General features: G+C 50.4%; 34 protein-coding genes, 3 pseudogenes and 1 other annotated feature. Of the genes and pseudogenes, 32 read left to right on the top strand and 5 right to left on the bottom strand.

Annotated features, from left to right (window positions below):
* Positions 1 to 268: pseudogene (locus DWZ56_RS06585) on the bottom strand (DUF4143 domain-containing protein); the annotation flags it as partial.
* A 2-nt stretch (positions 269 to 270) separates the two neighbouring features.
* Between DWZ56_RS06585 and DWZ56_RS06580 the strand changes: the two are divergent.
* The 5 genes and pseudogenes from DWZ56_RS06580 to DWZ56_RS06560 all read left to right on the top strand — a co-directional run.
* Positions 271 to 519 (top strand): annotated as a pseudogene (locus tag DWZ56_RS06580) (type II toxin-antitoxin system RelE/ParE family toxin); the annotation flags it as partial.
* Positions 506 to 793 (top strand): helix-turn-helix domain-containing protein, encoded by a 288-nt coding sequence (locus DWZ56_RS06575; protein WP_118555579.1) that lies wholly within the window; start codon positions 506 to 508, stop codon positions 791 to 793. The pseudogene DWZ56_RS06580 and the gene DWZ56_RS06575, both read left to right, overlap by 14 nt.
* A 1,084-nt stretch (positions 794 to 1,877) precedes the next feature.
* Positions 1,878 to 1,982: pseudogene (locus DWZ56_RS23435) on the top strand (helix-turn-helix domain-containing protein); the annotation flags it as partial.
* A gap of 399 nt (positions 1,983 to 2,381) precedes the next feature.
* On the top strand, positions 2,382 to 3,683 hold the full coding sequence (locus DWZ56_RS06565; protein ID WP_118555578.1) for an ATP-binding protein: 1,302 nt from the start codon (positions 2,382 to 2,384) through the stop codon (positions 3,681 to 3,683).
* A gap of 160 nt (positions 3,684 to 3,843) precedes the next feature.
* The gene (locus DWZ56_RS06560) at positions 3,844 to 4,308 is read left to right on the top strand and encodes a low molecular weight protein-tyrosine-phosphatase (protein WP_118555577.1); all 465 of its coding nucleotides are present in this window, start codon (positions 3,844 to 3,846) and stop codon (positions 4,306 to 4,308) included.
* A gap of 1 nt (position 4,309) precedes the next feature.
* Here the strand turns inward: DWZ56_RS06560 and DWZ56_RS06555 are convergent, their stop codons facing one another.
* A complete protein-coding gene (locus tag DWZ56_RS06555) occupies positions 4,310 to 5,086 on the bottom strand; it encodes a nucleoside phosphorylase (protein ID WP_118555576.1) in 777 nt (258 codons plus the stop codon).
* An 18-nt stretch (positions 5,087 to 5,104) separates the two neighbouring features.
* Positions 5,105 to 5,701 carry a TetR/AcrR family transcriptional regulator gene (locus DWZ56_RS06550; protein WP_118555575.1) on the bottom strand — a complete coding sequence of 199 codons (597 nt, stop codon included), beginning with the start codon at positions 5,699 to 5,701 and terminating at the stop codon, positions 5,105 to 5,107.
* Between the two features lie 285 nt (positions 5,702 to 5,986).
* Between DWZ56_RS06550 and DWZ56_RS06545 the strand changes: the two genes are divergently transcribed.
* From DWZ56_RS06545 to DWZ56_RS06525, 5 genes are all read left to right on the top strand, one after another.
* Positions 5,987 to 6,697, top strand: coding sequence for an HAD family hydrolase (locus tag DWZ56_RS06545; RefSeq protein WP_158584479.1), 711 nt, complete (start codon positions 5,987 to 5,989; stop codon positions 6,695 to 6,697).
* A 634-nt stretch (positions 6,698 to 7,331) separates the two neighbouring features.
* A complete protein-coding gene (locus DWZ56_RS06540; RefSeq protein WP_118555573.1) occupies positions 7,332 to 9,665 on the top strand; it encodes a hypothetical protein in 2,334 nt (777 codons plus the stop codon).
* Positions 9,666 to 9,895: 230 nt separating this feature from the next.
* A complete protein-coding gene (locus DWZ56_RS06535; protein WP_118555572.1) occupies positions 9,896 to 11,629 on the top strand; it encodes an extracellular solute-binding protein in 1,734 nt (577 codons plus the stop codon).
* Between the two features lie 58 nt (positions 11,630 to 11,687).
* Complete coding sequence (locus DWZ56_RS06530) at positions 11,688 to 12,584, top strand: ABC transporter permease (protein ID WP_330424837.1); 897 nt, start codon at positions 11,688 to 11,690, stop codon at positions 12,582 to 12,584.
* 15 nt (positions 12,585 to 12,599) lie between these two features.
* Positions 12,600 to 13,478: a carbohydrate ABC transporter permease gene (locus tag DWZ56_RS06525; RefSeq protein WP_118555571.1), complete on the top strand. Its 879-nt coding sequence runs from the start codon at positions 12,600 to 12,602 to the stop codon at positions 13,476 to 13,478.
* Here DWZ56_RS06525 and DWZ56_RS06520 read toward each other — a convergent pair.
* Positions 13,453 to 15,681, bottom strand: coding sequence for an alpha-L-rhamnosidase (locus DWZ56_RS06520; RefSeq protein ID WP_158584478.1), 2,229 nt, complete (start codon positions 15,679 to 15,681; stop codon positions 13,453 to 13,455). The genes DWZ56_RS06525 and DWZ56_RS06520 overlap by 26 nt on opposite strands.
* A 355-nt stretch (positions 15,682 to 16,036) precedes the next feature.
* Here DWZ56_RS06520 and DWZ56_RS06515 point away from each other — a divergent pair, with 355 nt between their 5' ends.
* The 15 genes from DWZ56_RS06515 to DWZ56_RS06445 all read left to right on the top strand — a co-directional run bounded on the left by DWZ56_RS06515 (position 16,037) and on the right by DWZ56_RS06445 (position 38,913).
* Positions 16,037 to 17,047, top strand: a complete 1,011-nt coding sequence (locus DWZ56_RS06515; protein WP_158584477.1) for a Gfo/Idh/MocA family protein — start codon at positions 16,037 to 16,039, stop codon at positions 17,045 to 17,047.
* 145 nt (positions 17,048 to 17,192) lie between these two features.
* Complete coding sequence (locus DWZ56_RS06510) at positions 17,193 to 18,251, top strand: Gfo/Idh/MocA family protein (protein WP_118555568.1); 1,059 nt, start codon at positions 17,193 to 17,195, stop codon at positions 18,249 to 18,251.
* Positions 18,252 to 18,321: 70 nt separating this feature from the next.
* Positions 18,322 to 19,155, top strand: coding sequence for a Gfo/Idh/MocA family oxidoreductase (locus tag DWZ56_RS06505; protein ID WP_118555567.1), 834 nt, complete (start codon positions 18,322 to 18,324; stop codon positions 19,153 to 19,155).
* A gap of 13 nt (positions 19,156 to 19,168) precedes the next feature.
* A complete protein-coding gene (locus tag DWZ56_RS06500; RefSeq protein WP_118555566.1) occupies positions 19,169 to 20,041 on the top strand; it encodes a sugar phosphate isomerase/epimerase family protein in 873 nt (290 codons plus the stop codon).
* A 283-nt stretch (positions 20,042 to 20,324) separates the two neighbouring features.
* A complete protein-coding gene (locus tag DWZ56_RS06495; protein ID WP_158584476.1) occupies positions 20,325 to 21,242 on the top strand; it encodes an AraC family transcriptional regulator in 918 nt (305 codons plus the stop codon).
* Positions 21,214 to 22,944, top strand: coding sequence for a sensor histidine kinase (locus tag DWZ56_RS06490; RefSeq protein ID WP_158584475.1), 1,731 nt, complete (start codon positions 21,214 to 21,216; stop codon positions 22,942 to 22,944). Before DWZ56_RS06495 ends, DWZ56_RS06490 begins: the two co-directional genes overlap by 29 nt.
* 30 nt (positions 22,945 to 22,974) lie before the next feature.
* Complete coding sequence (locus tag DWZ56_RS06485; protein WP_118555563.1) at positions 22,975 to 24,654, top strand: response regulator; 1,680 nt, start codon at positions 22,975 to 22,977, stop codon at positions 24,652 to 24,654.
* A 412-nt stretch (positions 24,655 to 25,066) separates the two neighbouring features.
* Positions 25,067 to 28,186 carry an isoleucine--tRNA ligase gene (gene ileS / locus DWZ56_RS06480; RefSeq protein WP_118555562.1) on the top strand — a complete coding sequence of 1,040 codons (3,120 nt, stop codon included), beginning with the start codon at positions 25,067 to 25,069 and terminating at the stop codon, positions 28,184 to 28,186.
* A 23-nt stretch (positions 28,187 to 28,209) separates the two neighbouring features.
* Positions 28,210 to 30,672, top strand: a complete 2,463-nt coding sequence (locus DWZ56_RS06475; RefSeq protein ID WP_118555561.1) for a glycogen/starch/alpha-glucan phosphorylase — start codon at positions 28,210 to 28,212, stop codon at positions 30,670 to 30,672.
* A 92-nt stretch (positions 30,673 to 30,764) separates the two neighbouring features.
* Complete coding sequence (locus DWZ56_RS06470; protein ID WP_118555560.1) at positions 30,765 to 31,943, top strand: ROK family protein; 1,179 nt, start codon at positions 30,765 to 30,767, stop codon at positions 31,941 to 31,943.
* 244 nt (positions 31,944 to 32,187) lie between these two features.
* A complete protein-coding gene (locus tag DWZ56_RS06465; protein WP_158584474.1) occupies positions 32,188 to 34,983 on the top strand; it encodes a glycoside hydrolase family 38 C-terminal domain-containing protein in 2,796 nt (931 codons plus the stop codon).
* Between the two features lie 72 nt (positions 34,984 to 35,055).
* Entirely contained in the window at positions 35,056 to 35,967 is a 912-nt protein-coding gene (locus DWZ56_RS06460) for a SpoIID/LytB domain-containing protein (protein ID WP_118555558.1), read from the top strand.
* Positions 35,968 to 36,112: 145 nt separating this feature from the next.
* Positions 36,113 to 36,877, top strand: coding sequence for a M23 family metallopeptidase (locus DWZ56_RS06455; RefSeq protein WP_118555557.1), 765 nt, complete (start codon positions 36,113 to 36,115; stop codon positions 36,875 to 36,877).
* Between the two features lie 146 nt (positions 36,878 to 37,023).
* Complete coding sequence (locus DWZ56_RS06450; RefSeq protein WP_118555556.1) at positions 37,024 to 38,160, top strand: glycosyltransferase WbsX family protein; 1,137 nt, start codon at positions 37,024 to 37,026, stop codon at positions 38,158 to 38,160.
* 84 nt (positions 38,161 to 38,244) lie between these two features.
* Positions 38,245 to 38,913 (top strand): Crp/Fnr family transcriptional regulator, encoded by a 669-nt coding sequence (locus DWZ56_RS06445; protein WP_118555555.1) that lies wholly within the window; start codon positions 38,245 to 38,247, stop codon positions 38,911 to 38,913.
* Here DWZ56_RS06445 and DWZ56_RS06440 read toward each other — a convergent pair.
* Positions 38,894 to 39,352, bottom strand: a complete 459-nt coding sequence (locus DWZ56_RS06440) for a CYTH domain-containing protein (RefSeq protein ID WP_118555554.1) — start codon at positions 39,350 to 39,352, stop codon at positions 38,894 to 38,896. The two genes, DWZ56_RS06445 and DWZ56_RS06440, sit on opposite strands and share 20 nt — an antisense overlap.
* Positions 39,353 to 39,782: 430 nt before the next feature.
* Between DWZ56_RS06440 and DWZ56_RS06435 the strand changes: the two genes are divergently transcribed.
* The 7 genes from DWZ56_RS06435 (at position 39,783) to DWZ56_RS06410 (ending at position 46,446) form a co-directional block, all read left to right on the top strand.
* Entirely contained in the window at positions 39,783 to 40,331 is a 549-nt protein-coding gene (locus DWZ56_RS06435) for a DJ-1 family glyoxalase III (protein WP_118555553.1), read from the top strand.
* 80 nt (positions 40,332 to 40,411) lie between these two features.
* Positions 40,412 to 40,546, top strand: coding sequence for a hypothetical protein (locus DWZ56_RS23305; protein ID WP_279220278.1), 135 nt, complete (start codon positions 40,412 to 40,414; stop codon positions 40,544 to 40,546).
* 65 nt (positions 40,547 to 40,611) lie between these two features.
* Positions 40,612 to 40,821: a binding site (T-box leader), on the top strand.
* Positions 40,822 to 40,934: 113 nt separating this feature from the next.
* Positions 40,935 to 42,374 carry a proline--tRNA ligase gene (gene proS, locus DWZ56_RS06430; protein ID WP_118555552.1) on the top strand — a complete coding sequence of 480 codons (1,440 nt, stop codon included), beginning with the start codon at positions 40,935 to 40,937 and terminating at the stop codon, positions 42,372 to 42,374.
* A gap of 208 nt (positions 42,375 to 42,582) precedes the next feature.
* The gene (locus DWZ56_RS06425) at positions 42,583 to 42,828 is read left to right on the top strand and encodes an NUDIX hydrolase (RefSeq protein ID WP_118555551.1); all 246 of its coding nucleotides are present in this window, start codon (positions 42,583 to 42,585) and stop codon (positions 42,826 to 42,828) included.
* A complete protein-coding gene (locus DWZ56_RS06420) occupies positions 42,818 to 44,143 on the top strand; it encodes a CCA tRNA nucleotidyltransferase (RefSeq protein WP_118555550.1) in 1,326 nt (441 codons plus the stop codon). The genes DWZ56_RS06425 and DWZ56_RS06420 overlap by 11 nt, the downstream gene beginning before the upstream one ends.
* Before the next feature lie 80 nt (positions 44,144 to 44,223).
* Positions 44,224 to 45,231 carry a CotS family spore coat protein gene (locus DWZ56_RS06415; protein WP_243095106.1) on the top strand — a complete coding sequence of 336 codons (1,008 nt, stop codon included), beginning with the start codon at positions 44,224 to 44,226 and terminating at the stop codon, positions 45,229 to 45,231.
* A 369-nt stretch (positions 45,232 to 45,600) separates the two neighbouring features.
* Positions 45,601 to 46,446 (top strand): Rpn family recombination-promoting nuclease/putative transposase, encoded by an 846-nt coding sequence (locus tag DWZ56_RS06410; RefSeq protein WP_118555549.1) that lies wholly within the window; start codon positions 45,601 to 45,603, stop codon positions 46,444 to 46,446.
* The last annotated feature ends 44 nt before the right edge of the window (positions 46,447 to 46,490 follow it).

Below are 46,490 nucleotides of genomic sequence, written 5' to 3'. Positions count from 1 at the left end.
GCCACTGCAGCGCATCCTCGTATTCACGGGCTCTGGCCCCTTCTTTGACAACCCTGTAAATGAACTTCTTGTTTTCTCTTGCCAGCTGTGAAGGAATAGATTTCCAGATCATAGAGATCTTCAGGAACTCGCTGATATTGGGGTGCTTTGCGAAGTCACGCTCATAAGCACCGATAATGCCAGACAAAGCTTCCTGCATAGCAGAAACGTCACGGGCTTCTGTCCACATCAGAACGGATTCTGGCATACCGCCGGTGACGTAGTACATCACTTCAGGAGAAGGGAAATCTGCTAAGGGAGCCATACAGCAAACATTTAGATGATGGAATATTTGAACTGCGTGGAAAAGTTGGAAGTGTTATCTCAAGGGTGTTATATTTCTTCTACTATGATGGAAAAATAATATTGACGAATGGTATTGTGAAAAAGACGCAGAAAACTCCCAAAGCGGAGATAGATCGGGCGAAGGCATATCGTGATGATTATTTGGAAAGGTGTGATAAGAATGAGAAAGTTTGACGATTTTTTAGAAGAACAGATGCAGGATCAAGAATTTAAAAAAGAATTTGATGATATACAACCGGAATTTGATGTGATAAGAGCAATTGTTGATGCAAGGACTTCCCAGAATCTTACCCAGAAGCAGCTTGCAGAGAAAACAGGAATAAACCAGGCAGATATTATTAAACTGGAAAATGGAACAAGAAATCCATCAATAAATCTTTTGAAAAGGCTGGCTGATGGTATGGGGATGATGCTGAAAATTGAATTTGTTCCGAAACAAAAAGTATAGGAATAAACAAATCATTTAGGTATCAATGTCATTTAGATAAGCATATCGTCTAATGAAAAGATCGCTTATAGTCCGGAGAGCTGCTGTCTTTTGAGGACGGCTATGCCTATTTCCATGCCCATATTCAGGAAGAGCGTCGAATATATATACCAATGTGGGGCAAGGCACGTCCTTTTTGCGGATGTTTTGGCCTCAGTGGCATAATATTGTACAATTTTTTGTATTTGCTCATTTATAGTTTAAGTTCAAACACTAAAGGTACGGCAAGTAGAAGACGCAGGGTTCAAGCAATATTGAATTACTTAGAATCAAATGGTGTAATTTTGAAGTTTGAAATGAAATAGCGTTTTATCCCTCAAATTACCAATTTTACAAAGGAAAACATAATAATATGTGGGAATATATGAGAAAATGATAAAAATACTTTTTATCTGCCACGGCAACATCTTGAAAAGTCCTGAAAAAGCCGGTAAAATCAATAGTTTCATGGCAGAGAAAGGCGTTTACTACACCACTACTACACCATTTTTGAAAGAGCCTTGAATGACAAATGAATTTAATAATTTTGTAGAGATCTAAAATATACTGGATTATACTGCGAATTGGGTAGACATCATCTACCCAATTTGACTAAGAAGATGTATACTTGTTGGCTTTCGCGCTTTGAAAACGTATAATAATAAGCATAAAAGTCAATAGAAAGTAGAGGATTATGAAATTTTTAATTTAAAGATTCGATTTAAAAGAGGAGTTTATTCCCACGAAACAGCATTGTTTCTATGGGATTTAACAGATCGAACACCGAACAAATATCACATGACTTTTCCAATGAATTACAATTTGACAAACCCAAAGAAAGAGAATATTAGCTGTGTGCAGTGTAAGAAAGAGATATATGATTTGGGAATAGAAGAAGTGACTACACCGGGTGGAAATGCTGTAAGAGCGTATAGTGTAGAACGAACGCTCTGTGATATTTTAAAGCCTCATAGCCATGTGGACATTCAGGTGGTAACAGAAGTAAAACTCATATCATATATGGTACTATCAGCCATAAGCAGCGTGGAGCAGGATTATTTGGATAATAAGCAAACTGGAAAATGGAACAAGAAATCCATCCATAAATTTGTTGAAAAGATTGGCAGATGGTATGGGGATGATTTTGAAAATCGAATTTATTCCGAAGTAAAAAATTTAACTTGTAAAATGCAGTTATGCCGAAAAAGTGTCATAAACAAACACAATGCCATGAAAATGCCGATAAGTGCTGAAAACATAGGAAAATCAAGGAGAATCAAGCAATGATAAAAGTATTATTCATCTGTCACGGCAGGATTTTGACTTTATAGATAAATCCGCATAAAATGGGCATTTCCTGTGTTACTTCTTCAATTTTACCAACGATTTACCAATATTTCTGGAGAGTCAGATTTGCAGAACTATAGTAAAAATAAAATTTCCGATAAATATTTTTGCCACAAAAGGCAAAAATATAAAGAGAACAGTTTGCTAATCAACAGAAATGATGTATAATATAATTTATAAAAATGACATTTGAGGTAAAAATATTTATCGGAGAGGTGACAAAATGGAAATAAAAAGAGATACCTATCTTAATAGGCTGATTAATCGAAAGCACAATGGATTTGTCAAGGTGATTACCGGCATAAGAAGATGTGGAAAGTCCTATTTGTTGAATACATTGTTTTATAATCATTTAATTGAGAACGGTATTTTGGAAGACCACATTATTACATTTGCATTTGATTCCGCAGAGGATTTGATAAAAATAGGAGAAAATCCACTCTTGCTTGATAACACAAAAGAGGAAAGAAAAGCTGATCCTAAAAAATTTCTGGAATATCTGAATCTGAAAATTATAGATAAAGAAATGTATTATTTGTTATTAGATGAAGTTCAGAACCTTGGTGCATTTGAGTCCGTACTGAATGGATTTCTTCGTAAAAGGAATCTGGATGTATATGTGACTGGAAGCAATTCCAGATTTCTGTCAAAGGATATTTTAACAGAATTTGAGGGGCGTGGTGATGAGATTCATGTCTTGCCATTGTCGTTTTCTGAATTTTTTAGTGTATATGATGGAAGCAAAGAGGAGGCTTTTGATGATTATTCAGTTTACGGGGGGCTCCCAGCAGTAGCTCTTATGGTGACAGAAGAGCAGAAAGTAACTTATCTCACAACTCAAATGAACAACTTGTATTTGAGAGATATTATTAACCGATATCATTTACATGAGGATTGTGCAATTGGAGAACTGCTGGATGTGATTTCTTCGGGAATTTCAACATTAACCAATCCAAGAAAGATCTCAGCTACATTTGCTTCTGCAAAGCAAACAAGCATAAGTGAAGTGACAGTTGATAAATATATTGAACACATGGAAGATGCTTTTATGCTTAGCAGAGCAAAGAGATATGATGTAAAAGGACGAAAATATATAGGGACTCCCTACAAAATATACTTTGAAGATATTGGGCTTCGCAATGCGAGATTGAATTTCAGGCAAATTGAGGGCACTCACACTATGGAGAATATCATTTACAATGAATTACGTTTCAGAGGTTATAAAGTGGATGTAGGAGTTGTAGAATCACGAGAAAGAGATGAGACTGGAAAAGAAATAAGAAAGCAATTAGAAATTGACTTTATTGCCACTATCGGCAGCAAAAAATATTACCTCCAATCAGCTTATGCAATTCCAGATGATGAGAAATACAAACAGGAAACCAAATCCTTTGACAAAGCAAATGATTCTTTCAAGAAAATTATTCTGGTAGAAAAAAGCATGAAGCCAAGACGTGATGACAATGGTTATGTCATGATGGGGGTGAAAGAGTTTTTGCTGGATGCTGAAAGTATGGAAGCGTAATCATACCAATGATTTTACCAATTTTGCAGAGGAAAACATAAGAATATGTGGGAAGATATGAGAAAATATCCCCTAGAAAGGCATAAAGGAAAATGCCGCAATCCCCTGTAAAATAGAGCATTTGAGAAGAAATACAGGACTTAACAGGAGTTATGAAAAAATGATAAAAATACTATTTGTGTGCCACGGCAACATCTGCCGCTCCCCCATGGCAGAATTTATTCTAAAAGACATAGCAGATAAATCCGGGCTCACCGCCCGCTTCCACATCGCCTCCGCCGCCACCAGCTTTGAGGAGATCGGCAATCCTGTCTATCCTCCTGCCCGAAGAAAGCTGAAGGAGCACGGCATCGATTCCGGCGGCAAGCGCGCTGTCCGTGTAACCAAAGCGGATTATGATAAATATGATTATCTGATCTGCATGGACAGAAATAATGTGAGGAACCTGATGAGGATTATTGGCAGCGACCCGGACCGGAAAGTATCCATGATGCTGGATTATACCGACCGGCCAGGGGATGTGGCGGATCCGTGGTATACGGGAAATTTTGATATCACATACCGTGATATTCTGGAGGGCTGCCAGGGATTTATGGAGTTCCTGCACAGGCAGGGAGAGATATAGCTCATGCCCGATCATACAACTCCATCCCGCACTCCAGCGCCAACGCCATATATTTCTCCGCCCCTTCCAGCCCATAATCGGTTAAATCGCGCGGCTGCCAACGTTCGTTATCCAGGCAGTCCGCGCCATAAAAGAACTGGACAAATTTCACTCCCCGGTATGCGGCGGCCGCCAGCAGTGCGGAATATTCCATATCAACCGCGATACAGCCGGTTTTTTTGCGTTCAGTGATGGCATCCATTGTTTCACGGTATATGGCGTCACTGGTCCATATCTTGCCCCGCGTATAGGGGCAGCCGCATCTGTCCAGGCTTTTTTTCAAAACTGCGGTCATTTCAGGGTCTGGCATGATTTCGTCTGCCGGTGCGGCATAATGATAGCTGGTTCCCTCTTCCCGGACAGCTGCTGTGGGGACGATCAGATTCCGGCCGGCCCGGCCATCATCCAGGACTCCGCAGCTCCCGAAAAAAACGAATTTTTTTGCCCCCATCGCGATCATCTCTTCGAGTCCGCAGACACATGCCGGCGCACCGACTAATGACATGTAGAAGGCAAAATCTCTGCCGGAATAGCGGATCTTATATACCGGGTTCACGCCGTTTGCAGTATATAGGTGTGCAATTACCTGAACATGCTCAAGAGAAGCAAATTTGTCGATAATCCCTTTAGAGAAAGTGGAGATACAGACTTCAGGAAAACCCTCCACCGGCCGTGTGAGGTCGGATGGATTAATCAGTGCTTTACCGGTTGATCGGTCATTATAGAATACAGTGTTCATTTTATTCTCTCAACTCCTTTACGGTAACAGTGAAGACGGCACACACAGCATCCCTCTGATCTGTTCCAGAATCCTTCGGGGCACTGCCGGATCTAGCTTCATCAGCCTGCTGTACATCCTTACTCCCTGATAAGAAAATACGATCAGATCATACACCGCTTCCGGGTCCACGCGTTTAAATTCCCCTGTCCTTATCCCGTATTCAATCAGCTCGGTCCACATACTTTTTGACAGAAGATACTGCCGCAGTACGGAATTCTCACCCTGAGACATCCCGGGACGGCTGAAGAATTCATATATGGCGATGCTTAGGGAGCGGTCAGAATCGGTCATTTCTGATTCATACCGCTGAAATACTTCATTCAGAATTTGAACGGCAGGGATATGATGGCTGATTTTTCCGGCAAATTCGTTTTGCTGATTCTGCATGAGCGCATGGATGATTTCCAGAAATATCTGTTCCGTACTGTCATAATGCCGGTATAAACCGCCCCTGCTTAAGCCGGTGCGCTCACAGATATCCTTCATGGTAACATCTTTAAAGCCTTTTTCTGCAAAGAGCTTATATGCTTCTGTGCATATGAGCTCTTTAGTCCTATTTCCTTTGTTTCCCATTGAATGTAATCTCCTGTTTTGCGACATAAGTGTCTCTTTTAATTATAAGACACAAGTGTCGCAATGTCAAGCGAATGATAGCAACGAGCTATAGTATGCTACTATTCACGGTTGCCGATAAAGCAGCACATAGCGGGTGGAGTATGCGACAACTAATAGTAACTAAAGAATCGCAAGCTGCTCTACATTGACATTCCGTCATATCAAAAGCTATAATATGGAATGGCGGAGCGGCATAAGCCATTTCCTGCCGCCAAACAAGATGAAAGTCAGAGGAGTATTGCAATGATAAAGACAATTCTATTCGACCTGGACGGCACACTGCTGCCGATGGACCAGGATGTATTTGTGAAATCTTATTTTGGAAGGCTTGCGAAAAAAGCCGCGCCTTACGGTTATGAGACCGGCCGGTTGGTGAGCGTGATCTGGAAAGGCACAGAAGCCATGGTGAAGAATGATGGAAGTGCTCTGAACGAAGAGGTATTCTGGGAAGTATTTGCGGAGAATTATGGCAGTGAGGCGCTGAAGGACAAAGCTGTATTTGATGAATTTTATGAAAAAGAATTTCAGGAGGTTGCGTCTGACTGCGGCTGCAATCCGAAAGCAAAACAAACGGTCAGCCTGATCAAAGAGAAGGGATACCGCACGGTGCTGGCAACCAATCCGATCTTTCCGGCTGTAGCGACAGAAAGCCGCATGCGCTGGGCGGGATTTCAGCCTGAGGATTTTGAATACTATACCACTTATGAAAATTCATGCCACAGCAAGCCGAATCCGGCCTATTACAGAGATATTCTGGATCGGATAGGCTGTGAACCTTCGGAGTGTCTGATGGTCGGCAATGACGTGACCGAGGATATGGTGGCGGAATCTTTGGGTATGAAGGTGTTTCTGCTCACAGACTGCCTGATCAATTCGGGCGATGCGGATATTTCCACATATCCTAACGGAAGCTTTGATGACCTGATGGATTATATAAAAACGTTGGAAGCTTGATGACACTCATAAGTGCCTGGTATTTACAGGCGTTAAGAGTATCAAAGTTTTCCTGATATTATGCAAAGGTGAAGTGAAGATAGCTTAACTTCTGTAAGCTTGGTCCATTTCACCTTTTTTGTACACATATCATACTAGCGATGCTGCGACAAGATAAAAATTGCTGTGATTACTATACCGCCGATACGGGAACATCCGCGTGGCCGTAACCTGGCGCCTCAAGCTATCTTATACCGGACTATCCAATATTAAGCCGTCCGTATCGGTTTTTCCCCATCGTGTTTCCTCCTTAAGCTGCCCGACATAAAACCTTCTCGATCAAGCTTTCCTCCACCGTGCTCCCAGTACCGAGCGCTCTTGCCTCAAGCCACCCCACATCATATTGCCCCTCCTTTCCATACCAAATTTCTCCCATCAGACCGCCTCCCCTCCCCAATAAAGCAGCAAAATCGGATAACTATGTCAACATACGTTAATAGCGCGCCTTCTCCCATGCTGTTAAACTGATAACAGGAACCGGAACAACGGATCCGTATCCTGTATCCGGTTCAACAGTTTACCTGCCCTGATCAGACGCAGACAGCTGTCTGGATAAGAATACCGGCACGCTATAAAAGAGAGGAGAGACAAATCTATGGATCAACCCCAAAACACAATCAGCCGCTTAAAAACAATTCTGAAACATCCGGGCACAACCCACAGGCCGCTTCCGATCCTCCACTACCGTTTCCCCAGACAGCCGGAAGAGATGGATCGGGCAATCCGGCTCGCGCGGGAAAACGGCCTGGGAGGTTTTGTGGTGAGCATGGGAGCATCGGAAGCTGTCCTGGCAAAATGGCCGCAAGAACAGCGCGCCGCTGCGGCACTGAGGATCTATCTGGAGGAGGAAACGGAGGAGTCGGAGTATGAGTGGAGATGCCTTCGCAGCTTTGTGGAGAAATGTCTGAACGCGGGGCTGGAGATCTGGATTTATGATGAATACACCTTCCCCAGCGGAGGGGCCGGGGGCAAGGTGCTGGAGGCAAATCCGGATTACCAGACAAAAGCCCTTTTTTGTCATACCGCGGTTACCGAAGCCGCGTCCGGTCACCTGCCGCTTCCGGCGTTTTTGGACCAATCATCCCTATCGCACCCGCCGGTTTTAAGCCAATCGTCTCTGCCACACCCGGCAGTTTTGGACCAGGCGTCCCATGGCCCCGTGCGGTTTCTGGAAACCGCAGCATACCGGTACATCGACGAGTCAACGGTCGATCAAAACAGCCGGATTCCTCTGACAGTCACAGGCAATGAAATCCGCTGGAGCGGTTTGCCGGCCGGCCGCTGGAGAATCTGCGTGATCTATACGGGCCGGGCGGGATTCATCACACAGGACGGAATCCCTTATGTTGACGTGATGCGCTCCGAAGTCACCGATGCCTTTCTGGAGGTCACCCATAAACGGTATTTAAAGCATCTGGGCGAAGCGAATTTTCAGAAAATAACCGCATTCTTTTCCGATGAACCGGGTTTTCCCGTTCATGGGTGTTCCAACCGTTTTACGGAGGAGGATGCGGCCGCAGCATGGACCGATGAGATGTATGAAAGGCTGGAACTCGCCGCTAAAGAGGTGGAGCAAAGGAACGGCGCGGCATTTCCGTGGGTGGATATATTTTATAATACCGGCTGTTCCTGCGGCAGATACCGCCGAATTTACTGGAACCTGGCTTCGGAACTATTTACCAAAAACTATATTGAAAGAATCGCGGAATTTCTGGAGGAATACGGGATATGCCTGACCGGACATCTGTACGGTGAAGAAACTTTGTCCATGCAGGTGGGACTCAACGGAGATATGTTCCAGGCGATGGACGGAATGCAGATGCCGGGAGTGGACCGTCTCTATTCGTACAGCCCCCGTGATATCATCCCGGAAAAAACAGCCGCCGGTGCCGCGCATCTTAAAGGAAAGCCATATGTCATGAGCGAAAGCAGCTTCCATTTTGAAGCCAATGACTGGGGCATGCCGGAACAAATGACGGTGGAAAATATGATCAACAGCGCTTACTATCAGGCAGTGCTGGGCATTAACCGCATTGCGTCCTACCATCCCTATGAGCACCGCCCGGCTCCGGAGTGGAAGAGGTATGGGGACTGCATCTCAAGGGCATTTACCTTCTGCTCCTTGGGAAGGCATGTTACGGATGTGCTGTTGCTGGTCCCGATACAGAAAGCATATGAGCGCTATAGGGCCCTGGATCATAAATACTGGAATGTGGGGCCCGGTACCGCAGCACCTCTGCAGAGCCCATCCATGTGCCGGCTGGAAACTGCATATGGGCTTGCCGTGCAGAAGCTAATGGATCTACACTACGATTTCGACCTGATCAGCGGGCCCGGCCTGGCCTCCTGCGGGATCGAAGAAGGTCGGATCATTTCCGGATACGAAAGCTTTGGCGTGTTGCTGATGTTTGCTGAACGGGGAGAAGACCTGGAAACGCTTACGGAATTCCCGCTCCGGGACTGGCTGGAGAGCGGTGGGAAACTGATACTTTTAGACCCGGACGGTGAAGGCACGGATCAAATTAAATATGATTCCAGGCTGGTTTTCAGATACCAGGATCAGGTGAAGTGCGGTACGGCAAAACAGCTGGAGGGGCTGCTGGCACACTCGGCTCAAAAGGTGCTGGAGGTCGGCGGTGAAAGTGAGGGTATCTATATCCAGAAGCGGGTGACGGCGGATGCCCGCCTCTGGTTTATAGAAAACCGGGAGAACCGGGTCAAAGAGACCGTGATCTTTCTGGAGGATGCCGCGGTGCTCTGGGATCCGGACACAGGGGCGTGGGTTCACTTGCCAGAAGGTCCGAAACATGTGACAGTTCCGGCTCTGGGAGCCTGTATGCTGGCGGCCGAACGGCCTGTTCACCAGGTGAATAAAACAGAAATCAGCCAGAAGCAAAATAAGATAAAAAAGTCAATATCTTTGAATTGAGAGATAATATGAATCTTATTAAAATAATATTGTAGACAACACACAGAGCGGTTCAGCCCGGGGAAGCGCCTGGTCTGCGATGTGTACGAGAAATAAGAGCGGTAAAACGGAAGTACACCGAAGTGTGCGCAGGTCATCAACCTGCGGTTGGTGACAAGAAAAGGGGAAGCACACTGAAGTGTGCGCAGGTCATCAACCTATGGTTGGTGACAAGAAAAAGGAGGATTTCTATGAAAAAAAGCAAACTGTTGACAATGGTTTCACTTCTGCTGGTCCTCGCAATGACCGTAACGGCATGCGCGTCCGGTAACGGAACGGCCGGAACTGTTTCCGGCGGCAATGAGACGACAGGCAATGAGACGACAGGCAAGGAGACGACAGCGGCGCAGGAGCCGGATACCACAGCGCCTGTGGCTGCCGGCGAAGCGGCGGACCCGCTTGGAAAGTATGAGGAAGAGATTACGGTGACCATGGTGCGGGATATCGATCCCTCCATGAAATTTGACACTTCCAGAGAGGGATATAAATCCCTGGAAGATAATGTGTGGACGAAAGCATATAAAGAACAGCTGGGAATCAATATCGAGTATCTGTGGACAGCGCCGGTGGACGAATATCTGTCCAAATGGAATGTGGCCATCGCGGGCGGCGATATCCCGGATATGGCGATCGTGCCCGGACCGGTTTACCAGCAGCTGTTGGAGGCGGGCTATGTGGAGGATATGACGGACTATTTTAACGAATATGCTTCCGACGCCTATAAAGAAGCCAACAGCCTGGACGGAGGCATCGCGGAAGGTTTTATTACCGTGGACGGCCGGATGATGGGTCTCCCCCATGTAGGAGCGCAGCCGGATAATGTTAACCTCTTATTTCTCCGCAAGGACTGGCTGGATAAGCTGAATCTTCCGGTCCCCACCACGGTGGATGAGCTGGTGGACACAGCAAGAGCATTTAAAGAGGCGAAGCTGGGCGGAGAGAATACGGTGGGCCTGGTTGCCAACAAGCAGGTGATCGCTGGGCAGTGCGACCTTGGCGGATTCTTAAACGGATATGGCGTATTCCCGGACATCTGGGTGGAGGGCAGCGACGGGCAGCTGATCTATGGCCGCATACAGCCGGAGATGAAGGACGCGCTGCAGAAACTCCAGGATATGTACAAAGAAGGTCTGATCCCGCAGGATTTTGCGGTGAAGGATTCCAGCCAGATCGGACAGCTGGTTGCGGGCGGCCAGGCGGGCATCATGTACGGCACTTATTGGGCTCCTCTGGGAGTGATGACGGACAATATCAAAAACGATGAAAGCGCGGAATGGATCTGTGTGGACGGCGTGACCAATGACGGAAGCCCCTATGTCACCCAGGGCTCCGCGGCGCCGGCGTACTATGTCTTCGTAAAGAAGGGCATCGAGCATCCGGAAGCGGCGGTTAAGATGCTGAACCTTAATTTCGATCTGCTGGAAAAAGAACCCACAGTATACGGAACCACTGAGGACGGCATGGAAGCGATCTGGTACCGCTTCGGGCATTTCATCTACAAGCCGTGGAAGAACATGGAGGCATACCAGAAGATCACCAAAGCTCTGGAAACCGGCGATCTGTCTGAAATAAAGGGCACCGCCACCGAGACGGATTATAACAATATCAAATCTGCGATAGACGGAGCGGAAGGCGGCAGGCAGTTTGTACCGGCGGAACTGGTATTCGGCCCTGACAGCACCTTCTCCCACATAGAGAAGCTCTGGAACGAAGACCGCATTTATGTGGATAAGTTCCTTTCTACCGCGTCAGAATACGCCCAGCAGAACATGACCGATCTGAATGAAGTTCTTTGGGCGGAATACCTGAAGATCATCATGGGTGATGACATCAATAATTTTGACAAAGCTGTGGAAGTCTGGAAATCAAACGGAGGAGACCGGATCACACAGGAAGTAAATGACTGGTATGCAACTGCTAAATAAGGCATAAGGGGGCTGCCGCGCAAAACGGCAGCCCCTAAGTTTTAGGAGGATTGGATTCTTGAAAAGAAAAAAAGGAAAATATCTGTCGTTTCATCTCATGCTTCTGATTCCTACTGCGCTGCTGGTTGTGTACTGTTATGTCCCGATGGCCGGCATCATCATAGCTTTCCAGAACTATAAGCCGGCGCTGGGATTTACCGGTTCGAAATTTACCGGCCTTGAAAATTTCCGGGTGCTGTTTACGAACCCGGGATTCATGCAGGCTTTAAAAAATACTGTGGTCATCGCGTTCTGGAAGATCATCACGGGACTGATCGTTCCGGTAACCTTTTCCCTTCTGCTCAATGAGATACGCCGGTCATCCATCAAGCGGACGGCTCAGACGATCATCTATATGCCTTATTTTATTTCCTGGGTGCTGATGGCCGGCATTATCGTGGATATCCTCTCCCCGGAAAACGGGATTGTCAACCGGCTTTTGGGTTTGTTCGGTGTGGAGCCGGTATTTTTCCTGGGGGACAACAACTGGTTTAAACCGGTGCTGGTGGTCACCAATGTCTGGAAGGAATTCGGATGGGGCACGATCATCTATATGGCGGCGCTGACCGGCATTGACTTAAACCTCTATGAGGCGGCGGCCATAGACGGGGCCGGCAGATGGAAACAGACGCTGCACGTTACGCTGCCCGGCATCGCGCCCACCATCGTGCTGCTGACCACGTTAAGCCTTGGCAATGTGCTGAATGCGGGATTTGACCAGGTTTATAACCTGATGAGTCCGATCACTCTGGAAAGTGGGGACATCATAGATACCCTGATCTACCGGCTGGGTATTAAAAATGCGCAGTTCGGCATCGCCACGGCAGCGGGGCTGTTTAAGTCAATGATATCCGCATTTTTTATTGTGACATCCTATAAGCTGGCTTACAAATTTACCGGTTACCGGGTATTTTAAGGGGGAGATAGCGGTATGTATTATAAGGAATCGATGTCCAGAAGGGTCTTTCTGGTATTTAACTACTGCTTTGTGGTGCTTGTCAGCGCGGTATGCATATACCCCATATTAAATACGCTGGCGGTGTCCTTCAGCTCAAGGGAAGCGGTAGCGGCGGGCAGGGTCAATATCTGGCCGGTGGAGTTCCAGCTGGATGCTTATAAGTTTGTGATTGAAGAACCGAAATTTTATACCTCTTTCGGCATAGCGGTGATCCGGGTGATCCTGGGCTTGGGAGTCAATATGTTAATGACCGTGCTGGCGGCCTATCCGCTGTCCAAGCCCAGGAGCCGTTTCCCGAAGAGGGATGTCTATATGTGGATCTATGTGTTTACGATGCTCTTTTCCGGCGGCATGATCCCCGTTTATCTGATCGTCAAAGCGACGCACCTCTTGGATACTATATGGGCGCTGGTGATGCCCGGAGCCGTCCCAGTCTATAATATCATTCTGCTGCAGAATTATTTCAAATCACTGCCGGATGAAATCTATGATTCGGCGCGGGTGGACGGCGCGGGTGAGTGGAGGATTCTGTATCGGATTTTCCTGCCGCTTTCCAAGCCTGTGCTGGCCACGCTGGTGGTGTTTGTGACCGTAGCGCACTGGAACTCCTGGTTTGACGGCATGCTCTATATGAACCGGCCGGAGCATTATCCGCTGCAGACTTATCTGCAGACCATCGTGGTGAAGCTGGACTTAAACACGATCAACGATATCAGTCAGGTTAAAAACATCAGCTCGCAAAACAGCAAGGCGGCCCAGATCATCATCGCCATGCTGCCGATTCTGTGTGTATATCCTTTCCTGCAAAAATACTTTACAAAAGGGATCATAATGGGGAGCGTGAAAGGATGAGAAAATTTCCTGCCCCGCATTCTGCGCCGCTGTATCCGGGCGGCAGCTTAAGGCTTAACCTGTAGCCCTCCGGCGCAAAGCAGCAAAAGCGGACCGCATCCCCCTCACGGGCCCACCGGCAGGCAAATTTCCCTTCCGGCGTATCGGTCCATGCCTCGGCCCAGCTTAGCGGCTGCGGGAAATCCGGTGTAAAGGTGACGGCTTTCTTCTTGAAATCCGGAAGTCCCAGTCCGGCCACCCGCCGCATATAAAACCGGCAGACATCGCTGAACATGTGATGGTTGAGGGAAGCGGTCATATCCCACCGTTCCGGGAGCGCCGTGCACCCCATGTCCGCCCAGTGACGGTAGCTGGGAAATCCGTCATAGAGCAGCATGTCACAGGCCAGCTGGCCATAACCGTATCGGGAGAGCGTTTCCGGTACGGTTTTGCTTCCTACGATTCCGTAATCCAGCCGGCCTCCGTTCTCAATCACCATCTCCGCCAGCCTTTTTGCAGCCATGGCGGCGTCCTCCCCTTTGAGCAGTTCAAAATATACCGCGGTACCCTGGGCGGTCTGGCAGTGTCCCTGCACCATCCCCGTACGCGGATCATAGAGCCGTTCGTAAAAGGCATTGCGGATGCGCTCTGCCAGAGCGAGATAATCCGAGCGCTCATCCCAAAGCCCCAGAAGTCCGGCCGTACAGGCCGCTATGTTTACCATATAGTAGTAGTAAGCGGTATCTGTGACTGCAGTGGGACAGGCGATTCCTTTCGTATCCGCAAAGGGAGCGCACCAGTCGCCCAGACCGAAGGATACGATGGAATCCTCCGCCATGGTTTCCAGGAAGGACAGGTATTTTTTCATCGCACCGTAGTTTTCCTTAAGGGGCGCGGGATCATTCTGGCAGCGGTAGATTTCATAGGGCAGTTCAAACAGTGCGCTGTCCCAGACCGGGCCGCTTCCCCAGTTATAGCCGAACCAATGGCTGGGAACGATGCCGGGCAGCTGGCCAGAAGGGCGCTGCGCGTTCCGAAGATCCCGCAGCCATCGCGTGAAAAGCCCGCTGACGTCAAACTGCAGGCACATCTGTTCCGCGGAGAGGGAGGCGTCGCCGGTCCAGCCGTTTTTTTCTCTCTGCGGGCAGTCCGTGGGCACATTGACCAGATTGGAGAGGGTGGCTGTCTCTGCCATGGAAAAGATGCGGTTTACGGTTTTGTCGGAACAGGAAAAACCGCCGATTCGATCCGTTTTGCTGTGCACCGCGTACGCCGTGAGCGAGAGAGAGGATAACTCCCCCTGTTCAACGCATGCCTCCACATAGCGGAAGCCGTGATAGGTGAAGTGCGGCCGCGCGTCAGTGATACTGTGATGCTCATCCAGTATATATTCATCCGTCTGAAAGCGTCTCTTTTGGGTATACAGGTCAATATTGGAGGTATCCAGGCTGCCGTCATCCTTCAGCTGCTCTCCGTAGCGGAGAACCAGGCGCGCCGGACAGGGAGCGGCGGCGTTCACATGCACCCAGCCGGCCCGGTTAATGCCGAAATCGTACAGCCAACGGTGATCGGAGAGCTGAATGACCGCAGCGGGCGGCAGAGGATCGGATTCCTCCACGGACGGTCCTGTAAACGGCTTTAACAGTCCGCCGGGACATTTAGTCAGTGCGGCCGTTACGGCAGGTGCATCTTCGGCGGCAGGGACCGTAAAATCCGCAGTTTCTCCGCCGAAGAGCATGTTGTAAAGGATGCGGCTCTGTCCGGTTTCAAAGTCACGTCCGCTTCTTAAGACGATGCTTTTGCCGGATTCGGTTTCGATGCTGCATCGCATTATCAATTTTGGCCGATCCCGCCAGGGCGCGGTGTCGAAATACCAGGCCATGCCGTCAAAGCAGTTATACAGCCCGTTTCCCAGCAGAACGATGAGCACATTTTCACCTGGCACCAGCAGGCCGGTGATATCGTAAGAACGATAGTACGCGCTCTTGTCATAGAGCGTCTGGGGTGGGGTGAGCAGACTGCCGTCCGCTTTTGTGCGGTTTACATAGAGTTCATGATAGCCCAGTCCGCACAGATGTACCACGGCCTTCTTTGCGGGCGAGTCCAGCGCAAAACGTTTGCGGAAAAAAGGCGCGGCCTCCTCCGGGATATCCGGATTACAGATGAAATGACAGCCGGCAAAGCAGACGTCTTCTGAGGATGGGTAGTATGTGTCAGCACTCATAAATGTACGGTTCCTTTCGTTGACTTCATTTGATAAATCTATTCTATCAGGCCGTGCGCAGGTGTAAAGCATCCCGGCACAAAAGGTAAAAAACGGACACATAGGTAGTCAAGACCGTCGCTTGTGTGCAGGCAGGTTATTCGGTATATTAAGTCTGACAGGACATAAACATCTGCGGCGGCAGCAGGCATGATAAAGCTGCGGTCCGATGTACGGACCCAGGCATGAGGAAGCATCAGCCTGAAGCCGGTGACATGAGAAGAGAAAGCCGGGACATCAGACCGCGGCCGGTGATAGGCAGAGTAAGCCGAGACATAAGCCTGCGGCCGACGGCATGAAAAGAGGAGAAACTGACATGACAAAGCAGTACGGGGTGGTGCTTATAGGCTGCGGCTATATAGGGGAAGAGCACCTGGCCGATATTTACTATCGGGAAAATGTGAGAATGGTGGCAGCAGTGGATACGGATATCCGCAGGGCAGAGCATTTGGCGCGCAAATACGGGGTTCCCGCATATGGCACGGATTACCGAAAATATATCGGCCTGCCGGAGACGGATATCGTCATCATCGCCACATATGTGGACAGCCACCTCGGTCTTATGAGGGACGCGGTGGCCGCGGGCTGCCATGTGCTTTGTGAAAAGCCGGTGGCTGCGGATCTTGCGGCAGGGGAAGCGTTTTTCCGGGAAGCGGCGGCAGCGTCCACAGCTGTGATGATCGGTCATATTCTGCGCTGCAACCGCTCTTACCAAAAGATACAGGAGCTGGTCCGGGGAGGTGCTATAGGCGGTCTTAAGCTCATACGCATTATACAAAACCATCATGCGCTGGAATGGGGCAGATATAAACGTCTGATGCAGGACTGCCCGCCGATTTTGGATTGCGGCGTGCATTATATGGATATCATGCGGTGGATATCGGGAGAGGAAATCGTGAGCGTGAGCGGCAGAGGCTGCCGGCTTGACCCGGATGCTCCCTGCATCAACTACGGCGATGTCCAGGTACAGCTGACAGGCGGATGTCTCGGAAACTATGAATCGGGGTGGAGCAGGAACCTAAAAGCCTGCAGCCGCAGGGAGTTTATAGGGGAACGCGGCTATATACGCCTGACGTTAAAGGAAGACCGTGTGTCGGACCGGGAAGAGGGGGATCTGCTGGAGATTTACCATTCTGACACCGGAAGTTATGAGACGCTCAATGTAAAATCCAGATACAAAGATATGTACGCGCAGTTTATGCAGCTGATCGAGCGGATCGAAGGCAGGCCCGGCAACGGCTTTACGCTGGAGGATGCCTGGCTGGCTTTTATGGCCGCAAGAGAGGCGTGCGAGGTAATTCAAACAGCCGAGAGCGTGTCCCGATGAGGGCCATCCCCGTCCTTTCATGTGCGGGAATTTTACAATCTATCTGGATTATATGAGATATACCGGTCCGGCGGGGCGCTGCCGCCGCAGGCGGAAAATCCCGTGAACGGGATTCTTTTAAAACAGCGCAGAAAAGAGGATGATTATGAGTAAAGTAGTAATTGGTGTGATTGGCTGCGGAAATATTGCGAACAACGCGCATATACCGGCCTACATGAAAAATGAAGATGCAGAAATTAAATATTTCTGCGATATCCTTCCGGAGAGGGCGCAGGCGGCTGTGGAAAAATACGGATGCGGCACAGCGGTCACAGATTATCGGGATGTGCTTGCGGATGAATCCGTGGAGGCAGTATCCGTCTGTACGCCCAACAATATGCATGCCATCATCGCTATGGACGCGCTGCGCGCCGGCAAGCATGTGCTCTGCGAGAAGCCGGCGGCGAGGACCTATGATGAAGCCCTTAAAATGCAGGAAGTGCAGCATGAAACCGGCAAAATTCTCAATATCGGCGTGGTCAACCGGTTCAACGACCAGGTCAACCGCATTCGCAGCTACATTAAAGAAGGAAGGCTTGGGGAAGTCTACCACATTTATTTAAGCTTCCGTTCCCACCGAAGCATCCCCGGGCTGGGAGGCGCATTCACGACCAGGGAGATCGCCGGCGGGGGAGCGCTGATCGACTGGGGCGTTCATTTCCTGGATCTGGTTATGTACTGTATGGACGATCCAAGGCCGGTAACCGTATCGGGAGAAACCTTCTGCCGGCTGGGAAAGGATATAGAAGGCTATACCTATAAGGATATGTGGGCGGGCCCTCCGGATCCCGCGGGCGTATATGATGTGGAAGATTCCGTTGCTGCGCTGATCCGCACCGACGGTCCGGTGCTCACGCTCCACGGAGCCTGGGCGCAGAATATCGGTGAAAATGAGATGCTTGTGGATTTTATGGGGGATAAAGGCGGCATAAGGCTGCAGTACGGCGGTGATTTTACGCTGTATACGGCAGAGCACGGAGCGCTGGTTTCCTATGTGCCGGAGGGAAAGAGCAGGCCCATGTTTGAAAATGAGATCAATGCCTTTGTGCGCTGCGTCCGCACCGGAGAGAAACTCCCTTCCCATATCGACACCGCCGTGATCACGTCGCGCATCATGCAGGCAATCTATGACTCCGCACAGATACACAGGGAAATCGTGCTGTAAAAAGAAAAAGCTTATTGAAAACGTGCGCAGGTCATCAGCCTAAGAGCTGGTGGCAGAATAGGAGAATGCTATGAAGATCGGGTTTATCGATTATTATCTGGACGAATGGCACGCCAACAACTATCCGGCCATGCTTAGGGAGCACAGCGGCGGCCGGATCGAAGTGAGCTTTGCCTATGGAATGATCCCCAGCCCCATAAGCAAAAAGACATCCGAAGAGTGGTGCCGCGAGTACGGTATAGAACACTGCGCTTCCATTGAGGAGCTGATTGAAAAGAGCGATGCTCTGGTGGTGCTTTCCCCCGATAACTGTGAGATGCATGAAGAGCTGTCAAAGCTGGCGCTTCAGTCCGGCAAAAAGACATACATAGACAAAACCTTCGCGCCCTCCAAGGCGGCGGCAGAGGCCATCTTCGCTCTGGCGGAGAGATACGGCACTCCGTGCTACTCCACCTCCGCCCTGCGCTTTGCAGAGGAGTACGGACCCATTAAGGGAAAAGAAGTGCTTGCGGCCGCTTTCTGGGGTCCCAATAATTTTGAAACCTACAGCATCCATCAGCTGGAGCCGATGATGATGCTGATGGGAGGGAAGGTGAAACGGGTGCTTGCCCTGGCAGAGCGCATATGGGCGAATCTGCTGCTGGAATGGGAAGACGGCCGTTTCGCTTCTCTGGTCTGCACCGGCGGAGCATCTCCCTTTGCGGCAAACTTAAAGCTTGCCGGCGGCTGTGAGACCGTGGAAGTGAATTCCGACTTTTTCGGCGCCTTTACCGATACGCTGGTTCATTTCTTTGAAACAGGGGAGATACCGGTATCCCATGAGGAGACCATATCCATCATGGCGGCCAGAGAGGCCGGACTTAAGGCCATTGAGCACCCGGGTGTATGGATTCAGACGGAATAGCAGGAGGAGAGATATGGGCGGATTGCAGATCGGCATTATGGCCGACAGCTTAAGGCTCCCTTTCAGAGAGAGCATTGAGAAGTGCGCCGAGCTGGGAGCGGACGGAGTGCAGCTCTATGCGGTATCCGGAGAAATGAGTCCGGACAGCATGACGGAGGAATCGCTGTATGAGAAAAAAAGCATACTGAAAGGTTATGGGCTGCGTGTTTCTGCTCTATGCGGGGATTTCGGCGGCCACGGATTTACCGTACAAAGTGATAATGAAAAACGCATCAGGGCTTCCATGCGCGTGCTGGAGCTGGCCCTGAACCTGGACTGCAGGGTTGTGACCACCCATATCGGCGTGATACCGGAGGATACTTCCAGCGAGACCTATCGGGTGCTCCAGGAAGCATGCGGACAGCTGGGGGATTATGCGGAGCGGGCCGGAGGATATTTCGCGATTGAGACTGGCCCGGAGCCCGCGGCGCGCTTAAAGCGTTTCCTGGACGGACTGGGCGGCAAGGGCATGGCGGTCAATCTTGACCCTGCCAATCTTGTCATGGTCACAGGTGATGACCCTGTAGAAGCTGTCCGGGTGTTGGGGGACTATATAGTCCATACCCATGCCAAGGACGGAAAGATGCTTCAGAAGACAGATCCGGTTGAGATCTACAACTATTTTGCGGAAGGCGGGATCGGGGATATGAGGCTGGAGGACTATTTCCTCGAGACGCCTCTCGGAGAAGGCGAAGTGGACTTTGACGGTTATCTGAAAGCGCTGCGCGAAACGGGTTACAGCGGCTATCTCACCATAGAACGCGAGGTCGGCCGCGATCCCATTGCGGATATTTCACAGGCGGTATCCTACCTTAAGAGTCATGTTATTACTCACGGCTGCCGATAAAGCAGCGCATGGCGGGGCAGAATATGGTCCTCATTGGGATCCCTTGAAGCCCGCCGGTTCTTTCGCTGCGTAGTTTGCAGCGTTAGAACCGCTGCGCGCTTCACGGAGCGAGAGCGTGTCCCTATGAGGACCATATTCTGCCCCGCTATGCGCGGGAGGTTTACGGTAACGGTGAACAGTAACAGAGTCACTGTTTACAGCTGCCATGAACCTCTTCTTCCATTTACATGTTTGTCCGCCAGAAGTATAATGAAGGCAGAGATGCATGAAGGGGGGAAAAGAGATGCAGGACTACGCCGCTCAATGGGGCAAACGGTACCATTTCGATAATATTTACAACCCTATGCTGAAGCTTTCGACGGTGGACCTGTTTCAGGCAGGTGAGATTATAGCCGGGGACGGCTATGAGATCAGCGCACATGAACAGATCTGTGCGGAGATCAGCTACGTAGTTTCAGGATGCTGTGATTTCTATACGGATGACCAGGTGTTCCGGGCAAAGCAGGGGGATATACACGTGATATCGGCAGGAAGGCGCCATAAGATCGTGGCGGGAGAAAACGACAACCTGCGCATGGCCTATATCGGATTCTGCCTGCGCCCCCAAGCCTGGGGGAAGGACCTGGAGAGTTTTTACCGGAATCCGCCTGCCCAGCTGCAAAATGACCGGCATTACAGCCGCACGCTGTTTGAACAGCTTTTAGGCGAGATCTATGCTGCGCAGCCTTATGCCACGGAAGCGATGGATGCATGTATCACGCAGATTCTCATCCAGGTATGGCGGATTTTTGAGCATGGAGGGGAGACGGAAAACAGAAGGATTGTGGAAGAAGCCCGCATCGACCGGATGATCGGCCATACGGTCTTTAAAGCCCTGCGATATATTGACAACCATATCAGCACCATAGGACATATTTCGGAGGTCGCAGAAGCCCTGCGCTACAATCCTTCCTATCTGTCCAGGGTATTCCGGGAGAAAACGGGTAAAACCTTAAGCCGCTACATTCAGGACAAAAAGATAGAGTCGGGAAAGGCGTTTATAAGGGAGGGCATGAGCGTAGGTGAGACGGCGGCGCGTCTGGGCTATGCGTCGTCCCAAAGCTTTTGCAAGATGTTTACGAAGAGCGAGGGATGCTCGCCCACGGCTTATCTGGAAAGAGAAGGAGGCGCGGATGCACAGGCGGAAAAAGACGATATTTAAACAGTTTATCATCGCTTTTATACTCATAGTGTCGCCGATTCTTCTGTGCGGGCTTCTGCTGATCGTATGGCAGAAAAACGTCATAAAGGATGAAATTGAAAAGAACGCGGCGGATAATGTATACTACAGCATCAACCGTCTGGAGGCACAGGTGTCCATGGTGAACCGTCTGCAGTTTAATCTCATGAACGACAAGGATCTGAACAGGCTGGTCCGATATTACGATAAGGTACCTGTTTATGAATATTACACAATGGTTACAGACGTGATGAACCGAATCAAGCTGGTCAAGGAAGGCAATGAGTGCATTGAGGATGTCGGTATCTATTTTGGGGATATCGGCATCCTGATTTCTCAGAACAGTGGATATCTCCGTCTTGATACTGAGGAGTATGAGAGGCTGGCCGGCCACCTCGATGACGGCATCAGCCCGCTCAATACCGGAGGGGAGGAAATCTGCACGCTGCTTAAGTACCCGGTGGTATCCCGGGGGACGCTGCCGGAATACATCATTAAGATCACCCTGTCTAAAGAAAAGCTTTTTCATGAGTACCTGGCAAGGGATATGGAGGGAAGGAATCAGATTTTTTTATATGACCACGGCACAAAGCAGCTGATCTATCTGCCGGGGGAGGGGATGGAGGAGGCTGCTGAAGCCATACGCCCCTGTCTGGAATCAGAGGAGCGCATGCAGGAGATCCAATATGGAGGTCAGAAATACCTGGCGGTATCCCAGCGTTCAGACTACTTAAACCAATCCGTTTTTCAGTGCATCCGCATGACCGAAATCTTCCGTGTACAAAGTCTGTTCTATAAACTTCTGGGGGGCTATCTGGTTTTTACAGTGATCCTGATTTTCCTCTATCCCTACTCTGTCAAACGCATCGTTAACCGCCCTGTCTACCGTCTGATCGAAGCCTTCAAGGAGCTGGAAAAGGGCGATCTTAAGGAACAGATCACCTATAAGGCCGCCGATGAATTCAACTACCTGTACGATGAGTTCAACCGCATGGTGAAGCGCCTGGAGAAGCTGATTGACGAAAACTACAGGTCCAAGCTCTATGCTCAGAAGGCGGAGCTCAAGCAGATGCAGGCTCAGATCAATCCCCATTTTCTCTACAACACCTATTTCATGCTCCACAGGATGATTCTGGATGAGGATCTGGAAAATGCGTCCTGGCTGTCGGAGCACGTGGGAACCTATATGGAATATATCACCCACAACTCGGAAGATGAGGTGGCGCTGGAAAAGGAAGCGGAACACGCCAGAAGCTATCTGGAGATACAGAGGATGCGGTTTGGCAGCCGGATGCGCGTAAGGATGCAGGAAGTTCCCCCTGCCTTAGCTGGTTTGCAGGTGCCAAGGCTGATATTGCAGCCTGTGATTGAAAATTATCTGAAATACGGATATGAGGTGTCAGAGGAAGGCGGTGAGTTTACCGTCCTGTTTGAAGAAACTCCCCAGGGTCTTGTCATCACCGTCAGAGGGGGCTGTGCGCCCATCGGCGAGAAGGAGTTTCGGGAGCTTACGGAAAAGCTGGATTCAGCAGGGGACAAGGGTGAGGTCACGGGGCTGATCAACATCCACAGAAGGCTCAAAATCCGTTTTGGCGAGAAATCCGGCATACGGATCAGGACGGATGATGCAGGCCGGCTTGTGACACAGCTGGTCATAAGCTGCGGGGAAAAAGAGCGGGAGTGAGACGAGGAGGCAAATAAGGGGGAACAAAGGATGTACAGAATTTTGATTGTGGACAATGAGCCTTACGTGGTGGACTGGATTGCGGCGCTTTTAGAGGCGCAGATTGACCGTGAGATCGATGTCTGCAGGGCATATACGGCTGCCGAAGCGCTGGAATGGCTAACGAGGTCCAGGACGGATATCGTCATCAGCGATATCTGCATGCCCAGGATGAGCGGACTGGAACTGGCCGGGCAGGTAAAGGTGCGCTGGCCCTATGCGAGGGTGATCCTGATCACGGCATATGCCCAGTTTGATTATGCGGTGACCGCGATCCAGAACAATGTGGCCGGGTATATCCTCAAGACACAGGGCGATGATGTGATTGTCAGTGAAGTGGAACGGGTCATGGCCATGATTGATGCGGAACTGAATCAGAGGTCCTTTGGCGGCCCCGCGGCGGATATACAGTCAGCTCTTCCGGAGCTGCGCAGCCAGTTTATGAGGATGTTGCTGGAGCAGGAACCGGAAGATACGGATAAAGTAAACGCTCAGCTGGAATCCCTGAAGATATCCATGGATGCGGATACCCCGGTGCGGATTCTCCTGGGAGCCGTGTGGGAGTGGGAGTCCCTGGAGGATCTGGTGGTCCGCAGGCAGCTTGCGGCGAAGATGATCGGACAGATGAACGCCTGTCTGGGCGACTGCGGCAGCCTTTATCCCGTCGATCTGGGAGGCAGCCGCATGGCGTGCCTGATCGGCAGCTTACCGGGCCCTGCAAACGTACCGGCATCGGACGGCGGGCAGGCAATAAAGGGCGCACAGGAGTCCGCGCTGCTCCAGGGCCGTCTGGAAACACTGCAGGACGCCTGTGCGGCGGGAGGCGTATGCCATATCTCATTCATCCTGTATCCCCAGCCGGTGTTTTTAAGAGACCTGCATGAAGCCTACCGTTCGCTGGAGGCGCAGATGAATCGGATGACGCTGGAGAAGGATGTTTTTGTCATACTGGGAAAAGCGGAAAAGGTAAAACGGACAGTGGATCCGGAGGTCATATCCAGGCGGCTGCGCCTGTTTCTGGAAGAAGACCGCTTTGATAAGTTCTTAGAAGCCCTCTCCTATTATCAGGCCCTGGCCAGAGACCGCAGGATCGATACCGGCGACTGCTATAATATCTATTATTCCATAGCGCTGCTTATGAACTCCTATCTGGAAAACAGGCAGCTGCCCAGAACGGATCAGATCCGTCAGATGTCTGCGGTTCTGTTTGATCCGCCTTATGCAGGGCAGTGGACTGAGAAATTTGAAATGCTGATCGGATTTTCCGAAGCGGTATTTTCTACAGAGTCCGAGCTGAAAGCCGGAATCTCCAGAAATACTGTGGAAGCGGTGAAGCGGTATGTGAGAGAGCATATATCGGAGGATATCTCCCTAACCCGGCTAAGCGAAGTGACCGGATATAACACCTGCTATCTGTCCCGCATCTTCAGAGCCCAGACCGGTGAAACGCTGACAGAATATATTGGAAAAAAGAAGATGGACAGGATCCGGGACCTGATGCGGGATCCGGATTTAAATATCGGGGAAATCGCGGAAAAGACAGGCTTTTTGTCCAGAACCTATTTCAACCGCTTCGTGCGCAAGTATACCGGCATGTCCCCGAAAAATTATCAGCTCAGTCTGGTTTCCATAAATTCCTTGACAGAAAGACATTCCCCATCTATAATATAGAAGAAAATATCCTTTAACAGCGATGATGGAGACAGTAAGTCTTTCCGCGAAAGTCACAGCGAACCGGCGCAGGTGCGAGGCCGGTACCGGTAGGGAATCACTGAAGATCACTCCAGAGCTTTCATCCCGAATAACGGCGGAGTCGGCCTGCTGCGGACCCTGTGTTATAAGGATGGACGGTATTCCCCCGTTACAGGGAAGACGTATGTTAGTATGTTGAACTGGTGGTATAGCGAACTTGCCTTCGTCCGTGTTCCGGGCGGAGGTTTTTTGTTCTTCAATAGAAAATGCTCCACTTAGGATCGCACTGCGGCAGGCATAATTGAAGTGACCAGCCGCAGGCGGAGAATCCCGCGAGCGGGATCCTATTTCAATTTATTCTATGTAAAATATGAACGGAGGTAAATTCCCCATGTATGACAAAGTCTCAACAGATCTCAAATTTGTAGACAGAGAGAAGCAGGTAGAAAAATTCTGGGAAGAAAACCACATCTTCGAAAAAAGTATTGATTCAAGAAGAGAAGGTGAAACCTACACCTTTTATGACGGCCCGCCCACGGCTAACGGAAAGCCCCATATCGGCCATGTGCTGACCCGTGTGATCAAGGATATGATTCCCAGATACCGCACGATGAAGGGCTATATGGTGCCCAGAAAGGCCGGATGGGATACCCACGGACTCCCGGTGGAGCTGGAAGTGGAAAAGATGCTGGGCTTAGACGGCAAGGAACAGATCGAGGCTTACGGCCTGGAGCCGTTTATCAATCATTGTAAAGAAAGCGTATGGAAATATAAGGGCATGTGGGAGGATTTCTCCGCTACCGTCGGATTCTGGGCAGATATGGAACATCCCTATGTGACCTATCACAACGACTACATCGAGTCCGAATGGTGGGCGCTGAAGCAGATCTGGGAGAAAGGCCTGCTGTATAAAGGATACAAGATCGTGCCTTACTGCCCCAGATGTGGTACCCCTCTGTCCAGCCATGAGGTGGCGCAGGGCTACAAGGATGTCAAGGAGCGTTCCGCTATCGCGAGATTTAAAGTAAAGGGTGAGGATGCCTATATCCTGGCCTGGACCACCACGCCCTGGACACTGCCTTCCAACGTGGCGCTCTGCGTGAACCCCAACGAAACCTATGTGAAGGTAAAAACAGAGGAGTATGTGTACTATCTGGCGGAGGCTCTGGCAGATACGGTGCTTGGTTCCGGCAGCTATGAGGTCCTGGAGAAATATGTGGGAACCGACCTGGAATACAAGGAATACGAGCCTTTATTTCCCTTCGTGACCCTCAATAAAAAGGCATACTATGTAACCTGCGACACCTATGTAACGCTGACCGACGGTACCGGCGTGGTTCATATCGCACCGGCCTTCGGTGAGGACGACTCCAAGGTGGGCCGCAAATATGACCTGCCCTTCCTGCAGCTGGTGGACGGCAAAGGCGAGATGACGGCGGAAACTCCCTGGGCGGGGACCTTCTGCAAGAAAGCCGACCCGATGATCTTAAAAGATCTGGAGGAAAGAGGCCTTCTGTTCTCCGCGCCTTCCTTTGAGCACAGCTATCCGCACTGCTGGAGATGTGATACTCCGCTGATCTATTATGCGCGCGAGTCCTGGTTCATCAAGATGACGGCGGTGAAGGACGATCTGATCCGCAACAACAATACTGTGAACTGGATCCCCGAGAGCATCGGCAAGGGCCGCTTCGGCGACTGGCTGGAAAATGTGCAGGACTGGGGCATCAGCCGCAACCGTTACTGGGGCACGCCTCTCAATATCTGGGAGTGCGAATGCGGGCATCAGCACGCCATCGGCAGCATCGAGGAATTGAAATCCATGTCGCCCAACTGCCCTGACGGCATCGAGCTGCACCGCCCTTATATTGATGAAGTGACAGTTACCTGTCCTGTCTGCGGCAAGCAGATGAAGCGGGTGCCTGAGGTGATCGACTGCTGGTTCGATTCAGGAGCCATGCCGTTTGCACAGCATCACTATCCTTTTGAGAATAAAGAACTGTTTGATCAGCAGTTCCCGGCCAAGTTTATCTCCGAGGCCGTGGATCAGACCAGAGGCTGGTTCTATTCCCTGCTGGCGATTTCCACGCTGCTGTTTAACAAGGCGCCCTACGAAAATGTGATCGTGCTGGGCCACGTGCAGGACAAGGACGGACAGAAGATGTCCAAATCCAAGGGGAACGCTGTGGATCCGTTTGAAGCGCTGGATGCCTACGGCGCAGATGCGATCCGCTGGTATTTCTATATCAATTCCGCGCCCTGGCTGCCCAACCGTTTCCATGGGGATGCCGTGGTGGAGGGACAGAGAAAGTTCCTGGGCACCCTGTGGAATACCTACGCATTTTTTGTGCTCTATGCGAATATTGACAACTTTGACGCTACCAAATATACTCTGGAATACGATAAGCTCACTGTCATGGACAAATGGCTGCTGTCCAAGCTGAATACCGTCGTAAAGACCGTGGACAGCTGCCTGGGAGACTACAAGATCCCGGAAGCGGCAAGAGCCCTTCAGGAATTTGTGGATGATATGAGCAACTGGTACGTAAGGCGCAGCCGTGAGCGTTTCTGGGCCAAAGGGATGCCGCAGGATAAGATCAACGCATATATGACGCTGTATACGGCACTGGTTACGGTGTCCAAAGCAGCGGCGCCCATGATCCCGTTCATGACGGAAAACATCTACCAGAACCTGGTAAGAAAGATCAATAAAAACGCCCCGGAAAGCGTGCATCTGTGTGACTTCCCGGCGGTCTGCGAAAGCATGATCGACAGCGAGCTGGAAAAGAATATGGACGCCGTACTTGAAATCGTCGTGATGGGCCGCGCCTGCAGGAATACCGCAAACATCAAAAACAGACAGCCCATCGGCAAAATGTTTGTGAAGGCAGGCTCCGTTCTGCCGGAATTCTATGTGGAGATCATCGAAGATGAACTGAATGTGAAGGAAGTGGTCTTTACCGATGATGTGAGGGCGTTTACCACCTATACATTCAAGCCGCAGATGCGCACGGTGGGACCGAAATACGGCAAGCTTCTGGGTAAGATCAAAGAGGCGCTCACATCCCTGGACGGCAACGCCGCCATGGATACGCTGAATGAAAAGGGTGTTCTGGAATTTGAGATCGACGGGCAGAAAGTGGAGCTGACAAAAGACGATCTGCTAATCGACATGGCCAAGACTCCCGGCTATGTGTCCGAGAATGAAAAAGACCTGACTGTTGTGCTGGATACCAACCTGACCGAAGAACTCATCGAGGAGGGCTTTGTCAGAGAGCTGATCAGCAAGATTCAGACCATGAGAAAAGAGGCAGGATTTGAGGTCACCGATCATATTAATGTATATCAGGATGCCAACGATAAGCTGGCGGATCTGATCAAAAAGCATGCCGACGAAATCAAACACGATGTCCTGGCCGACTATATCATCATCGGTGAAACTGACGGGATCGCCAGGGAATGGAATATCAACGGTGAAACCACGATGCTTGGCGTTGAACGGGTGCATAAATAAACCTGAATGGAGGAGTCTGTCACTTGGAAAGAAAAGATTTCAATAAAGAGACATTTAAAAAGAATATCATTGATAACGTGAAAAACCGTTACCGTGTCACCATTGATGAGGCTACGCCGCAGCAGATTTTTCAAGCTGTGGCCTATGCCATCAAGGATATCATCATAGACGAATGGATCGCCACCCACAAGCTGTATAAGGAAAAGGATGTAAAGGTGGTGTATTACCTGTCCATGGAATTCCTCATGGGCCGCGCACTGGGCAATAACATCATCAACCTCTGCGCCTGGGATGAGGTGAAGGCGGCGCTGGCAGAACTGAATGTGGATCTGAACCTTTTGGAGGATCAGGAGAGGGACTATGCCTTAGGAAACGGCGGCCTTGGAAGGCTGGCGGCCTGCTTTCTGGATTCCCTCGCTACTCTCGGATATCCGGCTTACGGCTGCGGCATCCGCTATAAATACGGCATGTTCAAGCAGCAGATTGAGAACGGCTACCAGATCGAGGTGCCGGACGACTGGTTAAAGAACGGAAATCCCTTCGAGGTCCGCCGGGACGAATACGCACAGGAAGTGAAGTTCGGAGGATATGTCCGTGTGGAACGGGGCAGCGACGGCCGGGATCACTTCTTCCAGGAAGGTTATCAGTGCGTGCGCGCGGTGCCCTACGATCTGCCGGTCATCGGATACGGCAACAACGTGGTGAATACGCTGCGCATCTGGGATGCGGAACCCATCAATACGTTCAATCTGGAGTCCTTTGACAAGGGCGATTATCAGAAGGCGGTGGAGCAGGAAAATCTGGCAAAAACCATTGTGGAGGTGCTCTATCCCAACGACAACCACTATGCCGGCAAGGAGCTGCGTCTGAAACAGCAGTATTTCTTCATATCCGCCAGCGTGCAGCGCGCGGTGCAGAAATATATGAGCATCCCCGGCCATGACATTCATAAGCTGCATGAAAAAGTCTGCTTCCAGCTTAACGATACTCATCCCACCGTAGCGGTGCCCGAACTGATGCGCATTCTGCTGGATGATTTCAACCTGACCTGGGATGAGGCGTGGGAAGTGACCAGCAAAACCTGCGCGTATACCAACCACACCATCATGGCGGAGGCTCTGGAAAAGTGGCCCATCGAGCTGTTTTCCAGGCTGCTGCCCAGAATCTATCAGATTGTTGAAGAGATCAACCGCCGGTTCGTGAACCGGATCCGCGAGACGTATCCGGGCAATCAGGATAAGGTGGCCAAGATGGCGATCATCTACGACGGCCAGGTGAAGATGGCTCATATGGCCATTGTGGCAGGTTTCTCCGTAAACGGTGTTGCCCGCCTGCATACGGAAATCCTCAAAAAGCAGGAATTAAAAGACTTCTATGAGATGATGCCTGAGAAATTCAACAACAAAACCAACGGCATCACCCAGCGCCGTTTCCTGCTTCATGCCAACCCCCTGCTGGCGCAGTGGGTGACCGACAAGATCGGCGACGAATGGATCACCGACCTGTCCCATATAAAGAAGCTGGAAGTGTACGCGGACGACAAGAAATGCCAGCAGGAGTTCATGAATATCAAGTATCAGAATAAGCTTAGGCTGGCGAAATACATCAAAGAACACAACGGCATCGATGTGGACCCAAGATCCATCTTTGATGTGCAGGTGAAGCGTCTGCACGAATACAAGAGGCAGCTGCTGAACATCCTGCATGTGATGTATCTGTACAATGAGCTGCGGGATCACCCGGATATGGAGTTCTATCCCAGAACCTTTATCTTCGGCGCCAAGGCCGCTGCCGGTTACCGCCGCGCCAAGCTGACCATAAAGCTGATCAACTCCGTGGCGGATGTGATCAATAACGACAAATCTATCGGAGGCAGGATCAAGGTGGTATTTATCGAAGATTACCGCGTATCCAACGCGGAAATCATCTTCGCGGCCAGCGATGTCAGCGAGCAGATCTCCACAGCCAGCAAGGAAGCTTCCGGCACCGGCAACATGAAATTTATGTTAAACGGCGCGCTGACCCTGGGCACCATGGATGGGGCCAATGTGGAGATTGTGGAGGAAGTGGGCGAGGAGAACGCCTTTATCTTCGGCCTTTCCAGTGATGAGGTCATCCGCTATGAGAACGAGGGCGGTTATGATCCCATGCAGATTTTCAACAACGACCAGGATATACGCAGGATCCTGATGCAGCTGATCAATGGGTATTTCTCGCCCCAGGATCCGGAGCTGTTCCGCGACCTGTATAATTCTCTGCTCAATACCAAGAGCAGCGACCGCGCCGATACCTATTTTATATTGAAGGATTTCCGCTCCTACGCTCAGGCGCAGAAGAGGGTGGAGGCTGCGTACCGCGATGAGGCATGGTGGGCGAAAGCCGCCATATTAAATGTCAGCAATGTGGGTAAATTCTCTTCGGATAGAACAATTCAGGAATATGTGGACGATATCTGGCATCTGGAGAAGGTCACGGTAGATATCTGATGTTCAAACGCACGGCAGGCGTAAGGCAGGTTTTCCCTGCCGTGCGGACGGCGGATAAACCGCTGGCAAGTACAGAGACGGATGGGGAATGAATGGATAAGGGTAAAGGGATTAATAACAGTGATTTGAAACAGCGAAACCGCGGCCTGCTGCTGCAGCTGATTGCGACAGGGGAGTGCAGCACCAGGATCAGCCTTGCCAGGTCCAGCAGACTGACCAAGATGTCCGTTACCAACATCATCGATGAATTTATACAGATGAAGCTGGTTGTGGAGGGTGAGCGCGAAAAGCAGGAAATTCAGGGCAGAAATCCTGTCCTGCTGGATGTATCGCCCAGCGCGCCGAAGGTGATCGGTATTCTGATCAACCGTGAATACTGCGCGGCGGTGCTGTGCGATTTGCGGCTGAACGTGCTCTGCACCAAGCGGATAGAGATGGACAGCGGCGACAGGGAATGGTTTTTGGATAACCTGTGCGGCCTCATTGACAGCATGCTGGACTGGGAGCCCAATGTTCTGGGGATCGGTGTGGCCTCCATCGGCCCTCTGGATGTGGCAAAAGGTGTGCTGCTGAATCCTCCCCGCTTCTACGGCATCAAAAATGTGCCGCTGGTCGCGGAGCTGAAAGAAAGATACGGGATTCCCGTATTTATGGATCATCAGTATAATTCGGCGGCCCGGGCGGAAAAACTGTTCGGATGCGGCAAAAATTTTTCTTCCTTTATATTTGTGGGCATCACCAACGGCATCGGCGCGGGGATCTATCTGGACGGCAGGATACTGCAGAGTCAGGCCGGGCTGGGCAGTGAACTTGGTCATATGAGCGTAGACTACAGAGGGGTCCGCTGTGAATGCGGCAATTACGGATGCGTTGAAAACTATGCCAGCGCCACCGTTATCTGCCGGAAAGCGGAAGCCGCGGTGGGCCGGAGGCTGACCTTTGATGAATGCTGCGAGCTCTGTGATGAGACCATCATCGACCGGATTATTACCGATGCGGTGGACAAGCTCGGGTACTGCCTGGTGAGCGTATGCAATCTGCTGAATCCCGAGGCCGTTATTCTGGGACATGAGGGCGTTAAGCTTCCGCAGCGCTATCTGGAGCGGATGGAAGATTATATCAATCAACATAAGCTGTCCAGCGGCTATAACCATATACGGATACTCAAGGCGTCGTTCGGTGAAGAGACTCAGCTGGCCGGCGCGGCCTGCAATGTGCTGGATCAGGTTTTTGGAGGGCGGATATTATTTGACGGTCCTAAAACATCATAAAGCATTTGGATTATATGGAGCCGATGTGCTGATCAAATCAGTGCCCGGCTCTTTTGGCTAACAGACAGCATCATTAAAATAATAGTAAAATAAATTTACAATCAACAATCGCTATGTTATAATAGCGATAACTATTAGTACGCGCTTAGTTGTGTCTATGCAGCAGAAAGTTATCAAAAGCGGAAGCACGCTGAAGCGTGCGCAGGTCATCAACCTTCGGTTGGTGACAGGAAAAGGAGGATGTATGAACAGCAATAGTGTTGCAGAAAGCTATCGGCAGCTGAAAGAAAAAGCGGCGCAGGGCTATTGGGCCCAGCGGATACTGGCAGAGACCGGCTATTTGATGGAATTGCTCTATGGGAAGGAAGACGATACCGGCCTGCTCATAGAAGAGGCGGTTGGGCTGCTTGAGCAGGAATATGAGAAAAACGGTCTGATCACCCCGGAGGCGGCAGAACGGGCGGAACAGCTCCTGCTCCCGCTGTCTGAAAGAGCTAAGGAGTACACACTGATCTGTGCGGCCCATGCCCATATTGATATGAACTGGATGTGGGGATATCAGGAGACGGTAACGGTTACCCTGGATACGGTCAGGACAATGCTAAGGCTTATGGAGGAATACCCGGGCTTTACCTTTTCACAGTCTCAGGCATCCGTATACCGTATCGTTGAGGAATACGCGCCGGAGCTTCTTAAAGAGATACGGGCCAGAGTGAAGGAAGGACGCTGGGAGGTGACGGCTTCCACCTGGGTGGAAAACGATAAAAACATGCCGGCAGGGGAAGCCATGGCCAGGCACCTGCTCTATACAAAACGCTATCTGTCCGAACTGCTTGATATTTCCATGGATTCTCTGAATCTGGACTTTGAGCCGGATACCTTCGGACACAGCCGAAATATGCCGGAGATACTGCAAAAAGGCGGAGTCAGCCGCTACTATCACTGCAGAGGATATGACGGGGAGTTTTTATACCGGTTTAAAGGTATATCCGACGCGGAGGTTCTCGCTTACAGAGAACCGTACTGGTATAACGCTGCGATCTGCTATGATATGTGCAGCATACTGCCGGAATTCTGCCGGCGCTACGGCATGAAGGCCATGCTCAAGGTATACGGGGTCGGCGATCATGGCGGCGGGCCCACGAGACGCGATCTGAACCTGCTTCAGGATATGGCCGGATGGCCGCTTTTGCCGAATATAAGATTCGGGACATTCCGGGAATTTTTCGACCTGGCGGAAGCGAGAAGAGACAGTCTTCCTCTGGTGGATCAGGAATTAAACTATGTCTTTACGGGATGCTATACTTCGCAGTCCAGAATCAAGGCGGCCAATCACATGGGTGAGGCGAGACTTACGGAGGCGGAGGCGCTGGACTGCATGGCCCTTCTGGAAAATGGAGATTATACGCGCGCTCCAGGATTTGAGAAGGCCTGGAGAAAAGTGCTGTTCAATCAGTTCCACGATATCCTGCCCGGTTCGGGAACCGTTGAAACGCGTGAGTATGCACTGGGTGAATTTCAGAAGGCCATGGCTGCGGCAGGCGCAAATGCGGTCCGGGCTATGGATTTCATATGCCGCAGCGCATCGGAAACCGATGGCCTCGTGTTTGAGGATACCGCTCTGGGAGCCGGGGCGGGCAGCGGAGTGGATGACGGGCACGGATACGGCTTTTCCAAAAGCGAGATGGGCAGCGGACCTGTGCGCCATGTTGCAGTGTTTAATACCACACAGTATGACCGTGAGGAAATGGCGGAGATCATGCTCTGGGACTGGGACCGTGAGCCGGATCAGACGCGGGTCTGCGATATGGAGGAGCGCGAGCTGCCTTTCCAGGTTCTGGAGAGAGGCAGCGGTTATTGGGGACATACGTTCTGCAAGATGCTGGTTTGGATTAACATACCGCCGTTCGGATACAATATCTGCCGGATTATGCCGCTGCCGGCAGACAGGATCGGCTTACAGTTCCCGGCGGATTCCAGAACAGATCACATTACCGACGAAGACCTCTGTATGGAAAATGACAGAATACGTGCGGTGTTTGAGCGTTCCTCAATGAAATGTGTGTCTTTGATCAGAAAATGCGACGGCGCAGATTTGATCGTGCGCAGCAAGCCTGCCTGCGGTTTTCAGCTGATTACAGAGGACACCAGCCAGGGCATGACCGCATGGAGGGTTGGAAAAATAGCTGCGGTGAAAGATCTGAACGGGGAGTGTGAGATATATGAGGAAGGGGAGAATCTGACCGGAATACATAAATATGCGGCTTACCGCCTTTCTTTTGGCAGCAGCAGCCTGCATGCGAAGATATCCCTGGATGAGGGAAGCGATCTGCTGCAGTTTCAGGTGCGGGCTGACTGGATGGAGAGAGGAAGTAAACTGACCGGCGTGCCCCAGCTTAGATTCTGTGTGCCGTGCGGCTATGCACCGAAGGAATATCGGTATACAATACCGTTTGGAGTGACCGACCGTCCGTCCCAGGGATGGGATGTGCCTTCTGTCAGTCTGGCCTGTGCGCTGCCAGAGTCCGGTGCCGGAGCGCTGGCGCTGATTAGTGACAGCAAGTATGGTTTCCGCGGATTTGGGGAAACACTATCTCTGAACCTCATACGCGGCTCTTATAATCCGGATCCCTGCCCGGAGATCGGAGAACATGAGATGCGCTTTGCCGTAGTTGTTTGTGAGAGCGGTGCCAGTGAACTGGCGGAGCTGTCGGAGAAGTTTTTACACCCGCTTATATCCCGTTCCATGGGAGGCTATCCCCGCAAAAGCGCCGGATGCCGAAGCTTCTGCCGTGTGGAAGGAGCCGTGCTGTCGGCGGTTAAAGCGGCCGAGGATAACCGCGGGCTGATCGTGCGTATATACAATGTAAAGGATGTGCCGTCAGAGGCCAGAATATACCTGCCAGGCAGAAAGCTGGAAGCATATCGCTGTGATTTTATGGAGCGGGATCAGGAAAAAATAGATACACCGGATGAAGAAACCGTGCTGTATGAGCTGCAGCCGGGAGAGGTCTGCTCTTTCCGCGTGGTATTACGGTAAAAGGATTGCATGTACTAATTTCTCCCCGCATACAATGATAGAGATATCAAAGTATGCGGGGAGAAATTGTTCATGAAACAAAAAATGCTGCAAATGCTTGGATGGGCCGTCATCTCGATGTGCCTCCCTTATCTCATCACCCTGATTTGGACCGGCCAGATCGAGCGGCAGAAGAATGAACTGGATTATAGCGGGAAGACTATTATAGTAGAAGGCGAACAGATGGACCTGGAGAATTTTGTTATCTATATACTGGCGGAACAGATTCCGCCCGAATATCCGGCGGCAGCGCTCCAGAGCCAGGCTGTGATTGCCAGAACTTATCTGTACCAGATGCTGCAGGGACAGGGAGAAGTATCGGCTGACACCTTAAGCATCGCTTATAAAACACTGTCACAGATGAAAAAAGAGTGGGGAGACAGATATACAGAATACTACAAAAATCTTGAAAATGCTGTGGCCGCCACTGCGGGGCGGACGCTGAAATATGAAGGCGGATATATCGACGCCATGTTCCATCATGCCTGTGCGGGATATACCAGGTCCGGCGGGGAGCAGCGCCCCTACCTCATGCCTGTGGCCAGCGACGATGTTTCTTATGAAGGCTTTCTGTCCATCAGCACATGGACTCCCGATGAATTTGTAAAAAGAATTCAGGAGCTGCACGGCGATACCGGCCTGTCCGCTTCCGGGATCATGGATACGGTACAGATTGTGGAACGGGATGAAGGCGGATATATCACCGCGATCCAGATCGGCACCGCATTATATAAAGGAGAAGAAATTCAGGAAGCGCTGGGTTTAAGTTCCCCGAGCTTTACCATCGAATCCTTTGAGGATAAGATACGCATCGTATGCCAGGGAGACGGGCACGGATTCGGTTTAAGCCAGTGGGGCGCGGCGCAGATGGCTGAAAACGGCAGCACCTTTGAAGAGATCCTGAACTATTATTATAAGAACATAGAGCTCGCATCGGAGTTTTAATAACAGCGCTGCCGGACAAAAGAGAGGCCGGTTTAATTAACAAAACATGTCAGATTTTTAATTTTGAAAAAGAATAAGCCTACGATTTCAGGCAAGACTAATACCATAGAACAGCCAAAGGCTGACTGGAATCGAGGTGAATATTGTGAAAAGAAAATTTAATAATATGTTTCGGGGAAAGGCGCCTCTGATGCTTCTTCTGGGCTGCCTGGTAATCGCAGCCGCTGTGGCGGGAACCCTCTCTCTTCGCAATGGAACAAAAGAAGAGCCGGAGCAGAGCCAGTACATTGATTTGGACACACCAAAGGACGACTATGTGAAAGCGACACAGACCGCGGAACCTCCTACAGAGGAAGAAACCACTGAGAATGTAGTGGTCAATGTACAGCCCACCGTGGAGGAAACCACAACCGAAGCAGTAACCGAGGAACCGCAGACCGATGTGGCTGCGACCGTGGAACCTGAAATCGAAAAACCCGCAGTTCCCAAACTGCATTTTTCATCCGACGACAAGATAAGCTGGCCGGTACAGGGCAATGTAGTGCTGGACTACAGCATGGATTCTACCATCTATTTCCCCACGCTGGATCAGTATAAATGCAATCCCGCCATTGTGATCCAGGGAGAAGTAGGTACAGAAGTGCTCTGCCCCGTGGACGCCAAGGTAATAACGATCGATCATAATGAGGAAATCGGCGACTTTATGGTTCTGGACCTGGGGGATAATTACCAGGCCAAAATCGGACAGCTGAAGGATATTCCGGTGTCGATCGGCGACGAGGTAAAGGCCGGGGATGTCCTGGGCTGCGTGGCAGATCCCACTAAGTATTATGTTGTGGAAGGCAGCAACGTGTATTTCAGCATGACAAAGGACGGGGCTCCGATTGATCCGTTGGATTATATACAGTAATAAGTGAAAGCCAGTGCAGTCAATGCATTGGCTTTTTTGCTGTTGATTTTAAACCCTGCACTGGTTACAATGAAGAAAACAGGAATCCATAGTAATATGTCAGATGAACGGTTAGAATTCAAAAAGAAGGGGAGAGGAAAGGAAAAATGGGAAACTATGATGTGGCGGCCTATGTATGGCCTGCTTATACCGGAAGAGAAACGAGAACGCGTATGTTTTGGCCGGAAGGCATGGGAGAATGGCAGACAGTAAAGAACGCCGCGCCGAAATATCAGGGCCATACCTGGCCCAGGAGGCCTCTTTGGGGGTATGTGGATGAAGCGGATCCGCATGTGATGGAAATGGAAATTGATGCGGCGGCCAGCCACGGCATCAATGTTTTTATTTATGACTGGTATTGGTATGATGGGAGGCCTTTTTTGGAAAATTGTCTCAATGACGGTTTTCTGAAGGCTGATAACAGAGACAAAATGAAATTTTATCTCATGTGGGCAAATCATGATGTGAACCACACCTGGGATATCAGGCTTTCCTGGGACCAGGAAGATGTGATCTGGAAGGGGGCGGCAGACAGAGATGAATTTGAAACAGTCTGCCATCGGGTGATCGAGAAATATTTCAAGCAGCCCAACTATTATCTGATTGACGGGGAACCTGTATTTCAGATTTATGATCTGGGAAATCTCGTAAATGGACTGGGAGGTGCATCAAAGACCAGAGAAGCGTTGGAGTGGTTTAGAGAGGAAACAGTAAAAGCGGGTTTTCCCGGGCTGCATTTGCAGCTGACAGTTTACGGTGATGTGCTGAACCTCTCCGGACTGGACGGATCCGGATGCAGGACAGAGGGCGAAGCGGTACAAAAACTGGGATTTTCCAGCATCACCCACTATCAGTTTGTTCATTTTGCAGATATTGACCGGGATTACACAGAGATCCTGAAGGATGTAAAAAAAGAATGGAAACGGCTGGACCGGGAGTTTGATATCCCCTATTTTCCGCATATATCCATAGGGTGGGACAATAATCCCAGATTTATCGGAATGAGGGCAGGCGTTGTCAAAAACAATACGCCCGAAGCGGTGCGCGCGGGTTTCAGGATGGCAAAGGAATATGCGGACAGCCATCCCAAACAGGCGCCTTTAATTACGGTTAACAGCTGGAACGAGTGGACGGAAACCAGCTATCTGCAGCCGGACGATCTATACGGCTACGGTTATTTAAAGGCGGCAGAAGAAGTGTTTGGAGAAGGTGAAGATGAAAGAACCCGGAAGGATTTATATTGATTTGCGGCTTTACAGCAGGTACAATATCTACATAGATATGTAACGGTGTGAACTATTTAAAGAAAAAGGAAAGAGTGCGGCTGCGTGGATAAGGAATATTACCTGGCGGAATTGCTGCCATTTTGGAAAGAGATCAATCAGAGTGCCCGCAATGCGCTGACAGCGGCCTCCATGCCTGTTTATTATAAGGCGGGGACGCTGCTGCATGCGGGCAGAGAGGACTGCAACGGGCTGTTTCTGCTGGTGAGCGGCAGGGTGCGTGTGTACAGCATAACTGCAGAAGGAAAAGAGGTCACTCTGTTCCGGCTGCTGGATCGGGATGTCTGTCTGTTTTCGGCATCCTGCATTATGAGAAATATAAATTTTGATGTCTATATTTCCGCAGAAATGGATACGGAAGCGGTGAGGATCCCTGCCGGCATCTATGACCGGCTCTTTAAAGAACAGGTCAGCATCGCGGGTTTTACCAATGAACTGCTAAGCTCCAGGATGTCCGATGTGATGGATATCATGGAGCAGGTGCTGTTCTTAAGCTTTGATAAGAGGCTGGCCAGATTTCTGCTGGATGAGAGCGCATTGGAGCAAAGCGATACCCTGACGCTCACCCATGAGCAGATTGCCAACCATCTGGGCAGCGCTCGGGAAGTTGTTTCACGGATGCTGAAATATTTTTCCGGAGAAGGCCTGGTGGCGGTCTCACGAGGGAAAATACGGCTGCTGAATGTGGATGGGCTTATGGCTCTTTCACAGTGACGGTGGATAAGTAGCTGTTGTGGTAGTGGGAGTCGAAGGTCACGTCCTGGCCAAACCAGCTGGGAGGCTGAAAACTGTTTGCCGATTCTTCATCGGGAAATTCTACCTCAGCGATGACCAGATCCGGCAGCGGGGAATAAAACAGATCCAGCTCCGCTTTCAGGTTCCCCTCAAGCGGAATCAGCACCCGCTTTTTGGAGACGATGTTACCGTCCGCTTTTTCTTTTAAATGAAGATACGCCGCCTTTGTCAGAGGCAGATTATATTCCTCGCGGACCATCATGCCCCTCCCTTTGTAGGTCAGATAGTATTCTTCGTCCTGTCTGCGTATGCGGACCACGGGATCCGTGCACAGGTAGGCCTGCTCAATGTTGTGGTACGCATAATCGGAGAGATTTTCCGGCAGGCGGGTAACTAAAAATTTTCTTTCGATTTCCATGATGTGGCTCCTTTCTAATGAGGAAATTGTCCGCTGCGCGTACGAAAATCAGCGCGGTATAATATCTGTCGACATTATACCATGTCAGCAGGTATATTAACAGAATGCAGATAAAAGGTATTTTTTATGCCCCAATGTGGTTACTATTCACGGTTGGCGGTAAAGCAGCGCATGGCGGGGCAGAGTATGGTCCTCATTGGGATCCCTTGAAGCCCGCCGGTTCTTTCGCTGCGTAGTTTGCAGCGTTAGAACCGCTGCGCGCTTCACGGAGCGAGAGCGTGTCCCAATGAGGACCATACTCTGCCCCGCCATGCGCGGAAACTTTACGGCATCTGTGAATAGTAACCCAATGAGGAACATACCCCGTCATGTGCGGGAAGTTTACAGTAACTGTGATAGTAACAATAAATCAGGATTGGAGGCTGATAGTATGAGTAAAGTGTATGCATTTATGGCAGATGGACTGGAAGAGGTGGAATGCTTGGCGGTGGTGGATATTTTAAGACGGGGCAGCGTGATTGTGGAACTGGTATCCATATCGGATCACAGGGAAGTGACCGGCGCACACGGCATCACGGTCATGGCGGACAGGCTGCTGACCGAAACCGATGTATCCGATGCGGATCTGTTGTTTTTACCCGGGGGCGGAGGTGGAACAAAACTCCTGGGGGCTTGTGCCGCGCTGGCGCAGGAGCTGTGCCGGGCCGCTGAAAAAGGAAAACGTCTGGCCGCGATCTGCGCTGCGCCCAGCGTCCTTGGTGGTCTGGGACTATTAAAAGGAAAGCGGGCCACCTGTTATCCCGGTTTTGAGGATAAGCTGATCGGGGCTGACCGGGTGAAGGACGGAGTGGTGACGGACGGCAATATCACAACGGCCAGAGGTTTAGGATTTGCCATCGATCTGGGCCTGGAACTGATCCGCCTGCTGGTGGATGAAAAGACATCTCTGGAAGTGAAGGACGCCATACAGTACGCTTGACGTATATTTGAGCTCTGATGCGCACAGACTAATTCCATGGAAACCGTTGTATGAAAACCTATGCAATGATGAGGAGAACCATGGAAAAAGAGAAAAATGATCAGCCGGCTCCTGCGCCGGTGGAATTTCCCCAAAAGGATGAGCCGCCCAAACCGGTTAACGGACAGCCCGGAGGGACGGCGCCCACTGTTTATGGAAAATGCGGAAACGCTTGACAAAAATGAATCGATCGCATACAATGACAGTACTAAAATGATCCGGCTCTTTTGGCCGGCAGCTAAACGTGGCGATGAAGAGGAATAGTACGGCCTCCCCATATGTTCAGAGAGAATGCCAGCGGTGAAAGGCATTTCTTATGCGGAACCGGAACCGGCCTTGGAGCCCCGTGCGAAGAGCACGGCGTATCTCCGGCGATAACGGAATGAGAAGAGAACTGCCGCCGGCAGTTAATAAGGGTGGTACCGCCGATTTAAGTCCATCGGTCCCTTTGTGAATACAGAGGGAGGATGGACTTTTTATTATGCCGCCGATGCGGCCGGCCGCAGGCGGTGAAATCCCGGTAAAGGGATACCTATTTATAATCCGGAGGAGAGGAGAAAAGAAATGGCGAAAGAAAAGAAACTTGTAGAAGCCATCACGTCCATGAACGACGATTTTGCTCAGTGGTATACGGATGTGGTGAAGAAAGCCGAACTGGTGGAGTATTCCAATGTAAAAGGATGCATGATCATACGTCCCAACGGCTATGCGATCTGGGAGAACATTCAGAAGGCGCTGGATGAGAAGTTTAAGGAAACCGGAGTGGAGAATGTATACATGCCCATGTTCATTCCGGAAAGCCTGCTGCAGAAGGAGAAGGATCATGTGGAGGGCTTTGCCCCGGAGGTTGCCTGGGTGACACAGGGCGGCCTGGAAAAACTGGAAGAACGCCTGTGCGTAAGGCCTACTTCGGAGACGCTGTTCTGCGATTTTTATTCTAAGATCATACAGTCCCACAGGGACCTTCCGAAGCTGTACAATCAGTGGTGTTCTGTTGTGCGCTGGGAGAAGACCACCAGGCCTTTCCTGCGTTCCGCTGAATTTTTATGGCAGGAAGGCCATACCGCCCATGCCACCGAAGAAGAAGCTGAAGCGCGCACGATACAGATGCTGAATATCTATGCGGATTTCTGTGAACAGTATCTGGCGATTCCGGTGATCAAGGGTAAGAAGACCGATAAGGAAAAATTTGCAGGCGCCATGTCCACCTATACGATAGAAGCGCTGATGCATGACGGCAAGGCTCTGCAGTCCGGTACCAGCCATAATTTCGGCGACGGATTCGCGAAGGCGTTCGGCATCCAGTATTCCGACCGTGAGAACCAGCTGCAGTATGTGCACCAGACATCCTGGGGTATGTCCACCCGTATTATCGGCGCGATCATCATGGTACATGGCGATGACAGCGGTCTGGTGCTACCTCCGAGAATTGCGCCGGTTCAGGTCATGATCGTTCCGATTGCACAGCATAAAGAAGGTGTGCTGGATAAAACTTATGAGCTGAAAGCGCAGCTTATAGAGGCGGGCTACAAGGTGAAAGTGGATGATTCCGATAAGAGCCCGGGATGGAAGTTCAGCGAGCAGGAGATCCGCGGAATTCCGCTTCGCGTGGAGGTCGGTCCCAAGGATATTGAAGCGAATCAGGCGGTGATCGTCCGCAGGGATACCAGAGAGAAGATCGTCGTATCTCTGGATGAACTGTCCGCTAAGATCGGGGAGACGTTGGAGCAGATGCAGGCGGATATGCTGGAAAGGGCAAAGGCCCATCTGGCGGCACACACCACCAGCGCTTCCACCTATGAGGAATTTAAGGACGCCATCGCCAATAAACCCGGATTTGTAAAGATGATGTGGTGCGGCGATGAAGCATGTGAGATGAAGATCAAGGAGGATACTACGGCAACCTCCAGATGCATGCCCTTTGAGCAGGAGCAGATTACGGATGTATGCCCTGTCTGCGGCAAGCCGGCGAAAGCCATGGTTTACTGGGGGAAGGCATATTAAAAATACGGTTTATAATTGAGGGCCGGGGCGCGACTGAAAATTGTTTTCAGCCACTCCCCGGCCTTTTCCGGCTGCGGAGAATAGCAATTTTTTTCGGGGAACGGGCAGGGATTGCTGTTAACCTGATCTTGATTATTTTCTGGGGCATGGGTTATAATGTCTCTAATGGAAAGCAGATACCATTAAATGTATCAAAAGGAGGAACACCTTGCAGGGTTATAACTGTGTTATGATATACAGCCCGGACCGGAAACGGCTGCTGTTTTTAAAGAGAGTAAAGGATCCGTATAAGGGCCTGTTTAATCTTCCCGGCGGCAAGATCGAGAAAGGTGAGGATGGAGACTTTTTTGATATGAAATGCTTTGCCGGCGAGGGTAATATCGGCCATATGGCGGAGCAGGTGCGGCGGTGGGGATTTGGCACCCCGGAAGGAGCGGTAACGGATGAGCAATGAAATAACGATGCCCGGACAGGTGGAGGAGATCATTAAACGGCTCACCGACAGCGGATTTGAAGCTTATGCGGTGGGCGGATGCGTGCGGGATTCCCTGCTAAACAGAGAGCCGGGTGACTGGGATATCACGACATCCGCTTCTCCCAGGCAGGTGAAGGAGATATTTCGCCGTACCATAGATACGGGGATTGAACATGGCACCGTAACCGTTATGCTGGGGAGAAACGGATATGAGGTCACAACTTACCGGATTGACGGCAGATATGAAGACTGCAGGCATCCCGCATCCGTGCAGTTTACGCCCAGCCTTAAAGAGGATTTGAAAAGACGGGATTTCACCATCAATGCCATGGCTTACAATCATGAGAGCGGGATTGTCGACCTGTTCGGGGGGATGGAAGATCTGAAACGCAAAGTGATACGCTGCGTGGGCGATGCCCATCACCGGTTTGAGGAGGATGCACTAAGAATCTTAAGGGCGGTCCGGTTTTCCGCCCAGCTGGGTTTTGAGATCGAAGAAAAAACCAGACAGGCTGTCTGCGATCTGGCGCCCAGCATGGCCCGCATCAGCATGGAACGCATACAGATGGAGCTGACCAAGCTGCTGGTTTCGGAGCATCCGGACTATATCCGCTTTGCTTATGAGACCGGCATCACAAAGGTTGTGCTGCCGGAGTTTGATGCTATTATGGAGACGGAGCAGAACAATCCTTACCACTGTTACAGCGTGGGAGAGCATACCCTGGCCATGCTGAAGCACTGTGAGGCGGATCATGTGCTGCGGTGGACGGCGCTGCTGCACGATATCGGAAAACCTCTTGTAAAGACTGTGGGAAGCGATGGGTGTGACCATTTCTACCGCCACGGGGAAGCCGGCAGCAGGATCGCGGATCAGATTTTAAAACGCCTGAAGTTTGACAATGATACCATAGCCAGGGTGACCAAACTGGTAAAATGGCACGACTATGCATTTAATATGACGAAGGCCAATGTGAGGCGGGCCATGAACCGTGTGGGAGAGGAACTGTTCCCGAGCCTACTTAAGATCATGTGGGCCGACAACATGGCAAAGAGCGATTACGCAAAGAGCTATCTGCTGCAGGCTGTGAAGGAGGTCGGTGTGATGTACGGCCAGATCGTGGCTGAAAGGGACTGCATAACCTTAAAGAAACTGGCGGTCACCGGCAGTGATTTGATCGCGGCGGGCATGCAGCCGGGCCGTGAAATCGGGCAGATATTAAATCGGATGCTGGAGGATGTGCTGGACAGCCCGGAGCATAATACAAAAGAATATCTGATGCAGCGCTATATTTGATTTACAGCGGCAGGCGAAATTCGTCCCGGCCCTGTCATAAAGCTATCCCCCTCTTCATAAGATAGAGTTAGGATGGAGGGATGGTCGTGAACGAGCGGGGGACTCTTTGTTTAACCCAATATGATTTGCGTGTCGCAGCCACCAGGCGCGGGCGCGGTGCTGTCATCTGCGAGACAGATAAGGGACTAAAATTATTAAAAGAGTGCACTGCCGGAGAAAACAGGATTATGTTTGAAGACAAAGTGCTGTCCGGGCTGGAGCTTAGAGGGAATCTCTATGTGGATAAATATGTGAGATCCATAGATCAGAAATTAGTGACAGAGGATAGTGACGGAACCCGTTACGTGCTTAAGGACTGGTTTGACGGAAAAGAATGTGATGTTAAAAATCCATCGGAAATCATTCTGGGGGTGAAAGAGCTGGCAGTGCTTCACAAGGCGCTTCGCGGTATCAATATGGCGGATATCTGTCCGGCGGACTTTTGTATGCCCATATCGTTAAGGCGGGAGTATGAAAAACATAATACAGAACTTCGGCGTGCCAGGATGTTTATCCGGAACACGAAAAATAAATCGCAGTTTGAATTAATGGTATTGCAGAGCTTTGATTCCAGCTACCGGCAGGCGGAGGAGGCGCTGTGTCTTCTGCGCTGCATGGATAGCATGCCGGAGCCCATGCTGTGCCACGGGGATTATACCCACCACCATATCCTGGTGGGAGCCCGTTATGTGGCGGTCACGGATTTTTCGCGCATGCATCTGGGCGTACAGATATGGGATCTCTATCATTTCATGCGCAAGATTATGGAAAAGCATGACTGGGATCTGGGGCTTGGAAAATCAATGCTGGAAGCTTATCAGCGCATACTGCCGATCACAGAGCAGGAATATGAATATCTTTATGTTCTGTTTCTGTATCCGGAAAAGTACTGGAAGCAGATCAATTATTATTTCAATGCGAATAAAGCCTGGATTCCCGGCAGAAATGTGGAGAAACTGCAGAAGCTGGAGATACAGGCAAAAGAACGCCAGAAATTCCTGGACTGGATGAGAGAGCACACCGGGTTTGCCGGAAAAACGGGAAGCTGAAGGTGATGGAAAAAAGGTGTATATCGGGGGCTGCTGCACGGAATGTTTGGTGCACAGCCTCTGTTTTTGTGTAATTGTTGGGAATGGGTTCTTGGTAAGAATATACCCTGCCCTGCTTTGTGTGGAAACTTTGCGGTAACTGTGTACAGTGACATAGAGTATAGAATTAGGAAAAAAGTGTTGAGAATTTTAAAAGGTGAGATTATAATAGTGATATAAATCGATGTTCGTTTCAGAACATTATTTTCTGTTTCGTTCTTTGCTGTGGTAACAGCGGCCGGCATATTCTGCCATATTTTTCAATTAACATTCATTTATGATATGGCAGGCGGAAAGAAACAGGCTCCTGCCATAGGAGGGAGGAGCAGTATGGGGACAGATCAAGAGTCTTATTGCGGGAACAGGATGGATAGTTATGAGGAGAGAAGAAATAAGGTGCGCAGGTTTCAACTGACCAGCGATATATTTTTCTGTAAGGTGCTGGAGGATAAGGAAGCGTGCCAGGAAGTGATCCGGATATTGCTGGGGCATCCGTCATTAGTGGTGAAGGACGTTAAAACACAGTATTCGATCCGGAATATAGAGAACCGATCGGTCGTTCTGGATGTGCTGGCCGAGGATACGGACGGCAGGATGGTAAATATTGAGATGCAGGTTTCGGAGGATGAAGACCATCAAAGACGGGCCAGATATTATCAGGCGAGTATGGATATGAGCTTTTTGGAAAAAGGGTGTCCGTATGAGGAACTGCCGGAGCTGTATCTGATATTTATTACGGAGAAGGATTTTCTGAATCAGAAGACGGGGATTTGTTATATAGACAGAGTGGTCAGGAGCCGGGGGACGGTAACGGATAACGGAGTTCATGAGGTGTATGCGAATCTGACATATGGGTGTGAGGATGAGAGGATTGATGAACTGCTTAGGTATATGAAAAAGTCGGACAGCGATTATCAGACAGAGGTGTTTCCGAATGTGGTTAGGAAGGTAAGATATTTGAAGGAGCAGAAGGAAGGAGTGGAGATTATGTGTAGGATATTGGAGGAGGAAAGAAACGAGGGAATTATGATTGGGATGGAAAAGGGAATACAGGCTTTTATCTGCGATAATCGTGAGGAAAATATACCGAGGGAGCGTGTGCTGGTGAAGCTGCAGAAACGCTTTGAACTGTCGGAGGATGAGGCGGAGATGTGGTTGGAAAAGTATTGGGGGTGAGATGGGGGATCGGAGGCGCTGGTGAGCCGGAGGGGGAGTTTGAT

It is taken from the genome of Lachnotalea sp. AF33-28, assembly GCF_003477885.1.
In the GTDB taxonomy this organism is placed as follows: Bacteria; Bacillota; Clostridia; order Lachnospirales; family Lachnospiraceae; genus AF33-28.
Note: the sequence above shows the minus strand (reverse complement) of the source record. Positions and strands in the feature narration are given on the sequence as shown.

What these genes read in the sequence shown, in the direction of transcription:
- DWZ56_RS06510 (WP_118555568.1), top strand. Translation starts at nt 17,193, where the DNA reads ATGAGTAAAGTAGTAATTGGTGTGATTGGCTGCGGAAATATTGCGAAC.
- DWZ56_RS06545 (WP_158584479.1), top strand. Translation starts at nt 5,987, where the DNA reads ATGATAAAGACAATTCTATTCGACCTGGACGGCACACTGCTGCCGATG.
- DWZ56_RS06565 (WP_118555578.1), top strand. Translation starts at nt 2,382, where the DNA reads ATGGAAATAAAAAGAGATACCTATCTTAATAGGCTGATTAATCGAAAG.
- DWZ56_RS06500 (WP_118555566.1), top strand. Translation starts at nt 19,169, where the DNA reads ATGGGCGGATTGCAGATCGGCATTATGGCCGACAGCTTAAGGCTCCCT.
- DWZ56_RS06560 (WP_118555577.1), top strand. Translation starts at nt 3,844, where the DNA reads ATGATAAAAATACTATTTGTGTGCCACGGCAACATCTGCCGCTCCCCC.
- DWZ56_RS23305 (WP_279220278.1), top strand. Translation starts at nt 40,412, where the DNA reads ATGGAAAAAGAGAAAAATGATCAGCCGGCTCCTGCGCCGGTGGAATTT.
- DWZ56_RS06450 (WP_118555556.1), top strand. Translation starts at nt 37,024, where the DNA reads ATGGGAAACTATGATGTGGCGGCCTATGTATGGCCTGCTTATACCGGA.
- DWZ56_RS06555 (WP_118555576.1), bottom strand. Translation starts at nt 5,086, where the DNA reads ATGAACACTGTATTCTATAATGACCGATCAACCGGTAAAGCACTGATT.
- DWZ56_RS06535 (WP_118555572.1), top strand. Translation starts at nt 9,896, where the DNA reads ATGAAAAAAAGCAAACTGTTGACAATGGTTTCACTTCTGCTGGTCCTC.
- DWZ56_RS06420 (WP_118555550.1), top strand. Translation starts at nt 42,818, where the DNA reads ATGAGCAATGAAATAACGATGCCCGGACAGGTGGAGGAGATCATTAAA.
- DWZ56_RS06575 (WP_118555579.1), top strand. Translation starts at nt 506, where the DNA reads ATGAGAAAGTTTGACGATTTTTTAGAAGAACAGATGCAGGATCAAGAA.
- DWZ56_RS06550 (WP_118555575.1), bottom strand. Translation starts at nt 5,701, where the DNA reads ATGGGAAACAAAGGAAATAGGACTAAAGAGCTCATATGCACAGAAGCA.
- DWZ56_RS06540 (WP_118555573.1), top strand. Translation starts at nt 7,332, where the DNA reads ATGGATCAACCCCAAAACACAATCAGCCGCTTAAAAACAATTCTGAAA.
- proS (WP_118555552.1), top strand. Translation starts at nt 40,935, where the DNA reads ATGGCGAAAGAAAAGAAACTTGTAGAAGCCATCACGTCCATGAACGAC.
- DWZ56_RS06460 (WP_118555558.1), top strand. Translation starts at nt 35,056, where the DNA reads ATGAAACAAAAAATGCTGCAAATGCTTGGATGGGCCGTCATCTCGATG.
- DWZ56_RS06465 (WP_158584474.1), top strand. Translation starts at nt 32,188, where the DNA reads ATGAACAGCAATAGTGTTGCAGAAAGCTATCGGCAGCTGAAAGAAAAA.
- DWZ56_RS06505 (WP_118555567.1), top strand. Translation starts at nt 18,322, where the DNA reads ATGAAGATCGGGTTTATCGATTATTATCTGGACGAATGGCACGCCAAC.
- DWZ56_RS06485 (WP_118555563.1), top strand. Translation starts at nt 22,975, where the DNA reads ATGTACAGAATTTTGATTGTGGACAATGAGCCTTACGTGGTGGACTGG.
- DWZ56_RS06525 (WP_118555571.1), top strand. Translation starts at nt 12,600, where the DNA reads ATGTATTATAAGGAATCGATGTCCAGAAGGGTCTTTCTGGTATTTAAC.
- DWZ56_RS06520 (WP_158584478.1), bottom strand. Translation starts at nt 15,681, where the DNA reads ATGAGTGCTGACACATACTACCCATCCTCAGAAGACGTCTGCTTTGCC.
- DWZ56_RS06435 (WP_118555553.1), top strand. Translation starts at nt 39,783, where the DNA reads ATGAGTAAAGTGTATGCATTTATGGCAGATGGACTGGAAGAGGTGGAA.
- DWZ56_RS06515 (WP_158584477.1), top strand. Translation starts at nt 16,037, where the DNA reads ATGACAAAGCAGTACGGGGTGGTGCTTATAGGCTGCGGCTATATAGGG.
- DWZ56_RS06415 (WP_243095106.1), top strand. Translation starts at nt 44,224, where the DNA reads ATGGTCGTGAACGAGCGGGGGACTCTTTGTTTAACCCAATATGATTTG.
- DWZ56_RS06490 (WP_158584475.1), top strand. Translation starts at nt 21,214, where the DNA reads ATGCACAGGCGGAAAAAGACGATATTTAAACAGTTTATCATCGCTTTT.
- ileS (WP_118555562.1), top strand. Translation starts at nt 25,067, where the DNA reads ATGTATGACAAAGTCTCAACAGATCTCAAATTTGTAGACAGAGAGAAG.
- DWZ56_RS06470 (WP_118555560.1), top strand. Translation starts at nt 30,765, where the DNA reads ATGGATAAGGGTAAAGGGATTAATAACAGTGATTTGAAACAGCGAAAC.
- DWZ56_RS06440 (WP_118555554.1), bottom strand. Translation starts at nt 39,352, where the DNA reads ATGGAAATCGAAAGAAAATTTTTAGTTACCCGCCTGCCGGAAAATCTC.
- DWZ56_RS06410 (WP_118555549.1), top strand. Translation starts at nt 45,601, where the DNA reads ATGGGGACAGATCAAGAGTCTTATTGCGGGAACAGGATGGATAGTTAT.
- DWZ56_RS06495 (WP_158584476.1), top strand. Translation starts at nt 20,325, where the DNA reads ATGCAGGACTACGCCGCTCAATGGGGCAAACGGTACCATTTCGATAAT.